Source organism: Spongorhabdus nitratireducens, from assembly GCA_947387575.1.
In the GTDB taxonomy this organism is placed as follows: Bacteria; Pseudomonadota; Gammaproteobacteria; order Pseudomonadales; family Endozoicomonadaceae; genus CANDOC01.
In genome coordinates this window covers 1-57,178 of record CANDOC010000008.1, presented here as the reverse complement: position 1 = coordinate 57,178, position 57,178 = coordinate 1, and the positions used below count along the sequence as shown (strand labels likewise).

The following is a 57,178-nucleotide window of genomic DNA, read 5'->3' as shown; positions in this document are numbered from 1 at the left end:
CACTAGCTCACTTCCCGAATTTCATCCCTGTTGAAGAGTAAATCAAGCTCGCTTCCCCGGGTGAATAGCCGTTCAGATGAACGGTTTAGTAAATCCACAATCACAGGAACACCGGTAATATCGAGATGATACCGAATAACATTTCCCAGCAGATTGTGCCCCGTGACAATACCTGAGGCAGGTATCAGATCTTTGCCACCGTAGTCACGGCCACTCTCCCTGACGTAAATAGACTCTGGCCGGATGGCGAGCTGATGGGAAATATCCAGTCCAAGAACCTGCCGGGCCTGTTGCCGGTCAAGCAGGTTGTAGTTGCCAATAAATCCTGCGACAAAAGCACTGGCTGGCTCGGTATAAATCTCCTCAGCTGTTCCCGTCTGTACAATCTGGCCATCATTCATCAGCAGGATACGGTCGGATAGTGTCAGGGCTTCTTCCTGATCATGGGTCACAAAAATAGTTGTCAGTTTGAGTTCCTGCTGAATCCTGCGAATCTGGTCTCTGAGATTTTTTCTGATTCGGGCATCTAGTGCGGAGAGCGGTTCGTCCAGCAATAGAATTCGGGGCCGGACAACCAGAGAGCGAGCCAAAGCCACACGCTGGCACTGTCCACCGGAAAGCTGCTGGGGATAGCGATTGTGGTAGCTTTCCAGTTCAACCATTTCCAATATTTCTCTTACCCTTGGCTCTCGCTGGGCCTTGGGTATCTTCTGCATCTTCAGCCCAAAAGCCACGTTGTCATAAACGGACATATTGGGAAAAAGCGCATAACTCTGGAAAACCATGGCAATGCCGCGAAGACGGGCAATCTGGTTGGTAATATCTTCGCCGTTAACGGTCAGGGTTCCGTGATCGACAGTAGTAAGCCCCGCGATGCAGCGCAACAGTGTCGATTTGCCACAGCCGCTGGGACCAAGCAGGGTAATAAACTCGCCTTGTTTGATTTCACAACTGATGTTTTCGAAGACCGTATGAGTCGCAAAGCGCTTGCAAAAATCGCTAATGCAGACGAATGACATCGGTAAGCTCCGGTGTGTGAAAACGTGTGTGGAAAAGAGTACGGCTATTTATTTTCTTGAAAACTTCTTCCCTGAGTTTTCCTTGTTGCAGACTTTGCTCCAGTCCCTGACGAGCAAGGTCTGGAGCAAGCATAGACGGACTGTATTTAAACAGCTTGGAAATCTGAAGCTGAAATCAGATTCCAGAGAGAAAACTACAGCAGAGCGTCGAAAGGCTGAACCAGTACTTCATTGCCCGCTTCAACACTACCCTGTTCCTGCTCCAGCACAATGTAGCAGTTAGCCTGGCTCATGGAGCGAAGGATGCCGGAGCCCTGGCTTCCGGTGGTGACAACCTGAAGTTGACCCGCCTCATCTCTGCTGACAATACCGCGCTGGAACTCCATGCGTCCGGGACCTTTTTTCAGCGGGGTCTGGCAAATAGCGGGGTAGCGAACCGGTTTAACTTCTGTTTCACCTGCCAGCTGTTTCAGTGCAGGAACAACCAGCTGGTGCAAAGTAACGGTGGCGGACACCGGGTTACCAGGGAGGCCAAAGAACCAGCTGCTTTTCAGTCGGCCGAAGGCGAACGGTTTGCCGGGCTTGATCGCCAGCTTCCAGAAACCGATGGAACCTTCCTGCTCCAGAATATCCTTGGTGTAGTCCGCATCGCCGACAGAAACGCCGCCGGATGTGATCACGGCATCAGCCTGCTCATCTGCATCAAGGAAAGCCTTGCGCAGCAGTTCCGGATCATCGGCAATGCATCCCAGGTTCACGACTTCGATTCCCATTTGCTCCAGCATGGCCTGAACCAGGAAGCGGTTGCTGTCGTAGATTTCTCCGGCCTCAAGCTTTTGGCCTGGCAACTTCAGTTCGTCACCGGTAGAGAAGATGGCAACCTTTAACGGACGTTGCACGGTAACTTCAGCAATGCCAAGCGAAGCCAGCAGACCCAAATCCTGGGGGCGGAGGTTTCTACCGGCAGGCAACACCAGACTGTCCGGCATAATGTCTTCACCGGCTCGACGCACATTGGCACCTTCGCGAGGTTTTTTGCAGAAACGAATGCCGTCATCGGTTTTTTGGGTCTGTTCCTGCATGACTACAGTGTCCAGGTCGGCAGGTACCGGAGCACCGGTCATAATCCGCAGACAGTGCCCTTCCGGAACCGGTTGCAGAAACGGGTGACCAGCCAGACACTCACCGGCAATGGGCAGCGTATCATTATCCGCAAGATCTGCAGCACGCAGGGCATAACCATCCATTGCAGAGTTGTCATGCGGCGGAACAGCCATGGGAGAGATAATATCGTTGGCCAGCACTCTGCCGCAGGCAGAGGCTACAGGTACCTGCTCGGTAGTGAGCAGGGCGGGTGTTTCAGCGAGGGCATCCCGCATCTTTTTCTGGGCAGAGGAGAGAGGTTGCAGGCCGGGCTGGCTGCAGCAATCTGAAGAAGTATCCGTTGTCATTGGCTGTTCCATTTCTGGTGACCAGGGGAGCATAGAGCAGGCAGCTTAGTGAAGACGCTACTTTATCGTCAATATTCAATGTGGCTGATACACTGCGATACATCTGCTGATACAGAAATCGTGCCGGTTTTCCGGCCTGCTTTTTCTGCGCTCAAATGAGGACATAATGGATCTGACGTCGTGGTGGCGCCTGCTGCTGGGGGCAGGCTACTTCTGCATGATCATTGCGTTTGCACTGATGCTTATCATGAAGCGGCGCCCGGTGGGTTCAACACTGGCATGGCTGTTTCTGCTGTTTGCTGTACCTGTGGCAGGTATGGCTGCCTATCTGATTCTGGGAACCCGCAGGCTGGGAACCAAAAGACTGCACCGGGCTCATGCACTGGCTCCCACTTATGAAGAGTGGCAGCAACATATGCAGGAAGCGGTGTGCGGGTTGAACTCATGTCCATCACGTCGACATAACCGGATTTATAATCTGGCTGAGCGTTCAATGAGTATACCGGCGTTGCCCGGAAACCAGCTGCATTTATTTCAGGATTGCGACAGCATTATTGATGCACTGTTGAAGGACATTCAGCATGCGGAAAAATCGGTCTGTCTGGAGTTTTATATTCTGGAGCAGGGAGGCCGGATTGATGATGTCACTACCGCCTTGCATGCCGCAGCACTCCGCGGGATTCAGTGTCTGGTCTTACTGGATGGCGTAGGCAGCCGGGCATTTCTTAACAGTGACTATGCCAAAAATTTGCGTCAGGCCGGCGTACAAATTGAAGAATCCCTGCCAGTAGGTCCCCTGCGAATGCTGGTGGAAAGAATGGATTTGAGAAACCACCGCAAGATAGCTGTTATTGATGATGCTATTGCATGGACCGGCAGCTATAACCTGATTGATCCCAGACTGTTCAAACAGAACATTGGTGTTGGCAGCTGGATTGATGCCATGGTGCGGATAGAGGGGCCGTCAGCACACGTGCTGGGCAGTATCGTTATGTGGGACTGGGAAATGGAAACCGGTGCAGGCCTCAATGTATTCAAACAGGATTATCACTATCAGCCGGTAACAGAAGACGATAGTCATCTGGCGAGTATCCATGTTTTGCCGTCTGGTCCGGGAGTCGACAGGGAACTGCTGCATCAGGTGTTGGTGGCTGCAGCCTATGAGAGTCAGGATGAGCTGGTGATCTCCACACCCTATTTTGTGCCGGATGAAGCACTGATGTCGGCATTGCGTTCTGCAGCACTGAGAGGCGTCAAGGTTCAACTGATTGTTCCGGAAAAGAACGACTCAAGACTTGTACATTATGCCAGCCGCTCCTATTACGAAGATTTGCTGGAGGCCGGTGTTGAAATTATGCACTTCAGAGGTGGGCTTCTGCATACCAAGTGCGTATTGGTCGATCGGGAAACTGTGCTGTTTGGAACAGTAAACCTGGATATGCGCAGTGTCTGGCTGAACTTTGAAGTAACCCTAATTGTGTACGATGAGTCCTTTGGTCAACGTATGGCAACATTACTCGAGAGCTATCTGGAACAATCGGTAGCAGTTTGCCCGGAATCCTGGCCCAGTCGTCCTTTTATGAAAAAACTGGGGGAGAATACCGCGCAGCTACTGGCTCCTCTTTTGTAAACCATTGCGTAAAAAAAACGGGGCTTATTAGCCCCGTTTTTTTATCCCAGATTCATTTCGACATTTACCTGTCGATTGTCCGGTATTTCGGTGTATGACAGTACAGCCATTTCTGGTGAACATAGACGTGCAAATCGAGCCAGCAACGGACGAAGCTGAGGTGCAACCAGCAGGATGGCCTGCTTGCCACTGTTCAACATTTGCTGGGTAGCATCCGGCATACTGTGCTGAAGCTGCTGGGTGACATTCGGTTCGAGGGGTACGGCATCAGGTGCAAACTGGCCTGTCTGTTGAGCTTTTTCCCATGCCTGCAGCAATAGTTGCTCGAGGTTCTGGGACAGGGTAATCACCGGAATCTGGGTCATCATACCAACCAGATTATCGATAATGGTCCGTCGCAGTGCGACCCGAACATCCTGTGCCAGCAATACCGGGTTGGTATGACGGCTGGTGGCATCCATCAGGGTTCCGGCAATGGTGCGAACATCAGTCAGTGGCACACCATCAAGCAACAATTGCTGGAATACGCCTTGCAGTGCGGTAACAGATAGTTTTCCTGGTACCAGTTCATCAGCCATTTTGGGAGAGAGTCGGGCAAGCTGATCCACGATCTGTCGGGTTTCTTCATAGCCGATTAGCTCATGGGCATGCTCTTCCATGATCTTGCCAATATGAGTAGCAATAACGGTGGCCGGGTCAACAACGGTATAACCCAGGGCAACAGCATGATCACGTGTATCTTGAGTGATCCAGGTAGCAGGGAGCCCATAGGCGGGGTCAGTACCCTGTACACCTTCAAGTTTGCCAAACACCTGACCAGGATTAAGAGCCAGTAGTTTTTCGGGATAAATCTCGCCTTCACTGATGGCAATGCCCATCAGGTTCACCCGGTAGGCGACAGCATCCAGCTTCAGGTTATCCCGGACGTGTACGGTTGGTAACAGGAAGCCGAGACGGGTGGAAAGATTTTTCCGCACCCCTTTGATACGCTCCAGCAGATCACCACCCCGTTCCTGGTTAACGAGGCTAACCAGTCGATAACCGAGCTCCAGCCCGAGACTGTCCACAACCGGAATATCTTCCCAGCTGAGCTCTTTCTTTTTAAGTGCTGTTTGCTCTGCCTGACCTGCTTCCGAGGTTTTGTCTTTAGTGGTTTTGGTTTCAGGCTTTTGCTCACGCTTGGCAACAGTCCATGCAATGTACCCAACCAGAGAACCCAGGCTGAGGAATGCCAGATGAGGCATGCCGGGCACAAGGCCCATAACAATCAGAACCCCGGAAGTAACAGCCAGTGCCCGGGAGGACATCATCTGGTTGGCAACCTGCTCCCCCATGGCTTGGGAATCAGAAACCCGGGTTACCATGATGGCGGCAGTTGTAGAGAGCAGCAGTGACGGGATCTGGGCAACCAGACCATCACCAATCGTAAGCAGGGAGTAGGTTTCAAAAGCCTGACCAATGCTCAGACCATGCTGGGTAGCACCGATAATGGTGCCGCCGATCAGGTTGATCGCAAGGATCAACAGACCTGCTACGGCATCGCCTCGAACAAACTTACTGGCACCGTCCATCGCACCATAGAAGTCAGCTTCCTGTCGTACTTCTTCCCGGCGGGTGCGTGCCTGTTCCTGATCAATCAGTCCGGCATTCAGATCAGCGTCGATGGCCATCTGTTTACCTGGCATAGCATCCAGGGTAAAGCGGGCGGTAACCTCGGATATACGACCACCACCTTTGGTAATAACGACGAAGTTGATCAGTACCAGAATGGCGAAGACGACAATACCAACGACATAGTTGCCACCAATTACCACATTACCGAAAGCCTCAATAACCTTACCGGCTGCAGCTCCCCCTTCATGACCCTGCAGCAGAACAACTCGGGTCGAGGCAACATTCAGAGCCAGCCGGGTCAGGGTTGCGACCAGAAGAATGGTGGGGAAAACCCTGAACTCCAGTGGGCGCAAGGTATAAATCGCAACCAGCAACACGATCAGTGAAACTGCGATGTTAAACGTAAACAGGATATCCAGCAGCAGCGGTGGCAGCTGCAATACAATCATGCCGAGCAGTGCCAGCAACATTACCGGGGTGGCGGCGTTGGCACGGGTAGCGGGAAGTATCTGCTGTAACGAATTAGCCTTCATTCGTCTCCCCGGGAAACCTGGTCTGGGTCATAAGAAAATCGTTGTCTTTTATTGAGGCGGAATCGCTGAATGATGCAATTAGCCTGCCGGTTTAATATGGTGGGAGGGTACGTCGAATTCCGGTCTGGCCGGTTCTTCTTCTACCTTGCCCTGGTAATATGCTTCAAGCTGGTGGACATAGGCCAGTAGTTGGGCCACAGCCATATACAAGTCAGCCGGAATTTCCTGCTCAAGCCGGGTTGAGTGATAGATTGCCCGTGCCAGCACCGGTGCTTCCATGATCGTAACTTCATGAACCCGTGCGACTTCACGAATTTTGAGAGCAATGTCATCTACACCTTTAGCGACCACAAAAGGTGCTGAGGCACGACTTTCGTCGTATTTTACGGCAACGGAGTAGTGAGTCGGGTTGGTAATAACCACATCAGCCTGGGGTACCTCCTGCATCATGCGGCGATTCGCCATCTCATGCTGCAGCTGCCGGATTTTGCTCTTGACCTCAGGCTTGCCTTCCATGTTTTTGTGTTCTTCCTTGACCTCCTGCTTGGTCATCATCAGCTGCTTGCGGTGATCCCAGAACTGGAATGGAATATCTACAGCTGCAATCAGACCAAGAACGAGGCCATATGCCAGCAGGGCAACAGCCAATACTTCAACCCCCAAAAAGATAGAACTCGGCAGGGGAATACTGCCCAGTGAAAGCAGTCGTGGATAGTACAGGTACAGCAGTATCCCGAGGCAGCCCATAACCAGAGTGACTTTGAGTAACGACTTCAGCAGTTCTACCAACCCCCGGACGGAAAAAACCTTACTAAACCACTGGGTGGGACTCATTCGCTTTAGCTGGGGAGCCAGTGACTGGGCACTGAACAACCATCCTCCCGGTACCAACTGCGCGATAATGGCTGAAAGTGCCAGAATGGCCAGAATAGGAAGCAGCGTCTGTACCAGCTCAATGGCTGTTGCTGACAAATGGTTTAGCATCAGCTTTTGGTCAAATACCTGCTCACGGGTCAGCGAGAGATTAAAGCGGAGCATGGCAATACAGGCTTCTGCCAGTTTGCCTCCAAACAAAATGAACAATGCGCTGCTGGTTAGTAGCAGTACAGCACTGGCTGATTCCTTGGAGCGTGCGACCTGGCCCTTTTCCCGGCTTTTTTCAAGTTTTCGCTGGGTGGGCTCTTCGGTTTTTTCCTGACCGTCCGACTCTGCCATAAGCTCCGGTTACCCGTAACTCAAGTCCTGCATCATCAGCAGGGCATGGTCAGTAAAGTTGATAATAAGATCCGGCAGCGAACTGAACGTCAGCAGCAGGGTGATCATTCCGAACATCAGGGTCATGGGGAAGCCCAGAGCGATAATATTGAACTGGGGCGAGGCCCGGTTCATCACACCGAAGGCCAGGTTGACCAGCAACATGCTGATAACTACCGGCAGCGCCATAATCAGTCCGGCACTGAACAGCCAGGCTCCCTGCATGGCCATATCCTTGAGTTGAACATTGATCAGGGCACCCCCCTGAAGGGGAATGGTGCGAAAACTTTCGAGCAGGATGTCGACTGCGATCAGATGGCCGTTCAATGACAGAAATATCAGAATGGCAAAGGTCTGCAACCATTTACCCAGAATCGGGGTGCTGGCGCCACTTGAGGGGTCATTCATAACCGCCATGGCAAGACCCATCTGCATCGACATGAACTGTCCGGCAAAGGCAAACACCGCCAGCCACAGTTGCAGAATAAAGCCGAAAGCCAGACCAATCAGCGCCTGATTGAAACACACCAGTAACCCGGCAGCTGAGAACGGCTCAACAGCCGGACTTGTATCTACAATGTCGGTTGCCAGCCAGGCCAGCGAGACAGTCAATACCAGTCGTATATGTCGTGGCAGGCTGCCATTGCCAAACAGTGGCATCAGCCAGAGCGCAGCACCAATACGACAGGCGGGCCAGATCAGTTGTCCCACCCATGCCGTTATTTCAGCTGAAGTAAACATGAGAGTCAGGGATCAACCGATCAGTATCGGTATGCGGGTGAATATATCGGTGGTCAGATCCATCAGTTCCTGCAGAATCCAGTGTCCTGCAAAACTCATGGTCAGCAGGGTGGCTATCAGTCTGGGCAGGAAGCTGAGTGTCTGTTCGTTAATCTGGGTTGCAGCCTGAAAAATGGCAACGACCAGCCCGACAATGAGGCCGGGTCCAATAATGGCAACCACAATAACAACAATCAGGTATTGGGCTTGCCGAAACAGGTCAACAACAACTTCAGGAGACATGGCGCTGCCCTACTGGAATGTATTGAAACTGGCTGCCAGCGTGCCGATTGTCATACCCCAACCATCAACCAGCACAAACAACATCAGCTTGAAGGGCAATGATATGACCAAAGGCGACAGCATCATCATACCCATGGCCATCAGAATACTGGCAACTACAAGGTCTATGACCAGAAAGGGGATGAATATCATGAAGCCGATCTGAAATGCTGTTTTCAGCTCGCTGATTAAAAAGGCCGGTACCAATACGGCAAAAGGCGTGTCTTCAAGTTCAGCTGCAGGTGTCATTGATGCGGCGTCGTATAGCCTGACCAGATCCTGCTCCCGGGTTTGGCGCAGCATAAACGCCTTTACCGGTTTTGACGCGCGTTCTGCGGCTTCCTGAAACGTAATCTGTTCTTCTGCCCAGGGGGTTATGGCCTGATCATAAATAGTGGTCCAGACCGGAGACATTACATAGAAGGTCAGGAACAAAGCCAACCCGACCAGTACCGGATTGGGTGGTGTTTGCTGCAGACCCATAGCCTGCCGTAGCAAAGACAATACCACGATGATTCGGGCAAATCCGGTACAGGCTAGCAACAGAGCCGGTAAAAAGGAGAGGGCGGACAGCAGCAGAATAATCTGCAACGACGTGCTGTACTCCTGGGCTTCTCCTGCGTCAGCAACACTGAACAGCGGGATATCAACAGCCCAGGCAGCTACAGGCAGCAGCATCAGTATCAGGCTGATACCGGTTTTTTTTAGCAGTGACACAGTGCGCATGAATACTAACGGATACTTGTAGCAGGGCTATCCTGCAAATCAGAGGAAGCTGATACTTTTTTCTTGATAAGGCCTGAACTGCTGATCTGCTCCAGTATTTTTGAGAACGGAGCCTCGGTACTGCTATCCACAGGTTCCGGCAGCTTGTCGAGTTGTGCCAGCGGTGTAATTCTTCCTGCTGCAATACCTATCAACTGATAACTGTCTCCTACCTGAATAAGGCAGATACGTTCATTTCTGCCCAGCATCAGGGTGTCGATCACTTTCATCCGTCGGGTATTATTCATACCGGGAATGTTGGCTCTCCGGGATAACCAGGCCAGTACCAGGATCAGGGCAATAACAACGACCAGCATTCCGCCGGTTTTTAGAGCCAGGCTGGCAGCAGAAAAAGCAGGTTCCATATCAGGCCAGTTGCTGCAGGCGTTCCTGCTGGGTCACGACTTCTATCAGGCGAATGCCGTATTTGCCTTTGACTTCGACAACTTCAGCATGACCAACCAGCATTCCGTTAACCTTTACATCCAGCGGTTCTCCGGCCTGACGGTCGAGCTCTACAATGGCTCCGTCACCCATGGATAACAGCTGGTCAATGCTGATTTCAGCACTGCCTACTTCCAGCGACAAAGTGACGGGGATATCCATCACCATATCGATATCATTTTCCATAGCTTTGTCCTGGGCGTTATCCGGATTGGGGGTTTGGGTGTCCATAGTTCTAAATAAGTAATCGTTTTAAATAAGCAACAGTTTTAATTACAACAAATTGTCTGAATCGCTGAACGGGATTGAAGCAGGTTCTGAATGACTGCTTCAAGCAAAATTTATGCCGCTGGTTCTGGCGATGAAGCACTGTTTCCTGACATTACTCTTATCGCACGATTATCATCATGGTTGATAACCTGTGCCTGAAACAGGCTGCAGTCACGGGTGTGAACATCAGCAATATCCGGTCGGGAAAGAGGAAGCATGGTACCCGGAGTCAGGGTTAATACTTCACGAAGTGCTATCTGACGTCTGGTCAATGTTGCCCTGATAGGGATAGGAACACTCCTTAGCGCTCGCTTCAGGTGTTCTCTTGAAACCGGGTGATGCTGGCTGTTGTCCATGAGGTGCCAGCGTTCGAAAATAAAGTCAGCTGGCATGGCCACTGACATTAGGCCGTCAACATTACCGGTTGTGATTCTGATATCAATGGTTGCCCGTTCCTGGGTATCAGGCAGTTTGATGGTTGAACTCTGGCCACGCTCATGAAAATTCAACACCAGTGACGTACTGCTGTCATGAGTAGTGCGCTTCAGATTGCTGTCAAAGCTCTCCACACACCAGCGGGCGAGTCGAACAGCCATGGCATGTTCTGCAACGGTCAGCGGGCCACCATCCGGATACATTTCCCCTTCCCCGCCACAGGCAATATCCAGCAGACCCCGGGCCAGCGTGTTATCCAGAGAAATCGTGCCGAGTAGACGGCTGGTTCCGGAAATGGAAAATCCAAGCCGGGTGGTTTCATGCGGATCCAGTGCAGAAACAATCTCTCTTTCATTGATTTGGAGAGTATGTTCTGCAGAGACATCAGAACTCAGGTATTGACTTAACCGGTCTTCAACCAGAATGATACAGCTGGCTCCGAAAGCGTCCAGGGCAGGACCAATCCGGTATAACCGGTTGCTTGCAAGCAGGTTAAACGGTTTGACGTCGTCTTTGGCGTATTCGCTGGAGGTCGAAGACTCGGAGCTGGAGTCAGCGGAGCTTTGATATTCCGTTGCCATAGTGTATTACAGAACCCCAAAAATGCATCATCTGGTTTAAAAAGGATGGTTTCGACTGCAGGTGCCCTTTTCAGTGACCGGACAATGACCGGGTTTGCCATTCTCTTGATTGAGAATTCAGCACTTCTGCCAAGGGGTTAATACCATGAAAATGCAATCTTTACTGCGAGGAAGCAAGCAAGTTGCGTTCCTTTTTCATGGTGTTGTGTAAATGAAATCTGTTGATTGTAAAGGTTAACAGGTTATCATAATGCCTCCGTCGTCTAAAAGAATCTGTAACACTACCTACTTGCCGGCGGGGTCTGCTGTGGTTGTAATAGCTGGTCTTTTTCGTGGAAATTCTGCAGTTTTCCTGTGTTGAGATGAGCGCCATTCTCCGCTCATGGCTTTTGTCTCCGCTCATGGCTGTTTAAATAACTAAGAATATGGGTTGCTTCATGAGAGTAGCTGGTTTTTTTATGGCGCTAATGCTGCCAACAGTTGTTCTGGCGGGTATCGCCGAGCCCCAGCCGTGGCAAGTTGAAACTGGAACTTATCAATGCCAGCTAAAGCAGGATATGGGCGAAACCGAGAAGGTTGCTTTTGTTGCAACGGCAGGTAAGCCGCTGGAATTACATCTCAGTTCCCCGTGGCGTAATCGTATTCTGGATCAGGCACGGCTGTATCAAAAATCAGCACCCTGGAAGGCTGAAAACAAATTACTGCTGGAAACACTGACGACAAACGATGGTGTTGTCGAAGCCGTGTTTCATCGTGAAGCAGCAAGCCTTTTAGGGCATATGACCGCCGGTGGCTGGGGGTTGCTGCAACTGACTTTACAGGATGCTCCGGAGTGGGAGGTCAGCCTGTCATCTGTCGGTATGAGAGACCTGTTGTCTTCTTTCAATGATTGCCGTAATCGGCTGCCTACAGATACATTTGATAACAAAAGAAAGACCGTCGTTTACTTTGATTCAGGCACTACTCGCCTGAATGATGAAAGTATGGTTGTTTTAGATGATCTGGCTCGCTATTTGCTTAGCGATTCTACTGTAGTTTCGTTTCAGATCGATGGCCATACCGACCGTACAGGTAACTCGCTGGAAAATCTGGAACTGTCCCGCCAGCGAGCTGCAAGTGTTCGTGACTACCTACTGGGGCAGGGTGTCTCCAGGGAAATGCTGGCTGCCATGCGTCACCATGGCCTTCGATACCCGCTGACCAAAGGGCGTACTGTTGCAGAACGTCGCTTGAACAGGCGGGTTGAGATCGTGTTGAGCAAGAGTAAGAGCAGCTATGAATGAGTTGAACCTGGAGTCATGGGTTCATCCGGCGATTTTTTCCTCTGTGCCCGTTGGCCTGATTGTGCTGGATAATCACGGGGTGGTGACTGAAGCCAACCCTACTGCCAGAAGTATGTTTGATTCCTGCATTCTTGGGCAGAACTGGGAGCGTGCTGTTCGTTCGGTACTGCCTGCGGGTGCTCCCAGTGGTTCCGGTTCGATACTTCAGGCCGGCCATATGTTCAAGTTTGATGCCTGCCCGCTGCCTGATGGTTCGGGCAGTTTGCTTGTCATTGCAGAGCAGACTATCGGCAGTGCAAGGAAGCGGGAATCCGTTGATGAAATGGAAAACCGTAACTTCAGACAGATTGCATCCGGACTGGTACATGAACTGCGTACTCCGCTGACCACGGCAATGCTGCTGGCTGACCGGTTACAGGAATCTTCCGGAAGTCGTCAGGCGGCAACCCGGCTTGAAGGTCAGCTGTCGAGAATTGAAAGTAAGGTCAATGACCTGTTGCTTCTGGCCAGGGGCGGTCAGTTGCTGCATGACTTTACCGATGTCGGAGCGTTGCAGGAAACCTGCCAAAACGAAGTAAGACAAAACCGGGAATGGAAAGATATTTCATTTCTCTGGTCCTGCGAGCCAAGCGTGGCTGCGCTGAGTCTCAAGTGTAATCTGGTTTCGTTGCGCTCAGCAGTACACAACCTTATTGCTACAGCCTGTGAATCAGGTGCACGCAGAATTCTGATCGATTTTCATCACAAAGCGGGTAATCTGGTGATCTGTGTGATTGATGATGGTGCCGGCGTTGTACCGGTATCCGCGGGCACCGGAGTACAGGGACGGCAGACAGCAGAAACCCCGGGTCTGCCTCTGGTGGAAGCGGTAGCGCATTCGCACCTGGGGTATCTCGAACTATCTGCCCGACCGGAAGCCGGTGCACGTGCCTGTCTGGTGCTTCCTCTTGGTGGTGGGCGTCAATCTGATAACTCCCAAGAAGTGAGGTGTCATTGAGATGGCTGCCGCGGGACGGATACTGATTGTTGAGGATGACTTTGAGCTGGGGGACGCTCTGCGTGAAGCGCTGATCCGTGCGGGTTATAAAGCAATGCATGTGCCCAGTGCTGAAGATGCGCTGGTAAAGGCAGCCCAGAGTGGTTTTGATGCGGTTGTTGCCGATGTTAATTTGCCGGGAATGGATGGTGTAAGGCTGCTGGGGAGACTCAAGGCTGAACATCCACAGTTGCCGGTTCTGATTATGTCCGGCTATGCCGATGCGGAGCAGGCCGTTGATGTCATGAAGGCAGGGGCGATGGATTACATGTCCAAGCCTTTTGCGCCTCGTCATCTGCTGGAAAAACTCAGTGAAATCATGCCGCGCAGGCCGGATATGGAAGGCGGGATGATTGCGGAATCTCCTGCTATTCGTGAAGTGCTCAGAATTGGCCGGCGAGTGGCAAAGAGTGATATCACCGTCTTGCTGACCGGAGAAAGTGGTGTAGGAAAGGAAGTTGCTGCCCGCTATATTCATGCTGAGTCCAAGCGTCAGAAGGCGCCATTTGTCGCGGTGAACTGTGCAGCGATACCCGAAAGTATGCTGGAATCCATTCTCTTTGGTCATGAAAAGGGTGCTTTTACCGGCGCAACAACCCGCCATGCAGGTAAATTCGAGCAGGCTGACAGCGGTACCCTGTTTCTTGATGAAGTAGGAGAAATGCCACTGGAGCAGCAGGCCAAACTGTTACGTGTGCTGCAGGAGAATGAGGTTGACCGGCTTGGCAGTACACGGCCATTGACGGTTGATGTTCGCATTGTGGCGGCAACCAACCAGAACCTGGAATCACTGGTCCGCAAGGGTGCTTTCCGGGCAGACCTTTACTACCGCCTGAATGTGATCCCGCTGCACCTTCCACCACTGCGTGAGCGACGTGAAGACATTATGCCGCTGGCACGCTACTTGCTTGAGAAACATTCCTCCCGTAGTGGACGACACGGGCTTTATTTCAGTGATGAAACAGCATCCATGCTTGAGGCAGACCCATGGCGAGGCAATGTCCGTGAGCTGGAAAATGTGGTGCAGCGTGCCTGTGTGCTGTGTACCGGCACTGAAATCAGCCCTGAAGACTTGCTGCTGAAGCAAAGTGCTATTGAGCCCGAAGTATCAACTGAGACCACAGACACAGTTGAAAAACCGGCAGAAAAAGCCGCTGCGGCAGCCGATGCACCCCCGCTGCCGGACCTGGATGCGCTTCCGGGAGGCGAACGCCGCAAGGCAGAGTGGAGACTGGTGCTGGAAACCCTGAGGCAGTGTGGCGGCCATCGTGGCCGGGCAGCTCAGGTACTAGAAATTACGCCACGTATGCTGCGCTACAAACTGGCGCGGATGCGTGATTACGGTGTGGATACGGATAGTTTTCTGGAGGCGCTGGCAGCTCATAATGCTTGTCAGGCTGCATAAAGCTGTCCTGCACAGCTTTGAGCAAAACTTTCATCCTCCTCCCCGCGATGAAAGTTTTTTCATGATAGAGAAGTTGGGATTTTCTTGATGATTGATCAGTTCGGTTTGAATACGCAGATACTGTCTGGTAGTTCGCTGTCATCTGCCATGCCGAAAATTGCCGGGCGTGAAGATGAGCTTCAGGCTCAGGGTGGTCAGTCAACATCCTTTGGTGATGTGTTGCGCAGTGCTGTCGAAAAAGTAAATGAGTTGCAGCAGGATGCCACTACCAAACAAACAGCCTACGAAACAGGTGAGTCCATCGACCTGATTGAAACCATGGTTTCAGGACAAAAAGCCAGTATCGCTTTCCAGGGACTGGTGCAGGTACGAAACCGGGTGGTTTCTGCCTATGAAACTGTTTACAACATGCCGGTTTGATAGTTCATGTCTTCGTCAGCAGTACCTGCCGGAGAGGCTCCCGGAAACTCTGGGGTGGGTAAACCCTTGTCCCTGCTTTCAAAAACCCGGGAAAGTCTGGAAAAAAGTTCATTTGGCTCTTTTGTAGCAGCCAGAAATATTCCATGGTCCGTCGTTTATACCGTCCTTGCCGGACTGGTCTTCACTGCCGTTGTTGTTACCTGGCTCTGGCGTGATCAGGGGGCATGGCAGGCCCTTTATGGCAGGCAGGAGCTGTATAATACGGCGGCTGTGATAGAAGTGCTGGAAGGAAACCAGATTGCTTACCGGATTCATCCCGAGAGCGGTCAGGTGATGGTACCTTCAGAGCGTCTGAGTGCTGCCCGGATGCAGCTGGCGGTTGCCGGTCAGGTTCCGGAACAGCCACCGGGTATGGATATACTCGAAACCGAAGGCAGCTTCGGTCGCAGTCAGTTTGTTGAACGAGCCCGTTACTTACAAGGGCTTGAAGGTGAACTGAGCCGTACTATCATCAGCCTGCGTCCGGTGCGTAACGCACGGGTCCATCTTGCCATTCCCGAGCGCACAGCCTTCCTGCGTGAACGCCAGTCCCCTTCTGCTTCCGTTTATATCGATCTTTACCCGGGTACTCGGCTGGATGCTCGACAGGTCCGGGCAATAGCCCGACTGATTGCAGGCAGTGTGCCGGGCCTGAAAGAAGAAGATATTTCGGTGCTGGACCAGAGCGGCAACCTGCTGAGTTCCGGTCTCAGTGACACCATGGATATGACCCAGTGGCAGACAACTTATGTCAAGCAGCTGGAAACCCGTTATATCAACAACATTAACAGCCTGCTGGAAGCGATTGTCGGCAGTGAGAACCTGAGGGTGCAGGTGAATGTTGATGTTGATTTCAGTGTGTCCGAAAGCACCGCTGAAGGTTATAACCCCGGCACTACTGTTATTCGCAGTGAGAGTGTGTCGTCTGATTCAAGTTCCAGTGAGCCGGCTCAGGGTGTTCCCGGTGTTGAAAGCAATCGTCGTGCAACGGCTTCACAGGGTAAAGGCAGCGAGCAGAATAGCAGCAGTACTGTCAGAAATTATGAGGTAGGACGGACTGTCAGTCGTATTCAGCAGCGGGGGCCTCAAATCAAGCAGGTTTCTGTAGCGGTTGTGCTAAACAGTCTGGCAGCAACAGATCCGCTGCAGGGCTGGGATGAGAATGTCCGCAATGAGATGAGCCGTCTCATCGGCAGTGCCGTGGGGCTTAAGCAGGATCGTGGTGATCAGGTCAATATTGGCAGTCTGCCATTTGTGGTCAGACAAACAGCAGATTCTGCCGAAGAAACAATCGCTGATGTGGTCGCAGCTGAGGTAGCACCTGAAGGTAGTATGATGGCCAAGGTTCTGGCTCTGCCAACGCCTTATCTTGCTGCTGCAGCAGGGGTGCCGGTACTGCTGTTGATTGCCATAATCTGGATGCTTTCCCGTCGTCGCAAGAAACGCAATATGCCCGACCCGGTTGCTATTCCGGGCGAGGATCCATTTGCCAAGGAAGATCAGTTGCAGGAGCCTAACCTGACCGATCGTGTGCTGGATGACGTACGTCGTCTGGCCAGAGAAAATCCGGATCAGGTTGCTCATATCCTGCAGCAGTGGATTGAGGGTGATAACCGATGAGTATGCCCCAGAAAGAAGCTGGAAATAGTGCCGGGTCTGCAGAAAATAATGCTTCCTACGGTACCGGTCTGGAGCAGGCCGCAGCGGTTCTGATCGCGCTGGGTGAAGATGCTGCTTCAAGAGTGATCAGTCATCTGCCGACCGGCAAGATTGTTCCGCTGACCAACAACATGAATACCAGCAAAACCGTGAATCGCGGTATGTTGCGTCATGTCCTGAAACGCCTGATGACCAGCCTTGAAGAGTCTCCGGTGTTGATGCCGGACAGTTTTGTTGCTGATATTCTGCATCAGGCGCTGGGTGACGAACGTGCCCGTGGAGTGCTTTCCGGACGTTCATCTCCGGTACAGGAACGCCTGATGTGGCTTGAGCCCGAGTCTGTTGCCAGTATGATCCGGGATGAAAATCCTCAGCTACAAGCTGTGGTGCTGGCATCCATGGAACCTGAGTTCAGTGCCATTGTGATCAAAATGCTGGCACCTTCCCGTCAGAAAGAAGTGGCACTGAAATTGTCCCAGTTAAAGGAAATCCCTGCTGCATCACTGGACACCATCAGCGAGTTGCTTGACCGGCATGATATGGGTGTTGCCGGTGGTCAGAGCGTTAACGGCATTGGTCGTATGGCTGAAATGCTCAACTATCTGGATGCTGAAGTCAGCAGCAGTCTGTTGCAGCGTATTGAAGAGTTTGACTCTGATCTGGCTGAGAGCATCGTGTCTCAGCGTCTGAATATTGACCATCTGTTGCAGCTTAACCCTCAACATCTGCGGGTTATTATCGAAAGCATGGAAACCGATGTTCTGGCTATGGCACTCAAGGGTCTGCCGACTATGCGTCTAGAGGCTGTATTCGAATGTATGAGTCGTCGTGCTGCCAGTTTCCTGCGTGATGAAATGCAGTCGCTGGGTACCGTTCGTATCAGTCAGGTACGCAAGGCCAGAGATGAAATGATTGCTGTTGCCCGTAACCTGGAAGAAGAAGAGCTGATTGAGCTGTCTCTGGGTAATGAAGCGACAGTGAGCTGATATCTGTATGTCAAAGCCAAAAGCCGCCTTGTTATCCCGGCAGTCATCCAAATCGTTACTCGAGACAGATGCAAGGCCTTTTGCTTTTCCGAGTGTGCCACGGGACAAAACAGGTCAGGGTCAGGCCTGGTGGCGCCCGTCCCAAGAGCGTCTTCCGGTAAAGTCTCTCTCTGAACCTGTTGCTGATAGAAGTTTGCTGGAAAATGATGCAGACGCAGACTTCAATGAGGCAGATTTATTCGCCGGTGAGACTAATCAGGTAGCTCTGGATGAGCAGGATAGCCTGGGGCTGGATGATCTGGATCTGGGCGATCTGGATGGCCTGGATGATATGGCCGGGCTTGATGCTGTGTTATCGGGTGATGGCCTTTCGAATGAAGAGCAGGCTCCTGAGGTTATACAGCAGCAAGCGTACGATAGTGGCTATCAGGCTGGCTTGCAGGCAGCGCAGCAGCAGATACAGCAGGAAGCTGTAGAGCAGGGATTGCAGCAGGGACATCAGGAAGGTCTGGATGCGGGTCGCAAAGAAGGTTATGAAACAGGGTTTCAGGAAGGTGTAAAGCAGCTGCAGGGGCAGCAGCAAATTCTGGAGTCTGTACTGGAGCATGCCGAACCGTGGGCCTCCGCACTGCTTCCATCCCAGATGGAATCCATGGTTCAGCTGATCGAGAGTATTGTGCGTCAGGTGGTGCTGGTTGAGCGTGTACAGGCCCGAGGTGCTATCAGCCGTGCAGTACTGGCAGGTCTGGAGCAGATGGTCGATACCGCCGGCAAGATCCGGATTGAATTGAATCCCGGTGACCATGCTGAAGTTAAAAGCCTGGAGCAGAAAGAACAGGCAAACTGGGAGTTGGTTCCTGATCCATCCATTACCAAAGGCGGGTGCCGTATTTACTCTGACGATGTCATTGTTGACTCTACTCAGGAGCGCCGTCTGGAAAGTGCGCTTGCTGCAGTAAGGGCCAGTTTTATGGCTGAAAATGATGAGCAGCAGGAAGACCCGGTGGATAACTTCCTGGCTGATTACCCGTCAGACTTTGAACCTCCTGCTCTGCCAGAACCTGAACAAAAAGCTGAGCCTGAACAAAAAGTCGAGCCTGCACAGAATCCTGATCATTCCTCTTTGCCTGAAAAACAGGGAAATCAAATTCCGGAAAGTAATGGAGTGTCGCCTGCTTCCGGTAATCAGCAGACGGCAACGCCAGCAGAAACCAACAGCTCTGACCAGAGTGCTGATGCTTCACCGGATGAGACAAAATCTTCCGGTGCTTCGGCAAGTCTCGGTGCCTGGGGTTCGCTGGGGCAATAGCCTGCAAAGATTATTAAATGTGGAAATAGCAAATACGTCGATAACTTTTGTTTCTCCATAACACTTGTTTCTGCATAGCTCTAGTTTCCGCATAAAAAGTATTGTTCAAGGAGTATTGAATGGCCACGCTGGTCGTAATTGATGAGGGCTCTGCCCAGTCCAAGGCAACGTTCAAGTCGGCTGAAGGCAATATAGTGACCAGAGTGGTTCCTTCCCGAATCGCTGAGCAGGCCAAGGTCGACATTAACGGTTATGCCGAGTCTGCCTACTTCACCGAAGAGGGTGGTGAATATACGGTCAATGGTGACTTCGATGACATCATTCGCACCAATATCCCCTCCTACCAAATTTCTGAAGCAAATCGGGCGCTGGTTCATGAGACACTGAGACAGAGTGGTTTTGGTGGCCATTCTGTGCGGGTCGCTGTCACTCTGCCGATGAGTCAGTTCTTTTCCCGGGTTAAAGGCTCTCCGATTAACCAGAAACTGATTTCCAGTAAAAAGCGCAATGTTCTGGGTGGCATCAAATCTGCCGCGGGTCACTCTCTGGCAGAGATCATCGATTGCAAGGTTTACCCGGAAGGTATTCCGGCACTGTTCGATACCATCCGTGATGATTCCGGTGAGCTGAAGCCGGGATTTGAAGATGCCATGAAGATTCTGGTGGTTGATATCGGTGGTACGACAACCGACGTATCAGTCGTGACTCCGAACGGTACTATCGAATCCTACGACAGTTTCCAGACTGGCGTACTGATGGTGGCTGAACGCTTCTCAGAGCTGGCTGCTCCGGAGTTTGGACTGAAGCGTATTCCTCGGGCGATGGCGGAAGAAGCGCTGAAAACCGGCAAACTGAAAAATATTGAAGTCAAAAACCTGATCGAAAAGGCTACCCGCAATGTCATGCAGACCATTCTGCGTGAACTGGAAGCCATGGTTTCTACCCCGACCCTGCTTGATCGGGTACTGATTGTTGGTGGCGGTGCGGCATTGATGGGACAGGATCTGGCAGAAGCCATGGGTGTTGAAGCGCTGATTCCGGAACAGCCTGATATGGCCATTTCCCGTGGCATCTACAAGCTCGAAACGATCAAGAGCAATATGTAATGAAACCGCAGGGCAGTGTTTTTACTGCAGGGATGCAGCATGCCCTGCAAACCATCAGGCGCCAGCCCAAAGCTTTTGCCAGTGGTCGCTTGCAGCGAGTGGTTGGTCTCAAGCTGGAAGCAACCGGTTGTAAGTTGCAAACAGGTCAGCGTTGTTTGATTGAAACCCGGGGCAGGCAACAGCTGGAAGCAGAGGTTGTCGGCTTCGACCGTGGCAAGGTTTTTCTGATGCCGCTGGAGCGGGCTACAGGATTGGCTCCTGGTGACCGGGTTATTCCGCTGGCGGAAGACTGCCTGATTTCTGTCGGTGACGGCCTGCTGGGACGGGTTATTGACGGTGCTGGCAAACCCCTTGATGGCAAGGGTGTATTAAATTGCAGTGAACGTATTTCCCTCCATGGCGAAACGATCAACCCCATGAACCGGCAGCCGGTTGTAGAGTCTCTGGATACCGGTATTCGGGCCATCAATTCATTGTTGAGTGTGGGTAAAGGACAGCGATTGGGGCTGTTTGCCGGTAGTGGTGTGGGTAAGAGTGTCTTGCTTGGAATGATGACTCGTTACACCAGTGCAACAGTTGTAGTTGTAGGGTTGGTTGGTGAGCGTGGTCGAGAAGTCCGGGAATTTATTGATCACTCTCTGGGTGAAGAAGGTATGCAGCGTTCAGTTGTCATTGCTGCCCCGGCTGATGAATCTCCTGTTATGCGACTGCGTGCATCCATGCTGTGTCACCGTATTGCCGAATACTTTCGTGACCGGGGTGAAAATGTCCTGTTATTGATGGATTCCCTGACTCGCTATGCCCAGGCTCAGCGGGAAATTGCTCTTTCTGTCGGTGAGCCTCCTGCCACCAAAGGGTATCCACCCTCTGTCTTTAGTTTGATTCCTCAGTTGGTAGAGCGTGCTGGTAATGGCAGCTCAGGCTCCGGGTCGATAACCGCTTTCTATACAGTATTGTCTGAAGGTGATGATCAGCAGGATCCGATAGCAGACGCTTCACGTGCGATTCTTGATGGTCACTTTGTTTTGAATCGTTCTCTGGCTGAATCCGGTCATTATCCTGCGATTGATATTGAAGCTTCCATCAGCCGGGTTATGCCTCAGGTGGTGGACTCCAATCATTTGTCGATGGCGCAGCGGTTCCGACGTAGTTGGGCGCTATACCAGAGCAATCGCGATCTGCTGGCACTGGGAGCTTACCGCAAGGGTAGTGACCCGACACTTGATGAAGCCATACGAATGAAACCAGCAATGGAACAGTTGTTGCAACAGGGCATGCATGAACGCTCGGAGTGGCAGCAAAGTTATGATCAGTTGAGAGCAATCTGGTCATAACCTGTTCTGGATCATAATGGTGTAGTAACTGGCTGCCTAAACTCCGCGGAGCAATGGATGTTTGGCTCTATCAATAGAGCTTTAGGAGTACCGCATGAGCAGGCAGCTTGCAGCACTGAGACTATGGCAGAAAACCCGTCAGGATCGATTCGATGATGCCCGTGTAGAAGAAGGGCAGGCTGCCCGGCAACTTACCGAAGAGCAGCAGCGAATGGAGCAACTGCAGCAGTTTCGCGCGAGTTGTACGCCGAGAACCGGCACTCTGGTTAATGGCTTGTCCCTGCAAACAGCTAACATGTTTGCCAGTCAGATGGATCAGGTAATCCACTGGCAGCAGCAGCAAGTTCAGCATCATGAGCATAATCATCAGGCCAAGCAGCAACAGATGATTCGCTGTCAGCGTGAGGCCAAACAGTCAGATGGGCTGGTAGAAAAAAGACTTCATTTACTACAGGTCGCTGCCCTCAGAAGAGAGCAGCGACAGGGTGATGAGATGGCTCAGCTAATGTTTCAGGCGCGGGCCAGAGACAGCGAAGAATTATCTGACATGTCGTGACCGTCAGCAGTATATCCGGCAGACATTTGGGTCTGCCCGCCATTCAGTATCTTGTTAATGGTTTGCTGTTGCAGTGACAACAGTCGACCATTACGTTCATTAATTGCCCGGCACTGTTCATGTATCAGTGTCAGTTCATCCCAGCATTGCAGCACTTTATGTTGTAGCTGCGGACGTGCCTTGGAAAACAGTTGGCTGATGCCTTCCCTGCTGAGTGGCATGTGATGTTTTTTTAGCAGGACACTACGGCGATAAGCGCTGGCAGCAAGATCTGAAGCCAGGGTTTCAATACGGGGATTGAGTTGATCCATTGCCTTTGTGTCCCGGTCAAGGATAGCTCTTTGCTGGGCTTCGAGGTGCTGGGTCAGAGTACGAAACTGCCTGATGTCCTGATCAAGTGATTCAATGAACAGTCTCATGATTGTGTTTCCTGAAGTTATTTCCCGAACAGGGATTCCTCCAGATCAAGCATTTTCTGTGCCAGCCGTTCGGCGTTGATTTGCAGCTCTCCGCGGGCAATAGCACTGCGAATCTCGGCTACTTTAGCCTCGTCTATTTCCGGTGCATTGTGAGCCGCAGCAGAAGCCTGTTGCAGTGACTGCATGTCCTCGCTCAGGTTGACAGCATCACCTTCCACACCTGTCTTGGAGTGCTGCTTTCGGGTTGTTTTCTTGCCAGTGCTGAAAATGCCCGGTTGCGGAGAACCTGAAATTCGACTGCTGTCCATATTCTTTTACCGTGCTGCACTCTTAACGGGGATGATGATCAAAACTCTTCTGTCTCTGCAGAAGTCGACATTTGAAACACAGGATTAAACCGTAGTCAGCATCATAATGGTATACGTGACTTGGTTGAACGATTAGGGATTGCACTGGTCTATATTGGTTCTGAAATCAGCTGATATCGAGTGATGTAGTGAAAACAGCCAGTAGGGTCAGTAGAGCCGATTTCAGCACCAGATTATTATCTCGTGCAAGTAAGCTTGCCTGTACGCTACTTGCTCTCTTACCTCTGTGGGTATTTGGTGCTGACTGGAGAGAATCGGGTAGCCGTGACTCAGCGCTGGAGGTGTATGTCAATCAGGGTGCGCGATCTGAAGATGCCAGAGAAATCAACAATAACAAGGCCGAAGAGGCCCGAAACCATCGGAAGAACCTGCCCAATCGCACTGGATCTGGTGTTAGAGGTGTAGGCTTCAAATGGGATGTAGATAAAGAGTCACAAGTTCCAGTGACTTATCCCAATAATGGCTATTCCCCACATTCGTTTGACGGGTGGGGTCTTGATCTGGAGCCGACCCCTGAATGACTTGTAGTCAGCTACCCGTGACTACAGTTGCTGCATCCTGAACCCGTCCATGAACAACTTTTCCGCTGGAAATATTTTTTACCCGAATTTGCTTTCCTGCTGCGCCATCCTCCAACGCGACCCCGGTCATTTGTACAATAATACCTGTTGTCCCCGATGAGATAGTTATTCTGTCGCCACGTTTGATCAGTATCGCATCACGTAACAATCCCGGTGTGAGCAGGGTGTTCGGGCGAACAGTTCGGCGAACGGTCTTGTTTTGCAGTTGCTCTGGACGAGTAAGATAGCCTCGCTTCAGTTTGGTTACATCCATTTCCTGATAGCTGATCTGGTCTGCATCTACCCTGCTACCACTTGGTAGTGTCGTATTACTGAACAGCACCTGAGCCATAACTTCTATTCTTGCCTGAGTGTGAATTTTCCACCGCTTCGGACTGTCACAACTGACTTTTAGTTTCTGCACACCCTTTGACTGGCTTGATAGCAATTCTACGCTCAGGGGAGCATTGCATGCAGTCAGGTTGAGCCGGCTTCCCAGAGGCTTGGGTATCACCTGGAAACGGCTGGCATTTACTTGTTTTGCTTGTAGTGATGCCAGTGGTTCTACTGCAGCTATCACTGCATGTCTAATCTGGGTTGCAAAATCAGCAGCTCTGTCAGGCGCTGTTTCAGCAAAAACCGGAAATGCTGCAGGAGCCAGCAGTGTCCAAATCAGGGCCACTACAAAAAGGGCATGCTTTTTCATGGAGATATACGTTTTATCTCTTTATACAGATTTCGTCGTATTCTACGGTTAATTGCTCACTATCTGTATGTCTGTATATATGTGCCGCTAACTGTTCCGGAAAAAAGTGACAAGAATCTGAAAAAATCAGGGAAAAATTGTTCCTCCCGAGTTTCCGGTTAAGCCTGAGAAGTGAATAAATATGAGAGTGAGGGGGCTGTACTTGAAACTCTGAATGTCTGTTTCCGCTGTACCAACAGTAGTCGACTCAAAGTCTTGGTATTTAAGATAAATATTCTTTCCTTTTTGTTGTGTTTCTATCCTGTGTGCAATTTTTTTGGCATACCGTTTGCTTTTTGTCGTACTGATCGTGTTTTTGCAAAGTTTACAACGCCGCTCGAATGACTGCTCGCTGTGACTTTTAGCTGTAACTACTCAAGGTGCTGTAATGGCCATCAGTTTTGATAAGGCTTTGGGCATTCACCCTCAGGCTCTTGAAATGAGAAGCCAGCGGGCTGAAGTGCTTGCCAGTAATATCGCCAATGTTGATACCCCGGGGTTCAAGGCCAAGGATGTTGATTTCAGTCAGATGCTGAAACAACAGAAGCAGGGGCTTCAGCTAACCCGGACTAACGAGAAGCATATGTCTTTAGGTGGCGGAGCATCTGCTTCCGGTCTCGTTGAAGACGAAGCACTGCAACCTTCTGCTGATGGCAACACAGTTGATATCGGTCAGCAGCAAGCCAAGTGGGCCCGCAACCGCATGAGTTATGACACCAGCTTTACCTTTCTGAACAAGAAATTCAAAGGGCTGGCCCGGGCTATCAATGGTGAATAAACCATTGTTTAGGGGAAAGTAAAGGAATAAGTAGAAGGATTACGGTATGTCGCTGGGAACTATCTTCGATATTGCAGGTTCTGCCATGAGTGCTCAGAGCCTGCGCCTGAACACTGTAGCCAGTAACCTGGCCAACGCTGAGTCTACGGGTGAAGCAGAGGGTGATACCTATCGTGCTAAAAAGCCGATATTTGCTGCCGTACTGGAAGATGCCAAAAAAGGCTTCGGAAAGAGCCAGGGTGAAGGCGTATACAGTGTAAAACTGGTGGATATTGTTGATAGCGAAGCCCCCCTGGAAGTGCGCAACATGCCGGGTCACCCACTGGCCAATGAAAGTGGCGAAGTTTACTACCCCAACGTCAATGTCGTTGAGGAAATGGCTGACATGATGTCTGCATCCAGCAGTTTCCAGACCAGCATTGAGGTTATGAACGGAGCTCGCAAAATGCAGGAACGCCTGCTGACACTGGGAAGCTGAGACGATGGACGTTAGCAGCGTTAATGGCTCATCAAATAATGCAGCATCTGGCAGCAGTAGCAACCCCCTCGATTCAGATGCTTTCATGCAACTGCTACTGACCCAGATGAAACATCAGGATCCGACCGAGCCTATGAGCAGCTCGGAGATTGTAACTCAACTGTCCAATCTGAGTATGGTCGCCAGCGCATCCGAGACCCAGGCTTCAGTCGAAGCACTGCGCAAGCAAATGTATTCATCCCAGTCTCTCTATGCCCACAGTCTTGTTGGCCAGCAGGTCGTAGTGGTAGCTAATACCTTCAATGTTGATGAAGGTGATCCTCCGGTCGATGGGCAGGTCATGATGCCCGGTGCTGCTGATGATGTAACGCTGAAAATCTATGACGAGAATGACAAGCTGGTTACCTCTCTGGAACTGGGGGCCCAGACCAAAGGGGGACCGGTTGACTTTAACCTGGATAAGCTGAAAGAACCCCTCAAACCAGGCAAATATCGCTTTGAAGCAATGATGGAAAGCGGTGGCCAGAAAACAGAAGTGGCCGTGGCTCAGCGCTCTGTTGTCAACAGTGTGGTTATTCCTGGCAATGGCAAGGAAATCCTGGTGGATGTTGATGATATTGGTCTTGTTCCTCTGTCGCTGTTACTTGAAGTCGAGGGTAAGCCTGCCAATAGCCCGGCTCCTGCAGGAGTGCAAAATATGGCAGCACCGGTAGGAGCCAACCCTTTCTTTGTACCACCGGAGCATTTATCTGCTCTTCAGAAAGCTGCATTTGGCTCTGACCAGAGCGCCCGGGCCTTGCCACCGGGGCCTGCAGCTTTGGCACTGTCCGGAAATGGATAGTGGCCCAGCCTGTTGTCATGTTTCACATTGAGTATTCCGGAGAAGAGTAAATGCCAAGCCTTTATACAGCGATTAGCGGTCTGAACAGTGCTTCCCGAAGCATGGACTACATCAGCAACAATATTGCCAACACCAGCACTACGGGCTACAAGGCAATGTCTGCTCAGTTTGCTGATCTATATACTTCTGGTGGTTCCGGTGGTGGTGTTTATGTTGCCGATGTCTCCCAGAATATGAGCCAGGGGAATATAAACTACACATCCAGTAAAACCGACATGGCTATCAAGGGCGATGGCTTTTTTGTTCTTGAGGATGCGAGTGGTCAGCTGGTCTACAGTCGTGCCGGCCATTTTGAAATGGATAAGGATAACTATCTGGTTAACAACCAGGGATTGCGGGTTCAAGGCTATCCAGCCGATGCGAATGGCAATCTGGTTACTGGTGCACCACAGGATCTGAAAGTCAGCAATAGTGATATGCCTGCCAAACCAACCTCATCCATTGAGCTGGGCATTAACCTGGATTCTCGTCAGGACAAACCAAAAGTTGATACGTTTGATTCCTCTAATCCGGCCTCTTATAACAGCACCAGCTCAACCCAGGTATATGACAGTCAGGGTAATTCCCATACGGTTACCGCTTATTATGTAAAAAAGGGCGATAACAGCTGGGATGTTCACTATATGGTCGGCAAAGATGAAATCGGCACTGCTGACCTCAAGTTCAATGAAAATGGCAGCCTGGCCAGCATTGATGGTGATACCAGTAAGAAAACTGTTGACCTGACAGGTTCTCTGCCGGGTGGTGCAGCTCCACTGAAGGTGGCCATGGATGTGTCTTCCTTCACTCAATTCGGGTCAGACTTTTCTGTGAACACCAACAAGCAGAATGGTAACCCTTCTGGTAGTTATCAGGGCATTGAAATCAGTAAGGAAGGGAAAATATATGCCCAATACAGTAACGGCGAACGTCGAATGATGGGCGCTGTTGTTCTGGCAGATTTCGCCAACCCCAATGGTCTGGAACAGAACGGTGACACTACCTGGGTCGCATCCCGGGATTCCGGTGCAGCACTCTATGGCTTACCAAATACAGCAGGTTTGGGCAGTACTATTGCCGGTGCTGTTGAACAGTCCAATGTGGATCAGGCTAAAGAACTGGTCAATATGGTTGTAGTGCAGAGTGCCTATCAGGCCAATGCCAAGATGATCACAACCAGTAATAGTCTTACCCAAACACTGTTGCAGAGTGTTTAACCGGAACGGAAGCTGAAACATGGATAGACTCGTCTATACCGCTATGAGTGGTGCAAGTCGAACGTTGCTGATGCAGCGTCAGCACACCTCAAACCTGGCCAACATGAATACCCTGGGTTATCGCGCTGACTTTGCGACAGCTGTTGCTAAACAGGTAGAGGGCGACGGCTGGCAGTCCAGGGTAATGGCCGGTGTAGGTGAGTCTTTTGTCGATACCCGTACCGGTACGCTCGAGTTTACCGGCGGTGAACTGGATGTGGCACTGAATACTGATGGCTGGTTTGCTGTTGAAGATGCCAATGGGCAGGAAGCATATACCCGGGCAGGCAGTTTCCATGTTGATGCTGATGGTCGTCTGGTGAACAGACATGGGTTGCAAGTGATGGGTGCTGATGGCCCGATTGATATTCCTGAATATGACAAGTTGGTGATTGGTGAGAACGGCATGATCAGTATTGTTGGTCAGGGAGATGAGGCTACCAACCTGGTCGAACTGGCACAGCTCAAACTGGTCAATCCACCCGATCTGATGGTTAAAGGGCCTGACAGTTTGTTTCGACCCCGAGACCCTGAAGCCGGTATTCCTGATCAGGACGAAAATGTTCAGGTTGCTTCCGGCTACCTTGAGTCCAGTAACGTCCAGCCCATGATGGAAATGTCGTCGTATATGTCGCTGACTCGCCAGTTTGAACTGCAACTAAAAGTTATGCGGGCGGCAGATGATATTGCTCAGGCCGGCGATGCATTGCTACGTGACTAGGCTACGTGATTGATAACGTACCAGGCCAGCGTCGATAAAACACAGGACGTGCAGCAGAGTGAACTGCTGATAACACGAACAAGATCAATTGTAATACCGGACAGAAGACAGTTGTCCGGGTGGAGTGAACCCCGATGAATCCTGCTCTGTGGGTAAGTCAGACCGGACTGACAGCTCAGGACCGCCAGCTCAATACCATTGCCAATAACCTGGCCAATGTGAACACCGTCGGCTTCAAGAAAGACCGGGTGGTATTTGAAGACCTGTTCTATCAGGTTCAGCGTCAGCCGGGTAGCAGCAATGGTGAGAACAGTGATTTACCTGCGGGTATGCAGCTGGGTAGCGGGGTTCGGGTAGTAGGTACCCAGAAGGTATTTACTACCGGAGCGATTGAAACCACCACTAATCCTATGGATGTCGCTATTACCGGGCATGGTTTCTTTAAACTGACTATGCCGGACGGTACATCAGCTTTTACCCGCAACGGCCAGTTCCATGTTAATGCCGACGGTTCTCTGGTTTCTGCCGGTGGTTTCTTGCTGGATCCGGAAATTACCATTCCAAATAATGCTACCACGGTAACGATTGGTAATGATGGAACCGTCAGTGTGTCTATTCAGGGACAAACCCAACCGGAAGAAGTGGGCCAGATTACGGTTACCAATTTTGTAAACCCGGCCGGTCTTACGGCTTCCGGTATGAATTTATATCGTGAGTCCCCTGCCAGTGGTGAAGCCGTTGATACGATTCCAGGAGAAGATGGCACCGGTACCCTGAAGCAATTTGCGCAGGAAAAATCCAACGTCAATATGGTGGAAGAGATGGTCGCCATGATCACGGCTCAGCGTGGTTATGAGATGAACTCCAAAGTGATTTCCGCCACTGACGAAATGATGCAGTACGTCAATCAAACGCTTTAAACAGCAGTAACCTTTTGCCGGGGTGAACTGTTTCTGGAAAGCTTGAGGGAATAATAATGCGGTTTGGTGACGGGATACTTGTTATTGCTCTGGCCTGCATACTGGCTGGCTGCAGTTCTATGGATAAGACGCCAAAGCCCGGAGATGAAGCCTGGCAACCTCCACAGCTACCGGCGGCGAAAGAGACTCCAGTTGTACATGGCAGTTTGTTCCAGCAGGGCCGGACTGCAAGCCTGTTTGAAGACCGCATGGCTTACCGGGTCGGTGATATTCTTACGATCAAACTGGAAGAACGCACCAGCTCCAGCAAAAGTGCGGGTACCGACTTTAACAAAAATAACGACCTGGACCTGAGTGATATGACAATCTTCGGGCGTACCATGGCCAGTGTTTTTGGAAGTGGTTACTCGTTGGCTCAGAAAGGTACTGGCAAGCGCTCCTTCGAGGGAAGCTCTTCCAGTCGTCAGGGTAATCAGCTATCAGGCTCGATTACTGTAACTGTGATGGAAGTCATGCCCAATGGCACCCTGCAGGTTGCTGGTGAGAAATGGATCAAGCTGAACCAGGGAGATGAATATATTCGGATTGCCGGGATGCTGCGACCGGAAGATATTACTCCTGATAACGTCGTATCCTCTCAGCGTATGGCCAATTCCCGCATCGCCTACTCCGGCACCGGAACACTGGCGAATGCCAGCGAGGCAGGTTGGTTAACCAAATTCTTCAACAGCCCGTGGTTCCCGATGTAATGAAAAGTTTGGGTAACATGATGCCACTTAAAAAGATCAGGGCATTTGGAACATTTTTAAGCATCGTTCTGATTGTCTTGTCATCAACCGTATCGGTTGCAGCAGATCGCACCCGGAAATTACTGGATCTGGTTGATATTCAGGGGGTTCGCTCCAACCAGCTGATTGGTTACGGTCTGGTTGTCGGTCTGGATGGCAGTGGTGATAAAACACGTCAGACACAGTTTACCTCCCAGTCGCTGAAAAACATGTTGCGGCAGTTGGGTGTTCAACTACCGTCCAATGTAGATCCAAAATTAAAGAACGTAGCAGCCGTTTCAGTCACAGCCACGCTCCCGCCCTTTACTCGTCCAGGTCAGTCAATAGACGTTACCGTGTCGTCTATTGGGGATGCGGTAAGCCTGAAAGGAGGCGTGTTGCTGCAGACCCAGTTAAAGGGTGCTGATGGGAATGTTTATGCACTTGCCCAGGGAAGCTTGCTGGTTTCGGGTTACAGTGTGGATGGCAAGACAGGCAGTAGTGTCACGTCCAATGTCCCGACTGTTGGCCGGATTCCTGATGGTGGCATCGTGGAGCGCAGTGTGCCGGGTTCGTTTCAGTACGGTCAGAATATTGTGCTGAGCCTGAAAAGTCCGAACTTTACCACGGCCCGCAATATTGTTGAGTCGGTGAATAATATCTATGGAGCTAAAACTGCATGGGCATTAGATGGTGCTGTTGTGGAAATTTCGGCACCGGCAGACCCCAGTCAGCGGGTAGTCTGGATGGCCGCGCTGGAAAATCTTGATGTTAATATCGGGCGCACTCCTGCCCGGGTGATTATAAACAGCCGCTCCGGGACTGTTGTCATGAATGAGCATGTTCGGGTGAAGCCTGCTGCAGTCAGTCATGGCAATCTGGTTGTGACTATCAGGGAGAGTTTGACGGCGTCTCAGCCCGGGTCAAATTATGGGGATGGTGCACAGGCGGGTAAAACTGTTGTGCTGCCTCAAACCAATATCCAGGTCGATGAACAGCAACAACGCATTGTCATGATGCCGGGTAGCAGCTCACTTCAGGATGTGATTAATGCTGTTAACAGTGTAGGTGCAACGCCTACTGATTTAATGGCCGTATTGCAGGCACTGAAACGTGCCGGAGCACTGGAAGCTGAACTGGTGGTGATCTGATGAACAGTCTCGACTTACAACTGGGCATGCCGGCCCTAACGACTGGAATATCTCGCAAACCCACTAATGTTGCCGGGCAACCCAACACTTCCGAGCAGGATAAGTTGAGAGAAGTTGCGGAAGACTTTGAAGCATTGTTTTTGCAGCAGATGATGAAAAGTATGCGTGCAGCCAGTGATGCTATTGCTGATGAAGACAGCCCCTTCAACAGTCGTCAGGAACGATTCTATCGAGACTGGTTTGACGGTTTACTGGCCAAGGATCTCTCCAGTAAACAGGGGCTGGGGCTGGCAGATATGCTGGTGAGCAAACTGTCAGATAAGGTCTAGACCTCATTCGGCAAGGCCTCTGCTCTTTCTTTGAGTGATGCCCTGACTGGTTGCAGGCTTTGTTGTCGAAAATCGACGATCAGCAAAGCCAGCACAATAGCACTGAGGAGAATATTGGAGATCGGTACGGCTATCCATATACCGGTCACACCAAACCAGACTGGTAGTAGCAATACCAGCGGTATCTGTACCAGCATGTTGCCAATGGTAATGGTGGTCGCCAGTGATGACCTGGCAAGTGCCTGAAAATAAGCGGCGCTGACAAAGATAAAACCATCCAGAAAAATTGCAGCCAGATGCAGTCTCAGCCCAAGCACTGTATGTGATGCCAGTTCATCGTCCGAGTTATTGAATATCGCGGTAATCTGTTCCGGATAAAGATTAACCAATAGGATTGTGAGCAGGCCGGTAACCACTACCACCTGCATGGCCATGGCAAACACTTTGCGCACATTGTTATAGTTTCCTGCACCTTTATTAAAGCTCAATAATGGCTGCATTCCCGTCGAAATACCCTCTGCAATCATGTAGTAGATAGCTTGGATATACCCGACAATGGCATAGGCGCCGACGGCAACCATACCGCTGTATTCCATAAAAACCAGATTATGTACTGCCATAATGAAGCCAAAGTACATAAACATGAAAAAACCGGAAGCTCCGGTAGAGAGTGTTTTAATCGAAAGCCGGTATTGCAGTTTCAAACTGGATAAATCCAGTCGCATATTGGCGGAACGGCTGAAGAAATAACCCAGCCCCCAAAGCATTACAGTGCTTTCGGCAATGATTGTTGCTATCGCCGCTCCGGCAACCTGCATATCCAATACCATGATAAAGAGGTAGTCGAAGATAATATTTATAACAGCACCGGTAATCATGATGATTGTCGCCAGCCGTGGGTTCTGATCATTTCGTACCAATAGTGGTACTGCTGCGCCGAAGAGACCTGCAGGAGCAGCAATACTAATGTAAAGCAGGTAGTCATCTGCCATGCTCAAAACATTACCACTGGCTCCCAGCAAGCTCATCAGAGGTGCTCTGAATGTGAATAGAAGGATCCCACTGATAAGGCTCAACAGCATTAGCAAGGGCACAGTGTTACCGAGGATTTTCCGGGCCAGCTCAGGTTTTGATTCACCCCGGGCAATAGAGCTCAGTGTTCCGGCCCCCAGACCGCACATCAGCCCAAGGCCAATAAACAGACTGAAAACTGGCCATACCATATTGATAGCTGCCAGCCCTTCGGCGCCTACTGCCTGGCCAAGAAATATACCGTCGGCAGTTGAATAAATACTGCTGACCAGCATCCCCAGAATGGCAGGCAAGGTATAACGCCAGAATGTCTGTTTGAGGCGATCAGGGTCGGCCAGATTTTCAGAGGTCATACCGGATGTTTTCCGTTTCCGGATTTTCATTTTTACCTTCCCGGGAAAATACTTGATTCCCTTTTTATGGATTTTTTATTCAGATCACAGAGATCTGATAATGAAAGTCAGCGGGTTGGTAGAAGAGTGTCAGCCGGACAGTGATAAAACTCTGAAAGCAGGAGTATTGTCTGAATGTTTGAGAATTTGCTGTGAAGGGATGGTCAGAAACTGGGAGTATTTAGCTTTCATCCTGAAAATAAAAATCAAGGCACATAACCAGAACCTATCGTATTGTCTGAGGCCTGTCACGCAGGGTTTGTATGGAACAATTCCTGCATATTTTTCCATCAGACGCCTTGAATGCTGCGATGGATGTTAATACTTTGCCGGTTTGGTCGACTACTGTTGCAGCGTTTCGAATTTGATAGCAGGTATTCAGCCGCGCCTGTTTGAGCAGGATGAGACGGTCTGCTGCAGGGGAATTACCATGAGCATGATGTACAACGCCATGGCAGGATTGACTTCTGCCCAAACGGCTCTGGATATAACCAGTAAAAATATTGCCAACTCTTCAGTGCCTGGATATTCGCGCCAGCAGGTTGTGAACTCAACCTCCCCGACCGGGACTGTCTATGTCAGTGATGTGCAGCGAATCAGTGATAACTTTCTAACCTCTCAAGTGTGGGAGTCAGCCTCTGATTATGGCTATAGCCTCAGTTTCAGTTCACAGGCGACTTTGCTGGAAAAGACCATTACATCTGACAGCACCAGTCTTTCCCCGGCATTGAATGAATTCTTTGGTGCCCTGAATGATGCAGCAGCTGACCCTGCTGATATTCCTCATCGTCAGCAGGTTCTGGGCAATGCCGAGAGTCTGGCCAGCCGCTTCAATACTTTACAGTCACAATTGCAAAAACAGTACAAGCAGGTCAACGACCAGCTGGAGACTGTTACCAGTGAAGCCAACGGACTGTTGAAGCAACTGGCAGATGTCAATGAAGCTATTGCCAAAACATCAGTTGAAAGTGGTGGAGTGCCTAACAACCTTGTTGATACCCGGGATCAGTTGGTACAGCAGGTTTCTGAATTGATGGATGTTCGTGCTGAAATTACCGACACCGGCAGTGTTAATCTGTCACTATCCAATGGCGATATGCTGGTAATGGGTAATGAGGCCAATACGTTGGCGCTGGTACCTGGTAATTCCAATCCTGAAGCAAAGCAGCTGGTACTGAAAACCGGTACTGCAGAAAAACCGGTCAGTCAGGTTGGGGGCTCCATTCAGGGACTGCTGGAGTTTCGTGATAATGAGTTGGACACCGCAATGCGTGAGCTGGGGCGTTTGGCCCTGGTTACGGTCGATGCGATTAACTCCGAGCTGAAAGACGGCTATGACCTAAACGGTGACAAAGGCACGGCACTTTTTACTGATATCAATAATGTTGGTAACCGGGCCAAGGCTTTTGCTGATAATAAAGGTAACGCGGTTCTGGATGTCGAAATCTCAGATACTTCGAAGCTGACGGCCAGTGACTACCGGGTTGATTTTATTGAGAACACGGACACAGGAAAGATTGAATATCGTGTAACACGTGGCTCTGATGACGAGGTTGTAGCGACGGGTACAGATATGCCGATTGAGTTCGATGGTGTTTCGATTTCTGTGCCGCAGGGTAAAGCCCAGGCGGGAGATTCCTTTACTGTTGAGCCAACCCGCAATTTTGCTTCCAGCGTGAGTGTGTCTAACGATATTTCCCCGGAGAAACTGGCCTTTTCCTCAGAAAAGGGTGCTACCGGCAATAATGATGTGCTCAACAAGCTTATTGATCTCAAGGATAAAAAGCTGGTTGGAGGTGAGTACTCCATCAGTGAAGGCTGGAGTCAGATGTCAGCGGATGTGATTGGTACCTCTGCCTCTGCAAAATCGAAGCTGAATGCCGGGCAACAGCTCTATCAGCACGCCCAGAGCAAAGAGCTTAGTGTCAGCGGGGTGAATATGGATGAGGAGGCGATGAACATGATCCGCTATCAGCAAAGTTATCAGGCCAATGCCAGAGTTATAGCAGCTTCGCAAAAAATGCTGGACACCATTCTTGCACTCTGAGCAGTTCTGATTGAAAAGAATTGAAAGCTTTGTTGAGTTAAAAGGTTAAGACAGTATGCGTATCAGTACCCAGCAAATTCATAATTCAATGACTAATTCCATGCAGTCGGCCACTAATACAGTGAATAAAACACTGTTGCAGATGGGGTCTGGCAAGCGCATGGTTGATATGTCTGATGATCCAAGAGCTGCATCCCAGTTGATGGGAGTAAAAGACCAACTGGTCGAGTTGGAGCAGTATGCCGAGAATATCAAATCTGCCCGTAGTATGGCTGAGTTTGAAGAAACTCAGTTGTCAGATATGAATGATGTGCTGATGCGCACGCGGGAGCTGACTATTCAGGCTGGCAGTGATGCCCTGTCCCCTGAAGATAAAAAAGCTATTGCCAAAGAGTTGGATCAACTGACAGAACAGCTTGCATCGCTGACAAACACAAAATCCCAGTCCGGTGAATATATTTTCGCAGGAACCAAAGGCAATCAGCAGCCCATGGTCAAGAATGAAACTACGGGTGAGTGGGAATATCAGGGCAGCAATGATGTGCGTGAACTGGATGTCAGCAGCTCTCAAACAGTAGAGCTGGGCAATACTGCAGGAGAGATGAAGCTGGCGGATACGCTGAATAACCTGGGTAAACTCTCTGCAGGGCTCAAGGGGGATGGTGAGCTCGATACTGATCAGGCATTGAAGGATATTGATGCTGCTCTGGCGTCTGTTGGGCAGACGACGACTGAAGTTGGTACTCGAATCAATGCGCTTAACCGGGCTGAAGCGACTAACGGTGATATTAAAACGGTGACTGATGCTCAGAGAGGGCAACTGGAAGATCTCGATTATATTGAGGCTACAACACGATATACCCATGAAGTGACAGCGCTTCAGGCATCCCAGAAGAGCTATGCCATGGTCAGCCAGCTGTCTTTATTCAGTTATATTTAATTCCTTTCTCTTGTTTGCAGGAGCTTTTTTTAAGAAGCTCCTGTCATTTCACTGCATGTTTGTTCTCTGTAAGTATTTTTAATTTTCTATATTTCATTTCTGAACAGTTTTGTGATTTTTTCTGGAGTTTTTTATAAAACTAAAATAGATAAATCCTTTCTGTTAATTTTTATTTGAGTTTTTTAACTGGTGTAAAGGTTTGGAAGATTAAATTTATCTAGCAGATGACTAATTGACGTAAATATTGCTTCTGATCAATATACGCACAAGTACGAACAAAATAGAATAGCCGCGTGTTCAGGGCAAACGAGTCATCAGACACAAACTGCTGAAAATGCATTGTACTGAGAACAGATTGTACTGAGAAAAATTGTCTATCCGGTTTCTGACCGGACCCGATCAAACCACTGGCAGCAACTAAGTGGCAAGCCGATGTAACCGCAAAGGGGGGACCTGACGGTATTTCAGATCTTGATCTGGTGATATTTTCGGGGATGGTTATATTCGGAAATTAATAATGACGGTGTCCGGTCATTTTATTGATAAGGCCTGCTTTTTATAAAGCAGGCCTTTTTTTATTTAAAATTAAACCTTCTTTTTTATTCTGTCATTGTTTCAGTAATAACAAAAAGAAAAAAAACAAATAACGATAAAAAACTCTGCATTTTATTTTTTTAGTGTCAGTAATTTGTCAGCGTTTAATACTTATGCCGATAAAAATAAGGCCATGATTTAATAGCGCTCTCGCATTTTCCGGTATCAGGTGAATCGGCATGGATTCCGTTCAATCCAGTTCCCTTAATAAGGGAAGTATCAATCAGGTTTCATTATTAAAACGGTTAGAGCCGTTTATATGTCTGGCAATAATCGGTTCAATATTTGGTTATCTCGGTTCTGTAATGGGACTGACCAATATGATCAATACCATGATGAACACGGCACATCAGCTGTTGCTGAATACTGTCTTCTTTATCATGGGGATTACGGTAATGGCTGGAGCCCTGAGCCGGATTCTGATTGAGTATGGCGTGGTTAACATGCTGGAAAAAGTTCTCTATCCATTAATGCGACCACTGTTCAATCTGCCGGGCAAGGCTGCGCTGGCAGGACTGATGACATTCTTCTCGGACAACCCCGCTATTATCAGTCTGGCGCATGACAAACGTTTCAGCCGCAGTTTCAAACCGGTCGAACTGATCTCTCTGGCAAACTTTGGCACGGTATTCGGGATGGGTCTGATTGTTGTCACTTATATGGCAACCAAAGACTTTGGCACCGGAGGCAGTAACTTTGGCCCGGCCATGGTGGGTGTAATGGGGGCTGTGGGTGGCGGTATTATTTCTACCCGACTGATGCAGCTGCTGACCCGCGATATGCTGCCAGACAGCAACAGTGCTGAATTGGAAGGTGGAGCTGCGGAATCTGCCACAGAGCAAGCTGATGATGGCGCCAACGCCCGCTTCCTGAACGCAATTCTCGATGGAGGCAAATCAGGGGTAGAGCTGGGAATGGCGATTATTCCCGGGGTACTGATCATCAGCACATTTGTCATGATGCTGACCTTCGGGCCTGGTGAATCCGGTTATACCGGCGGAGCTTTTGAGGGCGTCAAATTACTGCCGGCATTGGCAGAGCATATCTCCGGACTGTTCTATGTACTGTTCGGCTTTGAGCATGGGGAACTGATTGCATTTCCGATGACATCGCTGGGTGCTGTGGGTGCGGCACTGTCAATGATGCCGGTATTCGCTGAACAGGGTTTTATCACCGGTAGTGAGATTGCAGTGCTGACTGCCATGGGCATGTGCTGGAGTGGTTTCCTGAGCACTCATACCGCAATGCTTGATACGCTCGGACAGCGTCGTTTGATCTCCAAGGCCATTCTTGCTCACACGGTGGCAGGTATCTGTGCCGGTGTGATTGCCCGTTATTTGTATCTGTTGATTTATTGACAGGTCATTGTGGTGAATGGTGAATGCCATTCACCCGTTTCTACGCCGGGCAAAGATAATAATATTTCCAGCCACTACCAGTACAAAACCGGCGACAGCCATCATCGTCCACTGATACCCTTCAAAAAACGTCGAAACCGTCAGGGCAACAGCAGGAAACATGACTGTGCTGTAGGCTGCCCTATCTGCTCCAATCCGTCCAACCAGCAACAGGTATGTTGTAAAGGCTACAACCGAACCGGGAATGGCCAGATAAAAGAGACTGCCCAGATATTGCGGGTGCATATCGATCGTGAAGGGTACGCCCTGTAAAAGCGCGATAAGCGTCAGAATAATAACGCCGTAAAGCATTCCCCAGGCATTAGTTGTTGGAGGCGTCAGCCCGTTGCGTTGATGATGGATAGAAATCATATTGGCCAGAGAAAAGAACGTCGTTCCCATTGTGGCCAGAAGAATGCCGGTGACTGTTTCGTCCGGATCCGCTGCCATGCTGATTTCGGGCCAGAACATGGTGCAGATTCCAGCCATTCCCAGTAGAGAGCCGGTTAAAACCCTGACAGAGGGGCGTTGATGGAAAAACAGCCAGAGATTAATGCTGTTAAAAACCGGAGAAACAGACATGACGACTGCACTCAAGCCACTGACAATATGCTCGGTTGCACTGTAAAAGAAATAAAAGTTGAGGCTGAATAAACACGCGCCCTGTAACACACAGAAAAAGTGGTCCGTAGTGAAAGTGATTGCAGCTTGCGACTGAACAACAGAATGGCAAACAGGACAGTAGCGGCAATAGTAAAACGATAAACAATTGATGCTTCTACAGCGACGCCGTTCAGTTGTAGCTTGATTGCAAACCAGGTTGTACCCCAGATCAATACCGTCAGAATATACAACGCTGCGTTCTGCATACTGCCTCATCGTAATGGAATTGTTTTTAAGTACTTTGCCGTGTGAATAGCAGGGACATATTTGAGTTATTTTTTGAAATTTCAGCAGGATCCGACCCTATGGCAAAGATTAAGTAATGAGCCAGATCCTATTGAGAAGTGAGGCTATGTTACTCGGAGTATGTTTAGCAACTCTTTATATTATGTCTAGGGGCTGGTCACATGTTTAATTGTCAACAGCCCCTAGTTTGAGTCTAGTGGGTTTCTTCGACGGTATCTGCAGGTTTGTTTTCTACCGGATTCCCTGCAGGTTGCTGGGGGCGAAGCGTCTCCACAGCAAGCTGACGGTAATAGGTTATTTCACTGCCTTTCGCCAGATAGAAGCGCCCTCTAACAGCGTTACTGAGATAGTCCAGTGCAATCATACGGCTCAGGATACGTAGTTGTTCTCTGGATAAAACCAGACCGCAGCTTCTGAAGCCGGAGTCGTGTAAATGTTCGGTAGCTTCTGCATGTTCATTAACCCAGCCTACCACGCTTTTATCGGTACTATTTTCATTCTTAAACCCGATATTTTTCCACAGGTGGTGTCTGGGGAAGTCGTTTGTATAAACATCAGGCTGAAAGTTAATCAGAACCTGTGCAGATTGTGGTGATTCATATCCGGGGCGACGCAGACAGTAAGGCAGAACTTCGTCATAAAGGAAGGCTTTGCTGCTTTCAGGTGTGCCATAGACCTTTAACAAGAATTGCTCCAGCTGGGCGGTTGTCAGAACATCATGAGTAATTTGCTGCAAAACTGAATCATCATTTTCCAGGAATATGACCTGAAAGCCGCTATCTGCCATATCCTGGAGCTGTTTTTTCAAAACAGGGGATAAGGTATTACCGTAGATCTGAATGCCGTCAGGATATTCATGGCGTATATCTGCCGGTGACAAGTCATCCAGAAAGGTGGCTGAAACCAAAGGTACGGTTACCGCCTCTGCTGCAATGGTTAATGCTGATAACACAACTGCTGTGATAAGAAGAAATGCTGAATATCCAAGCCTTACAGCATGCACCATGACTTCGAAACCCTTGTCAGAAAATAATATGAAGCATTAGGCATCTTCGACACTAGGGTCGCACAGGTGTTCCCTCTTGCTGCAATATAGATGAGATGGCAATAAAAAACGGGCTGCAAAAGCAGCCCGTTTTTTATGAGTCATGAAAGACTTACTTGGCAGGAATTGCAGCCAGAGTGCCTTTCACCAGATCCCAGAAGCGGGACACACTTTCAATGTGAACCTGCTCGCTTGGAGAGTGCGGGAACTGGATAGTCGGGCCACAGGAGATCATATCCCACTGCGGGTATTTGCTGCCCAGCAGACCGCATTCCAGACCGGCGTGGATAACCTTGATATCAGCTTCCTTACCGAACAGTTCCTTGTGAACGCCCTGCATCACATCACGGATCGGGGATTCAACAGAAGGCTTCCAGCCCGGGTAACCGTCACGCTCACTGACTTCAGCACCCGCCAGATTCAGCAGACCATGTACGGTACGACGGACATCTTCACAGGCGCTGTCGATCAGGCTGCGAGGGGTTGTTTCAATTGTCACGGACTTGTCCATGATTTTGGCAACACCCAGATTGACGGAGGTCTCAACCACGCCCTCAACACTGTCACTCATACGCAGCACGCCATTCGGGAAAGCATGCAGCGTATCCAGCCAACGGCGCTGTTCTGCCATTGCCATAACTTCGGCAGTTTCACCTTCCAGCAGTTCCAGCTTCAGGCCTTCGTCAGCAACGCTGTACTCATTGCTCAGTACAGTGAAGTACTGGTCGATGTGTGCTTCAACGGCTTCCAGCTGTGCTTCCGGGAAAGCAACAACAGCGGTAGCCAGACGCGGAATAGCGTTGGCAACGCTGCCACCACGCAGGCTGGCTACGCGCAGGTTGAAGCCTTCCAGAGATTTCAGGGTACGGGTCAGCAGGCGAATAGCATTACCGCGATACAGGTGGATATCGCAACCGGAGTGACCGCCTTTCAGGCCGCTCAGCTTGACGGTGCGGGTGATGTAACCGGCAGGAACCGCTTCAGTTTCGAAGGAGGCTTCACCGCGGATAAAGATACCGCCGGCACAACCGACATACAGCTCGCCTTCAGCTTCGGTATCCAGGTTCATCAGGATATCGCCTTTGAGCCAACCGCCCTGCAGACCCTGGGCGCCGACCATACCGGCTTCTTCGTTAACGGTCAGCAGTACTTCAACAGGTCCGTGAACCAGGTCGTCTGCTTCCAGCACGGCCAGGCCTGCAGCCATGCCGATACCGTTGTCAGCACCCAGCGTGGTGCCGGTTGCGGTCAGCCATTCACCCTTGATCTGCGGGCGAATAGGATCCTTCAGGAAATCGTGTTCAACGTTTTCATCAGCCTGAGGCACCATATCCAGGTGTCCCTGCAGGACGACGCCCGGACGGTCTTCCATACCCGGAGTTGCCGGCTTGCGCACAACAATATTACCGGTTTCATCAATCTCGTATTCGAGTCCACGCTGCTCGGCAAAATCGACAACATATTGACGAATGGCTTCTTCGTGACGGGACGGATGAGGAATTTCGCAGATTGCTGCAAAGTGTTTCCACAGCAGACTTGGGGACAGTTGCTCTAAGGCGCTCATTCTGAAATGCCTGTTCTGTAATAAATGGACTTGATTAATCGGGGCAGAGTTTAATCCGGGTTTCTACCTCTGTTCCCTGTTAGAAGTCAAAAAATTGCGCTAAATCACTGGCTTTGGGCGTTTGATACGTAAAAAAGCTATGTCTGTGCCTTGTTCATGTAAACAAAAACACTGGTAAAAGGTCTTGGGTATCTGTTTGATAATTCACAATGCCGGCATTGCCTGATCTGAATTATAGGGCTGACGCTGGCTTTATTCTTTTTCAGTACTGCTGAAGAGGTGTCAATGAACGACAAGCATCAGGCCAGCCATATGCTGGATGTTCGCAACTGCCCATGTCCTCGCCCGCTGATCAAGACACGCAAGCTGTGGGAAACGCTGGAGCCCGGTGAACAGATCAGGATCCTGCTGAATAATGAAACAGCACTGACCTACGTAATTGCCTTTTTAAACAGTGAAAATGCCGAGCCGGTCACGCTACAGGACAATGATGATTGGATTGTCACGGCCGTAAGGGAAAAACCGGCAGTACAGAAGGCATCGAAATGTGCCACTTGTGCTGAGAACGATAATTACGTTGTGGTACTGAAAAGCAATGTGATGGGACAGGGAGATAATGAGCTGGGTCAGATGCTGGTCAATGCCTATATCAATGCTTTGCGTGATCTCGACAAAAAACCGGCAGCAGTGGTGCTTTATAACACAGCGGTTTTGCTGGCGACTAAGGGCTCCGGGGCTGACAAGGTACTGAGCCAGCTGGCTGATCAGGGGGTTGATATAATTCTAAGTGGCACTTGTGTGGAACATCTGCAGATCCGGGATCTGCTCCACACAGGGCGCTTATCCAATATGTATGAGATTGCGGGTCGCATGGCAGCAGCAGGCCGTCTTATTTACCCCTGATAGAACCTGCCGATAATACCTGACAGGAAAAAGTAAACACGGACGATCCATGTCGGAAAAAACCGGAAACAACCTTTCAGCCAGCGCTACCAGCTTTTGGCAAAAGGCTGGTGACCGGCTGAAATCGGCATACGAAGCAGTTGAAGGCGCTTTCAGTCGCTGGAAAGTCAAACTGCTTCACGCTGACAAGCCCGCTTCCCCCCATATTCCTCCAAAGAGTACAGCGGTTCCGGGCGATCGCACTTTACCCCAGAGTACCAGAATTACCGAGCGTCAGGCCTCTACAGAACCAGACAGATTTGCAACCAGATTTGATGGCCTGGGAGGACATGCTGAAAACTTTATCGAGCTGGTGGGTCACAACATGCTGGTCAAGCGAACCTCCGTTGCTGAGAGCAGGGTTTATCGGGACTGTAAGCAGTTGGGTCTTGAGCATGTTATTCCGACAGCAAAAGGGCGGGCCTCGAAATTAATGTCTGATGAAGTCAAAAAGACGCTTGTGGACATGCAAAAAAACACCACCAAAGGGCAGGCTATCGTCTCGATGGTTAAGATGGGGGCTGATATTGATCCCCGTTATAAACGCGAGTTTGATATCAAAATCGGCCACTCGACTGCATCCAAGGCACAGTTAAAGCGTACAGGCCATAAATCACCTGTCCGAAAAAAAGCCCGTATGAAGATGTTTGATGCGATTACAGGATCCCTTGACCGGGGATTTAGATTGGTGGGAGGCAAGGTTAACAATAAAAGAATACCTGGTGGCAGAGCCCTGCTAGGTATGCAGACCCGAATGCTGCTCAAGAAAGCTCTGGTGTTACCCCAACCGGCTGCCCGTCAGAATCTGGAAAAAATTGCTGCAGACCTGCACCAGATAAGAGACGCAATGCAACAGGCACCGGTCACATTTATTGATAGCAGCGTGCTGGTAGTTATCGATGAAAAAAAACCCGCTAATACTCAGGTCAAAATGATTGATTTTGGTAATCCGGTCTATCGTGATGGCCCGCTTGATTTCGGTAAGGCGAAGCAAAACTATTTGTCCGGTCTTGATCAACTGATTGCTGACGTCGAGAAAATGCTGCACTGACAGCTCTGGGGAGCATAAAAAAGCCCCTGACGGTTATATCCGTCAGGGGCTTTTTAACAGCTTGCTGTTTTACTGTTTTATGACTGTTATGAAGCAACAAACAGAATGGCTACAGAAGCGATCAGGGTGAATACGATAAACGGCATTACCCACTTAACAAAACGCTCGTAAGGAATCTTGGAGAGCGCCAGACCGGCAACCAGGTGACCGGCAGTCGGAGCAAACATGTTGATCCAGCCGGAAGCAGACTGGTAAGCAGTAATAATCAGTTCACGACCGACACCGGCAAAGTCAGCCAGCGGTCCCATCAGCGGCATGGATACAGTAGCCAGACCGGAAGTAGACGGGATAAAGAAGGACAGAATGATGTGAACGAAGTAGGTCACGGTCACAAATACACCGCTGGACTCTACACCGGATACCATGCCTTCAGCCCAGAACAGGATGCTGTCGATGATCATGCCGTCGTTCATGACAACGTAGATACCACGGGCAACTGCAACGACGATGGCAACGCCGATCAGATCCTTGGCACCTTCCAGGAAGTTCTTGATGAACTCGCCTTCCGGCATGCGGTTAATCAGGGCAACAATGATTGCAGCAGTCAGGAACAGGGTAGACAGTTCATCGAACCACCACCACAGAGTTGGTACTGCAGTGATACCCAGATCTTCCAGCGGCATAACACTGTAGATCATAAAGGCGAAGGCACCGAAGAATACGGCCATGGTCAGCTTCTTGCGACCGTCGAATTCTTCAATGGTGACTTCGCGACTGAATTCGTCGTTGAATTCCAGATCAGCCAGTACTGACTGGGATTTGTCAGCTTTGACCTTGGCGGCATAGCGCATGACGTAAGCAATGGCAGCGGCTTCCAAGATCACAAACATGATCACGCGCAGTACGATACCGTCACCAATCTGAATACCAGCAAAGCCGGAAGCAATACCAGTCGCAAACGGGTTTACAGTAGAAGACAGTACACCAACACCGGAGCCGAGCAGAATAATACCGGCGGTTACCATGCGGTCATAACCGGCGGCAGATATTACCGGCAGAATCAGTGCCCAGAAAGCTACCGTTTCTTCTGCCATACCATAGGAAGAACCGCCCAGACCAAACAGGATCATCAGGATCGGGATCATTACCTGTTCCCGGCCCTTAAAGCGTTTGACGACGGATGCTACACCCGCATCCAGAGCGCCGGTCTTCATGATAACGCCCAGGAAACCACCGATCACCAGTACGAACAGGGCGATATCAGCAGCGTTGTGGAAGCCCTTGATCGGGGCCAGCAGAATATCCCAGGCACCCTGTGGATTACCTTCCAGCTCAGTAAAGGAGCCCGGAACAGGAAGCAGCTTCTCGCCACCGCTGTAATCGGCAACTTCAGCAGCAGTAACCAGCTGGTTCGAATCAGCGGTGGTGTAATCGTAGCGGCCGGTAGGCAGGATGTGAGTCAGAACTGCGATGATCGCGATAATTGCAAACAGTATGGTGTATACCGTTGGCATCTGGAACGCCTTTTTCTTTGGCGCATGTTCAATTGCGGCGGTGTCCACAACAATCCCCTTTTATCTGTGCACCTGATCACTGTTTCCGGTGCACTGATTACACAACTGTTTGCACAGCGATGTGAGGTGCTGGAAACTGCAGGCGTATGGTCGTTTGAATGTTGTATGTAAAGATGATGTAAAGAAATCCTACTCACTCTGGCGGGAGCAGAATGTGCTGTAGATCAAGGGAATTTTGCTTCTGCGGTATGTGCGGATCTTGCCTTCGGGTAATGCTTATTTTTATGGCGTGATATATCCCGATGTTATCTTGATATTAAAATGCACTTTATATGAGTAATTATATTTTTCAAGGCCTGTGTACCGGAAACCCTGTCAGGTATTTCAATAAAAGCATTTCAATACCCGCAAGGTTTCCTGTAATCAGTTAGCGTCAGCCGGACATTAATCCCAGTTCAGGATAACCTTGCCGGATTTGCCGCTGGCCATGATTTCAAAGCCCTCTTCAAACTCATCCACATGGAACTGGTGAGTGATGATCGGGTCAATGTTCAGGCCGGACTGCAGCATGCTGGACATCTTGTACCAGGTTTCAAACATTTCACGACCATAGATGCCTTTCAGGTGCAGCATCTTGAAGATCACCTGGTTCCAGTCAATGCGTGTGTCCTGAGCTGGAATACCCAGAATGGATACCTTGCCACCGTTGTCCATGTTTTCCAGCATCTGATTGAAAGCAATGCCGTTGCCGGACATTTCCAGACCGACATCAAAGCCTTCCTTCATGTTCAGCTCTTTCATGACTTCCGGCAGGGACTGTTCAGTTACGTTGACTGCACGGGTCACAGCACCCAGCTCACAAGCCAGCATCAGGCGGTATTCGTTAACGTCAGTGATAACAACATGACGGGCACCGGCATGACGTGCAACAGAGGCAGCCATGATACCGATCGGGCCGGCACCGGTGATCAGTACATCTTCACCCACCATATCGAAAGACAGGGCCGTGTGAACCGCATTGCCAAACGGATCGAAGATGGACGCCATTTCGTCGCTGATATCGTCCGGTACCGGATAAACGTTGGCAGCAGGAATGCTCAGGTATTCCGCAAAGGCACCCTGACGGTTTACGCCGACACCAACAGTATTGCGGCACAGGTGACGACGACCGGCACGGCAGTTACGGCAATGGCCGCAAACCAGGTGGCCTTCACCGGAAACACGCTGACCAATGTCCAGACCTTTAACGCCTTCGCCCATTTCCACGATTTCACCGACGAATTCGTGGCCGACAGTCATGCCCTGGGGAATGGTCTTCTGGGACCATTCATCCCAGTTATAGATATGGATGTCGGTACCGCAGATAGCAGTTTTGCGGATTTTAATCAGGACATCGTTATAGCCGTATTCAGGAACCGGCTTTTCATCCATCCAGATGCCTTTTTCGGCATGCAGCTTGGCAAGCGTTTTCATCAGTGCGAGCGAACCTTAAAAATGAAAATAAGAAGGCAATTTGCTTGTTTGCGTTTGAACAGCGCCCGATTCCACGCGGAGTCGAGGTTTTTTGTTTATGCCTGTTTTGTTGGCGCAGACTAATGCCAAAACAAACATGCGGCATTGTCTTGCATCAAATTGCGCTTCAGGTAAGGCTTTTTTTGTTTGAAAAACCGTTCTTGCCTGTTTTTCGCTGGGTATATCATCGAAGGTGCTTGTTTATACATGATTATTCGGGCATAAGCAGTTTTTTCTCCGTCAGGGAAACTGTGAGTTGATTGACGGGTCGAACAGATATAAACAGACAGACGAAGTACGGCAGTGGATAAAACAGACAGAATTCTCTACTCGACTCCCATGGCGATCACAATGGGAGATGCAGCCGGTATCGGTCCGGAAATCGTTGTCAAAACATTTGCTGATCCGGAATTTACAGTATTGGAAACCCCGGCTGTTGTGATCGGGGATATCGGGCAGCTCGAGCGGGCTAACCGTTTGCTTCAGGCTGGCTTGAGCTTTAATCGGATTGAATCTCCGGATGAAGCTGTATGGGAACGGAATGTAGTCAATGTGATCATGCCATCAGATCTGCTGCCAGCGGACCTGCCTTATGGTGAGATTGATGCCCGTGCCGGCAAGGCCGCTTATGACTTCATCTGCACCGGTATTGATCTGGCGATGAAAGGTAAGGTCAAAGCGCTGGTAACCGCTCCGATTCACAAGGAATCCCTGTCTCGTGCGGGAGTTAAATATCCTGGCCATACGGAAATTCTGGCAGACCGCTCTGGTACCCGTGACTATGCCATGATGCTGTTTAATGATGAGTTGCGGGTCATTCTGGTCACAATCCATCAGTCACTGCGAAATATGCTGGACTCCCTGACGGTTGAAAAAGAGCTGAAAACGATTCGACTGGCTCATACCGCTGCTCGCCAACTGGGTATCGAGAAACCTCGTGTGGCTGTGGCCGGGGTCAATCCACATGCCGGTGAAGGTGGTCTGTTTGGTGATGAAGATGACCAGGTCGTAAAACCTGCAATTGCTGCAGCGCAGCAAGAAGGCATCGATGCTTCCGGGCCATGGCCCGGCGATACTGTTTTTATGCAGGCCCGTAACGGAGACTTTGATATTGTCGTGGCACAGTATCATGATCAGGGCCTGATTCCGGTGAAATATCTCGGAGTGGATGGCGGTGTTAACGTTACCGTAGGTCTGCCTTTCATTCGTACCAGCGTGGATCATGGAACAGCTTTTCCCGTAGCAGGTACAGGCAAGGCTGATCACTCCAGTTTGTTGTATGCGATCAGGCAGGCGCGAGTTTTGCAGCTGGCAGAGTAAGTTAGAATGGAAGGATTATGAGAAACAGGTGAGCGAGATTGCCTGATTTTCATTCGCGACATTAATTGATGGCAGCTGTCGTTATTCTGGCTGGTCAGCGGCTGGTCAATAAAGTGCACACGAATATCAGGTGATCCTAAATCTTTTCGCTCCTGACTTTTTGAATTCTGAAATCTGTCCTACCCTGTACTATGCCCTGCCAGACTGTTAAATCATCCGGCAGGGTCATCCTGACAAGTGGCCTGCCCGGCCACTTTATATCCGACAATCTTGTTTTCAGCATACTGTTGTGTCTGCAGCAGCGGTGTCGTTCGGCTGACTGACAGCAACACTTGCTATCTGTTTATGCCCGGAGGTTTCAGCCATGTCCTGTGGTGGTAATAAGCCCTTGGAAAGCAAAGCTTCTCTGAAAAACAAACTGATGTTGTCCTGTGCAGTTGCGGCCGCACTGGGAATGGCCGCTACAGTAGAAATGGTGCAGGCGGCGGACATGGAAAAATGCTACGGCGTTGCCAAAGCAGGTAAAAACCAGTGTAAGGCAGGGGAGGGAACAACCTGTGAAGGTACGTCTACAATAGACGGCCAGAAAAATGCCTGGCTTCTGGTGCCCAAGGGAACCTGTGAAAAACTTGTTGGAGGCAGTCTGAAAGAAGGCGATGCACCTGATAAGAAATAACAGAGTTTAATCTGTGGCTCATGAAATGATCGGGCTGGGGTTAAGGCCGGCATACTATGATGATGTGCTGGCTTCAACTCCACCGGTCAGCTGCTTTGAAATTCATCCGGAAAACTATTACAGCGCCGGGGGGACACACTTCTGGTTGGAAAAAATAAGGAGTGATTATCCACTGTTATTGCATTCAGTCAGCCTTTCCCCCGGTTCGGCGGAATGTGTGCCAGCGGAAGATATTGCCCGTTTGAAAGCGCTTGCTGATCGCTATCAGTCATATCATATCTCTGAGCATCTGGCCTGGAGCCGCCTTGGTCAGACATATTTTCATGATCTGCTGCCACTGCCTTATACCCCGGAATCACTGGAAACTGTCTGTCGTAATATTCAGCAGATTCAGGAAGGTGTGGGGGTTCAAATTCTGCTGGAAAATCCGACGGTTTATATCCGGTTTCAGGAGTCGATGCCCGAAACTGAGTTTCTGACTGAAATATGCCGTCGTACCGGCTGTGGCCTGCTGCTTGATATCAATAATATCTATATCAACTCGATCAATCATGGCCTTGATGCGGATGCTTACATCAAGGCATTGCCTGCGGAATGTGTCGGGGAAATTCATCTGGCAGGACATCAGCGTCAGGATGGTGAAATGCTGGAAGGCAGTGACCGGCGGCTGCTTATTGATAGCCATGACGCTGCAGTGGCCAGTGATGTCTGGTCTCTGTACAGCCGCCATATTCAGTGCTTTCCGGAGTGCCCGGTCATCATTGAAAGAGACAGTAATTTTCCTCCACTTGATGAGTTACTGGCTGAGGCTGAGATAGCACGAACAATCAGAGCCAGGGCTGGTTATGTGGATAACCCGGAAACGGATAAAAGCAGGTCTTGTGCATGACTAAAAATCATGGAGCTCATTCGAACCTGCTTAAGTACCAACAATCAATGGCTGACTATCTTCTGTATAAAGCTGACTCAGCCGACAAACATAATATCCTGTTAGATGTTTCCAGACCTCAGTTGGGTATCTATCGAAATAATGTCCGGGCTGTCTGTTACGAAACACTGGCTGATAATTTTGAAACTGTTTGTCGTGTAGTCGGTGAAGACTGTTTTACCGGAATGGTGGTCAGGTTTATTGCTGAACGCCCTCCTGATTTGCAACAACTGTCACTCTATGGCAAATATTTTCCGACTTTTATTGATAACTTGCCCGAACTGCAGCATTTACCCTGGCTGGCCGATGTTGCAAGGCTGGAGTGGCAGATGGTGGAAAGTTTTAATGCACCTTCAGCAGTTTCGTTGACAGCAAGTCAGGTGGCTGCAGGGATAGAGGCCGGCCTTGATCATCTTGCCCTGCATCCTTCCTGTCGGCTGATGTCTTCACCATGGCCTGTAGTATCGGTTTGGCAGCAGCACTGGCACCACCGGGAAGATGATAGTCAGGTGCAACTCAGGCTTGATACCGGGGCGGAGTATGCCTTGATTTTCTGTTATCAACAGGCCGCCAGAATTCGTGCGTTATCCAGTGATGTTTACAGTGTCTTGCAGGCTATCAACAGGGCTGCTGATGTTGATTCAGCTGAAGCGCCGGATTTGACTCGGCCTGATGTTATTCAGGTGCTGGCAGAACTTATCGCACATGGCCTGTTTATCAGACCGTTGGAATAACCCCGCTAAAATCCTTCCACCCACTCTGAAGAGACCGTTATAAGAGATCATTATCATGAAAACGCTGCTGAGTCTGATCAATGGAATTTGCCGTCTTGTGCCGGACTGGTTGATTGCACTGATCGCCAGGATTGCGATCTTTCGTGTGTTCTGGGTTTCCGGCCAGAACAAGCTGGTGGGGTGGGAAATAAGCAGTAGCACAGTGGCATTATTTGAGTATGAGTATGCCCTGCCGGTCATCTCCCCGGTTGTTGCTGCCTGGCTGGGAGCCTACAGTGAAGTCATTTTCTCCGGGCTGATCCTGATTGGACTGGCAACGCAGCTGAGTGCCCTGGCCTTGTTGGGAATGACACTGGTAATTCAGCTGCTGGTATATCCGGATGCCTGGCCAACCCATATCATGTGGGCGGTCGCCCTGCTTTATTTAATCAGGCATGGCGGTGGACTGCTGGCAGTAGATCATATTATTTGCCGCTCTTCATCCTGTCAGCGGGATAAGACCTGAGGCTCAGCAGTCGGTTTAGATTCCAGCACAGCCTGCTCCTCACACTCAGCTTCTTCTGCCAGTACTCCCATTTGCGTACATTCAGATGATAACGGGTTGAGAGTGCAGGGGAGCGGCGCTTCCTGATTTCTGGCTGTCGTTTCCTCCTGATGCTGCTCCATCTTGTTAACCAGCCTTGATGCCAGGGCCATACTTACCAGCGCAAAAATAACGCCGCCGATGGCCTGACCTGTCAGAACGCCATAAGCACCACCATAATGAGCACCAAGCCAGACAAAAGGAATAGTTCCCAGCGTTGCCTTTCCCCAGTTTAATAATGTGGAGAAGCCCGGTTTTCCGAGATTGTTAAACGACGCATTTGAAACAAATAGCCAGCCGTTAAAAATAAAGCTGACAGCATAAAAGGTGCAGAAGAAGCGAATCATGCTTGCAGCATTTCCCTGGGCGTTAAACATACCCACCAGAGCATCCTGCAGCAGAAATAAAACGACTGAAACAGCCAGCACATAAACAGCAGTGAAGAGGTAGGCATCTTTCAGGCTTTGACGCACACGCCCGATCAGCTTCGCGCCATAATTTTGACCGACAATTGGCCCTATAGCGCCGGAAAGCGCAAAAATAATACCGAAGGCAACAGGAATAATGCGCCCGACAACCGCATACCCGGCCACATAACCGTCACCATACTGTGCCATGATACGGGTAATAAAACTGTTACTGACCGGCATGGCCAGATTTGTAGCGATTGCAGGTAATGCAATTTTCAAAATCGTACCCAGATCAGCATAAAAATGGGTCGTACTGAAGCGACCAAATAGCCGGTGTCTGGCAATGATTCCCCAGGCTGATACGCCAAGAATAGTGAAACGAGCGAGTACTGAAGCCAGTGCTGCCCCCTCAATGCCCATATCCAGTCCGAAAATAAAGATCGGATCAAATACTGCATTCACAGCGCCGCCAGCCAGTGTCGACAGCATGGAAAGTCGGGCATCACCAACAGATCGCAGGCCAGCACCAAAATTCATGGATAATGCCAGCACCGGAACCGAAGGCACCAGAATACGCAGGTAATCCATTGCCAGTGCATGTACTTCGCCGCGGGCACCAATCATCTCAAGCAGTGACGGCATACAGAACCAGAAGGCAACAGCGCAGACTGTTGCAACCAGTAGCGACAATACCGAGATATTGACCATATAGCGCCCGGCCAGAGCATTATTGCGCTGCCCGACAGCCCGTGAAACCAGAGCTGCAGACGCTATCGACAGGCCAATTCCGAGAGAGGTTGTTATGAACAGAATGGTTCCGGCATAACCTACGGCTGCTGCCAGATGCTTTTCCCCAAGCAGGCTGAGGAAGAACATATCCAGCATATCCACCACAAACAGCGCGGTAATGCCAACCGCACCGCTCAGGCTCATCAGCAGAATATGGCGCATTGTCGAGCCCTGGGTGAATCGTGCCTGTGGCATGGCTACTCCGGAAATTATCGGGATTTGTTGTTATGGAAGCGAGAAAGAATCAACGACAGTTTTTCAGTCGATAGTAGCGGCAGGCACAAGAGCAAAAAATAAGGGCTTTCTTGGGTAACAGGCAGTAATTACCGGATCGGCAAAGTTGTTGAAGGAAAAGAAACTCAGGCACCTTCAGTATGCAGGCTGCTACGCTTGGTGATGATTATCGTTTTGTGTCGTTGTTTCTTTTTTATCAAATATCGGGTGGCATCCCTGTGATTAAACAGCAAATGTCCAGGTGCTTGTTTGTCTGTTTTCTGATTTACCTGCTATTACCCGTTTCAGCACATGCAGGAAAAACGTCGTTTTTTTCTTATGTGACCAGCATGTACCGGACAGTGGGCCTAAGAACTGCTGCCTCGCACGTTAAGCACAGAGTCCCGTATCCCGGTCAGCTTGAGCGTCGAGTTTTACTGCCTCAGATGGTTCATCTACAAAGTGTGAATGCCAGAAAGCAGACTTTTAGAAACCTGCACACATTTCCGGCCATGCTCATGTCCATAGAATTACCAAAAGCCAGCCTTAATCCACCCGACATAACAACATCCGAGAGGGGTGGTGAGGTAGACAGCCCGAAACCAATCAGTCTTGATGATGTATTCAGGGGCGGTCCGCCTGAAGCCGATATCAATTTCGTTCGCAGGGGGAAGACTGGAGCAGAGCGCTACTGGCGATCGTCAGGCGTATCTGCAGCAAAGCTGGCTGCTTTTAACAATGCAGTGGACAGCCTGCTGAACCCTGAGCAGGAGGTCGATAGCCGCAGTGCAGATTTTATTGCTGCCAGTTTTCCCTATCTGTGCATACCTGATGTTTATGGAGGTATTGGGCTGCCTCCATCCTGTTTTCCTTATGCCGCAGAAATGACAGCCAAAGTGAAAACTTCAGAAGTCGTTTATCCTGCAGCATCATGGACTGCAGCAACATTGATTTCACTGTGCAGGCAAGCGAAGTTGAAAGACAGCATTCTTCCTATGCTTGCCAGAAACGAGGTGATCGCAACCCTTTGTCTGCAAGATGCTGATAGCAGTATGAGCCCCGGAGGAAAGCATACCCGGGCAATGCCGTCACCTGATGATGGAATTTATTATCTGGAAGGAGCAAAGATCGTTCGAACACTCTGCAGTCCGGATCAGGTCGGTACTGGTGTTGCTCCTTATTTCATCCATGTGGTTGAAGCGGAAATAGAAGGGAATCCAACAGAAGATAATCCGAACCGAAATGGTTTATTTCTGGTCTGTGAAACCAGTCAGCCTTGTTTGGATTCCGATGAAATATATCCGGAAGGAAATAAAGTCCTTTGGCAGCCAGTGAATAAGGCGACAAAAAAAATGAAGTTTGATCAGCATGTGATCAGTTTCAATTTTTCTGTTGGTTATCTTCTCGAGGAAGCTGTTCCTTCCTCTTTTCCTCTGGTCTGCCGGTTGGGGGCCGCTACTCAGGCCCTGTGTGATGTCTCCAGTATGATGAGGTATTACCGGCGCATGCTACACACGAGGCTTTATTCCGGCGGTTTCTTCAGTCATACCGTTATGCCCTGGAGTACGCCCGGCTTTTTTCTGGTACCTCACATTGCTGCCAATATGCTGGGTCTGCTGGAAGCTGAGGTCATGATCCAGAGAGACAGGATCTACCAGGCCTTTAAATACCTGGATAAGGCGGTTAAAACCGGAGAGATGAGCGCATGGGCTGATCTGGCAATGATTGCTCCATTACTGAGAACAGGCGATGGCAATACCTGTATCGAGTACATTGCTCCCGATAATTTTCGTGCGGAAGGCTCAGGTATCGTCAATGTTCCCAATTACTGTCGAACATCAGGGGATGTTTTTGAGGGCAGCGTAGCTGTGTCATCGGTATATCTCAGTATGATCCCCCGGATGGGTATGGCTCTGGCTTGCTACGACCATCAGGCGCTTCAGATTATGAAGAGCCTGATGATGACACAGGCCCCATCGGTATTTGAAGCTGTTGCAACGCCATTGATATCAATCATGGCCGCTAAGGACCTGGATCCCGAACGATCCTCCGAGCTGTTCAGTCTTATTGATGGCGGTGCGGTTTCCAGATATTTGTCTCAGGTGGCGACAAGCCTGGATGCATCAGGTAAAGAGCAGCAGGAAGCTGTCAGGCAGTGTCTTGATACTCTGGATCGTATTGATGCTTTGTATCGTATTCATCAATTAACGATGCGGGCACAGAAAAAAATAGGCAAAGATGAAAACGCGACATATCACCGGCGTATTGAAAGTAATATGGATGCTATGACGGAACAGCTGGGTTTATATAAATAAAAAGGCTGAGCTCAGCCTTAATTTGCAGAGCTCAGTACCCTTTACTCAAGCCGTGTTGAAATTAATCCGCAGGATTCAGTTTGTCTTCAGTGTGATTCTCAAAATCACTGGCATCATGGCGTTCATGCAACTGCTTTTCGGGGTTGCCCCAGGTGCGGTTTACCATCATGCCACGCTGTACAGCCTCTCTTTTTTCTATCTCCTGTGCCCAGCGCACAACATGCTTGTAGCCATCAACCTGCAGGAACTCAGCGGCATCATAAATCCGGCCCAGTGCGAGTACGCCATACCATGGCCAGATTGCCATATCGGCAATGGTGTATTCGTCGCCGCACATATACTTGTTATCTGCCAGATGCTGGTCCAGTACATCCAGCTGGCGTTTCACTTCCATTGCGTAGCGGTCAATCGGGTATTTAAACTTTTCCGGCGCATAGGCGTAGAAGTGTCCGAAACCACCGCCCAGTATTGGAGCGCTGCCCATCTGCCAGAACAGCCAGTTGAGGCATTCGGTTCGGGCTGATGCATCTGTTGGAATAAAGGCCTGAAACTTCTCCGCCAGATAAAGAAGGATGGAACCGGATTCAAAAACCCGCACCGGCTTGTCACCGCTATGGTCGACCATTGCAGGGATTTTGGAATTCGGGTTAGCTGCCACAAAACCACTGCCAAACTGATCACTTTCCATAATCCGGATCAGGTGAGCATCATACTCTGCGCCGGTTAGCCCTTTGGCCAGCAGCTCTTCCAGCATTACCGTGACTTTTACGCCGTTTGGAGTGGCTAGTGAATAAAGCTGTAATGGATGTTTACCAACAGGTAAACCTTTCTCAAAGCGAGCGCCAGCTGTTGGTCGATTGATACTGGCAAACTGGCCACCGTTTTCTTCATCCTGAGTCCAGACAGCAGGGGGAGTGTAGTTTGTTGTCATATGTTTTCCCGAAGCCCTGAAAGCATGACGAATGATATTACCCGGCAGGGCTGTCAGGGCAATAAAGCGGGAATGCCTGTGCTCGGTTCTTCAGGCATATCTGTCCACACAATACTATCTACGGTTACTCTCTTGTCTTTTCAAGGGGGAAAGCCATGTTTGCAGTAGATTAAAGGCTGGTCTGATTATTGCTATCCAGTATGGCAATAGTTTATTAGTCCAGAGTGTAGTCATGACTGCGACACAACCATCTGTTCTCTATCCCAAATTTTACCGTGACTTCTCATGTATCGGCCCTGAATGTGAGCATGACTGCTGTCAGAACTGGCGGATTACTATCGATCGCAAAACCTACAAGGCTTACAAAAAAAGCAAGGATCCAGTGCTGAAAGAGATCACTGAAAAGCAGATGGGTCGCCCTCGAAACCAAACAGATAATGATTATCGTCGTATTGTCCTGAAAGAAGACGGCAGTTGCCCTTTGCAGAATCAGGATGGCACCTGTTATATCCACTGTAATCATGGGCCAAAAATGCTGTCCCGTACCTGCCAGACCTATCCTCGCAGTATTACCCGGCTGGTGGACCGAATGGAGCCAAGCCTGACCCTGTCCTGCCCGGAAGCGGCCCGAAAGATTCTGCTTGATCCCTCTGCCATGATGTTTGATACCGGAGATGCCCTGCCGGCAAATCTTCCTTTCACGGCAGTAGGTGCTGTGCCCAAACAGTTCGATATAATCCGTCAAACGGCATTCCAGTCGGTTCTGGGAGAGAAGGACAGTCTGGATGAGCGGTTGTTTAATCTGGGCGTGTTCTTCAACCTGATTGCCAGCCGGCAGCAAAATGACCAAGACCTGTCTCTGGTCTGTCAGGAGTTCAGCAAGATGCAGCAAAGTGGTCAGCTTCGGCAGGTCTGGCAGCAGCTGACGCCGGGTGTTAAAGGGCAGGCCTGGGTGCTGAAAAAACTGGTTACGGAAAACAGCTTTTATCGTACCAACAAAGTTATGAGGGAGTATCACAAGTCCTTTGTTGAAAAGCTGAAGCAGGATTTTGGTACTGATACCGAGATCGATATTCCTGCCCTGCTGACTGAGCGGCAACCACATTTGCAATCACTGATTGATGATTGTGGTCACGGACTGGTAAACCTGATGCTGCACTGGCTATACAGCAGTGATATCTGTCGTCGTACTAGTGATGACCTGTTACACGGTTATGCCGAATTCGTGCTGAAATATATGATCATCCGCTTCTATCTGCTGATGCTCGCAGATACTGACGACCACAAGGCATTACTGATCGGTGTCATACACTCTATCGCACGAAGTGCCGACCACAACAACACCTACCTGAAAAGCCTGCGAGAAAAAGTCGCTGATATGGGATGGGGAAGTCACAGTCAAATCATGAGCCTCCTGAAGCCAGTAAATGCTGGGTAAAGCGTAGATGGTAATTAAACGTCCGGTGATTGGCGTTCTTAACCATTCACCGGATGTTTAATTTTTCACTACAAAAGTCGACTCCTCTAGCGAAAGCAAATAAGGAGTAGTCACCATGCTATCCATTAACACCAACACCTCTGCTCTGATGGCTCAGAATAATCTGAACCAGACCCAGAACAGCCTGTCTGCCAGCATGGAGCGTCTCTCCACTGGCCTGCGTATCAACTCAGCTTCTGACGATGCTGCCGGTCTGCAGATCTCCAACCGGATGAAGACCCAGACCAATGGTATGGACGTGGCAATGCGTAATGCCAACGATGCCATCTCCATGGCCCA

55 protein-coding genes are annotated in these 57,178 nt (G+C 50.1%); 33 read left to right on the top strand and 22 right to left on the bottom strand.

Going from position 1 to position 57,178, the window contains the following annotated elements:
- Positions 1-2: 2 nt before the first annotated feature.
- Positions 3-1,019: an ABC transporter ATP-binding protein gene (locus tag ACYZZ0_RS15100; protein ID WP_461537474.1), complete on the bottom strand. Its 1,017-nt coding sequence runs from the start codon at positions 1,017-1,019 to the stop codon at positions 3-5.
- Between the two features lie 194 nt (positions 1,020-1,213).
- Positions 1,214-2,470 (bottom strand): molybdopterin molybdotransferase MoeA, encoded by a 1,257-nt coding sequence (gene moeA / locus ACYZZ0_RS15095; RefSeq protein WP_461537473.1) that lies wholly within the window; start codon positions 2,468-2,470, stop codon positions 1,214-1,216.
- 166 nt (positions 2,471-2,636) lie between these two features.
- On the opposite strand from moeA, the gene cls reads away from it, so the two are divergent.
- A complete protein-coding gene (gene cls, locus ACYZZ0_RS15090; protein ID WP_461537472.1) occupies positions 2,637-4,100 on the top strand; it encodes a cardiolipin synthase in 1,464 nt (487 codons plus the stop codon).
- Positions 4,101-4,141: 41 nt separating this feature from the next.
- Here the strand turns inward: cls and flhA are convergent, their stop codons facing one another.
- The 8 genes from flhA to ACYZZ0_RS15050 all read right to left on the bottom strand — a co-directional run bounded on the left by flhA (position 4,142) and on the right by ACYZZ0_RS15050 (position 11,058).
- Entirely contained in the window at positions 4,142-6,247 is a 2,106-nt protein-coding gene (flhA, locus tag ACYZZ0_RS15085; protein ID WP_461537471.1) for a flagellar biosynthesis protein FlhA, read from the bottom strand.
- A 78-nt stretch (positions 6,248-6,325) separates the two neighbouring features.
- Entirely contained in the window at positions 6,326-7,462 is a 1,137-nt protein-coding gene (flhB, locus tag ACYZZ0_RS15080; RefSeq protein WP_461537470.1) for a flagellar biosynthesis protein FlhB, read from the bottom strand.
- Positions 7,463-7,471: 9 nt separating this feature from the next.
- On the bottom strand, positions 7,472-8,242 hold the full coding sequence (gene fliR, locus ACYZZ0_RS15075) for a flagellar biosynthetic protein FliR (RefSeq protein ID WP_461537469.1): 771 nt from the start codon (positions 8,240-8,242) through the stop codon (positions 7,472-7,474).
- A gap of 12 nt (positions 8,243-8,254) precedes the next feature.
- Positions 8,255-8,524 (bottom strand): flagellar biosynthesis protein FliQ, encoded by a 270-nt coding sequence (gene fliQ, locus ACYZZ0_RS15070; RefSeq protein WP_461537468.1) that lies wholly within the window; start codon positions 8,522-8,524, stop codon positions 8,255-8,257.
- A gap of 9 nt (positions 8,525-8,533) precedes the next feature.
- Positions 8,534-9,289: a flagellar type III secretion system pore protein FliP gene (gene fliP, locus ACYZZ0_RS15065; RefSeq protein ID WP_461537467.1), complete on the bottom strand. Its 756-nt coding sequence runs from the start codon at positions 9,287-9,289 to the stop codon at positions 8,534-8,536.
- 5 nt (positions 9,290-9,294) lie between these two features.
- Positions 9,295-9,693: a flagellar biosynthetic protein FliO gene (gene fliO / locus ACYZZ0_RS15060; RefSeq protein WP_461537466.1), complete on the bottom strand. Its 399-nt coding sequence runs from the start codon at positions 9,691-9,693 to the stop codon at positions 9,295-9,297.
- Between the two features lies 1 nt (position 9,694).
- Positions 9,695-10,003, bottom strand: coding sequence for a flagellar motor switch protein FliN (fliN, locus tag ACYZZ0_RS15055; protein WP_461537465.1), 309 nt, complete (start codon positions 10,001-10,003; stop codon positions 9,695-9,697).
- Positions 10,004-10,113: 110 nt separating this feature from the next.
- Complete coding sequence (locus tag ACYZZ0_RS15050; protein WP_461537464.1) at positions 10,114-11,058, bottom strand: FliM/FliN family flagellar motor switch protein; 945 nt, start codon at positions 11,056-11,058, stop codon at positions 10,114-10,116.
- 437 nt (positions 11,059-11,495) lie between these two features.
- On the opposite strand from ACYZZ0_RS15050, the gene ACYZZ0_RS15045 reads away from it, so the two are divergent.
- The 10 genes from ACYZZ0_RS15045 to ACYZZ0_RS15000 all read left to right on the top strand — a co-directional run bounded on the left by ACYZZ0_RS15045 (position 11,496) and on the right by ACYZZ0_RS15000 (position 22,191).
- Positions 11,496-12,341 (top strand): MotY family protein, encoded by an 846-nt coding sequence (locus ACYZZ0_RS15045; RefSeq protein WP_461537463.1) that lies wholly within the window; start codon positions 11,496-11,498, stop codon positions 12,339-12,341.
- Positions 12,334-13,338 (top strand): histidine kinase dimerization/phospho-acceptor domain-containing protein, encoded by a 1,005-nt coding sequence (locus ACYZZ0_RS15040; protein ID WP_461537462.1) that lies wholly within the window; start codon positions 12,334-12,336, stop codon positions 13,336-13,338. Before ACYZZ0_RS15045 ends, ACYZZ0_RS15040 begins: the two co-directional genes overlap by 8 nt.
- 1 nt (position 13,339) lies before the next feature.
- Entirely contained in the window at positions 13,340-14,782 is a 1,443-nt protein-coding gene (locus ACYZZ0_RS15035; protein ID WP_461537461.1) for a sigma-54-dependent transcriptional regulator, read from the top strand.
- Positions 14,783-14,869: 87 nt separating this feature from the next.
- The gene (fliE, locus tag ACYZZ0_RS15030; protein WP_461537460.1) at positions 14,870-15,202 is read left to right on the top strand and encodes a flagellar hook-basal body complex protein FliE; all 333 of its coding nucleotides are present in this window, start codon (positions 14,870-14,872) and stop codon (positions 15,200-15,202) included.
- A 6-nt stretch (positions 15,203-15,208) separates the two neighbouring features.
- Positions 15,209-16,861 carry a flagellar basal-body MS-ring/collar protein FliF gene (fliF, locus tag ACYZZ0_RS15025; protein ID WP_461537459.1) on the top strand — a complete coding sequence of 551 codons (1,653 nt, stop codon included), beginning with the start codon at positions 15,209-15,211 and terminating at the stop codon, positions 16,859-16,861.
- Entirely contained in the window at positions 16,858-17,886 is a 1,029-nt protein-coding gene (locus ACYZZ0_RS15020; RefSeq protein ID WP_461537458.1) for a flagellar motor switch protein FliG, read from the top strand. Before fliF ends, ACYZZ0_RS15020 begins: the two co-directional genes overlap by 4 nt.
- Before the next feature lie 7 nt (positions 17,887-17,893).
- Entirely contained in the window at positions 17,894-19,195 is a 1,302-nt protein-coding gene (locus ACYZZ0_RS15015; RefSeq protein WP_461537457.1) for a FliH/SctL family protein, read from the top strand.
- A gap of 119 nt (positions 19,196-19,314) precedes the next feature.
- Entirely contained in the window at positions 19,315-20,301 is a 987-nt protein-coding gene (gene parM, locus ACYZZ0_RS15010) for a plasmid segregation protein ParM domain-containing protein (protein WP_461537456.1), read from the top strand.
- Between the two features lie 32 nt (positions 20,302-20,333).
- Positions 20,334-21,635 (top strand): flagellar protein export ATPase FliI, encoded by a 1,302-nt coding sequence (gene fliI / locus ACYZZ0_RS15005; protein ID WP_461537674.1) that lies wholly within the window; start codon positions 20,334-20,336, stop codon positions 21,633-21,635.
- A gap of 94 nt (positions 21,636-21,729) precedes the next feature.
- Positions 21,730-22,191, top strand: a complete 462-nt coding sequence (locus ACYZZ0_RS15000) for a flagellar FliJ family protein (protein ID WP_461537455.1) — start codon at positions 21,730-21,732, stop codon at positions 22,189-22,191.
- Here ACYZZ0_RS15000 and ACYZZ0_RS14995 read toward each other — a convergent pair.
- The 3 genes from ACYZZ0_RS14995 to flgA form a co-directional block, all read right to left on the bottom strand.
- Positions 22,146-22,610, bottom strand: a complete 465-nt coding sequence (locus tag ACYZZ0_RS14995; protein WP_461537454.1) for a flagellar protein FlgN — start codon at positions 22,608-22,610, stop codon at positions 22,146-22,148. The two genes, ACYZZ0_RS15000 and ACYZZ0_RS14995, sit on opposite strands and share 46 nt — an antisense overlap.
- A 17-nt stretch (positions 22,611-22,627) precedes the next feature.
- Positions 22,628-22,918: a flagellar biosynthesis anti-sigma factor FlgM gene (gene flgM, locus ACYZZ0_RS14990; protein WP_461537453.1), complete on the bottom strand. Its 291-nt coding sequence runs from the start codon at positions 22,916-22,918 to the stop codon at positions 22,628-22,630.
- A gap of 588 nt (positions 22,919-23,506) precedes the next feature.
- Positions 23,507-24,244, bottom strand: a complete 738-nt coding sequence (gene flgA / locus ACYZZ0_RS14985) for a flagellar basal body P-ring formation chaperone FlgA (RefSeq protein WP_461537452.1) — start codon at positions 24,242-24,244, stop codon at positions 23,507-23,509.
- A gap of 427 nt (positions 24,245-24,671) precedes the next feature.
- Between flgA and flgB the strand changes: the two genes are divergently transcribed.
- The 9 genes from flgB to ACYZZ0_RS14940 all read left to right on the top strand — a co-directional run bounded on the left by flgB (position 24,672) and on the right by ACYZZ0_RS14940 (position 31,563).
- Entirely contained in the window at positions 24,672-25,061 is a 390-nt protein-coding gene (gene flgB / locus ACYZZ0_RS14980) for a flagellar basal body rod protein FlgB (protein WP_461537451.1), read from the top strand.
- Between the two features lie 46 nt (positions 25,062-25,107).
- Positions 25,108-25,539, top strand: coding sequence for a flagellar basal body rod protein FlgC (flgC, locus tag ACYZZ0_RS14975; protein ID WP_461537450.1), 432 nt, complete (start codon positions 25,108-25,110; stop codon positions 25,537-25,539).
- A gap of 4 nt (positions 25,540-25,543) precedes the next feature.
- Positions 25,544-26,380: a flagellar hook assembly protein FlgD gene (locus ACYZZ0_RS14970; RefSeq protein ID WP_461537449.1), complete on the top strand. Its 837-nt coding sequence runs from the start codon at positions 25,544-25,546 to the stop codon at positions 26,378-26,380.
- Between the two features lie 50 nt (positions 26,381-26,430).
- The gene (gene flgE, locus ACYZZ0_RS14965; RefSeq protein WP_461537448.1) at positions 26,431-27,636 is read left to right on the top strand and encodes a flagellar hook protein FlgE; all 1,206 of its coding nucleotides are present in this window, start codon (positions 26,431-26,433) and stop codon (positions 27,634-27,636) included.
- A gap of 19 nt (positions 27,637-27,655) precedes the next feature.
- Positions 27,656-28,396, top strand: a complete 741-nt coding sequence (locus ACYZZ0_RS14960; protein ID WP_461537447.1) for a flagellar basal body rod protein FlgF — start codon at positions 27,656-27,658, stop codon at positions 28,394-28,396.
- Between the two features lie 134 nt (positions 28,397-28,530).
- Positions 28,531-29,316, top strand: coding sequence for a flagellar basal-body rod protein FlgG (gene flgG / locus ACYZZ0_RS14955; protein ID WP_461537446.1), 786 nt, complete (start codon positions 28,531-28,533; stop codon positions 29,314-29,316).
- 56 nt (positions 29,317-29,372) lie between these two features.
- A complete protein-coding gene (flgH, locus tag ACYZZ0_RS14950; RefSeq protein WP_461537445.1) occupies positions 29,373-30,065 on the top strand; it encodes a flagellar basal body L-ring protein FlgH in 693 nt (230 codons plus the stop codon).
- Between the two features lie 17 nt (positions 30,066-30,082).
- Positions 30,083-31,234 (top strand): flagellar basal body P-ring protein FlgI, encoded by a 1,152-nt coding sequence (locus tag ACYZZ0_RS14945; protein ID WP_461537444.1) that lies wholly within the window; start codon positions 30,083-30,085, stop codon positions 31,232-31,234.
- Positions 31,234-31,563: a rod-binding protein gene (locus tag ACYZZ0_RS14940; RefSeq protein ID WP_461537443.1), complete on the top strand. Its 330-nt coding sequence runs from the start codon at positions 31,234-31,236 to the stop codon at positions 31,561-31,563. The genes ACYZZ0_RS14945 and ACYZZ0_RS14940 overlap by 1 nt, the downstream gene beginning before the upstream one ends.
- Here ACYZZ0_RS14940 and ACYZZ0_RS14935 read toward each other — a convergent pair.
- Positions 31,560-32,978, bottom strand: coding sequence for an MATE family efflux transporter (locus ACYZZ0_RS14935; protein WP_461537442.1), 1,419 nt, complete (start codon positions 32,976-32,978; stop codon positions 31,560-31,562). The genes ACYZZ0_RS14940 and ACYZZ0_RS14935 overlap by 4 nt on opposite strands.
- A 439-nt stretch (positions 32,979-33,417) precedes the next feature.
- On the opposite strand from ACYZZ0_RS14935, the gene flgK reads away from it, so the two are divergent.
- The 3 genes from flgK to ACYZZ0_RS14920 all read left to right on the top strand — a co-directional run bounded on the left by flgK (position 33,418) and on the right by ACYZZ0_RS14920 (position 37,926).
- Positions 33,418-35,034: a flagellar hook-associated protein FlgK gene (gene flgK / locus ACYZZ0_RS14930; protein ID WP_461537441.1), complete on the top strand. Its 1,617-nt coding sequence runs from the start codon at positions 33,418-33,420 to the stop codon at positions 35,032-35,034.
- 55 nt (positions 35,035-35,089) lie between these two features.
- Positions 35,090-35,974 (top strand): flagellar hook-associated protein FlgL, encoded by an 885-nt coding sequence (flgL, locus tag ACYZZ0_RS14925; protein ID WP_461537440.1) that lies wholly within the window; start codon positions 35,090-35,092, stop codon positions 35,972-35,974.
- 773 nt (positions 35,975-36,747) lie between these two features.
- The gene (locus tag ACYZZ0_RS14920) at positions 36,748-37,926 is read left to right on the top strand and encodes a CD0519/CD1768 family membrane protein (RefSeq protein ID WP_461537439.1); all 1,179 of its coding nucleotides are present in this window, start codon (positions 36,748-36,750) and stop codon (positions 37,924-37,926) included.
- A 30-nt stretch (positions 37,927-37,956) separates the two neighbouring features.
- On the opposite strand, the gene ACYZZ0_RS14915 is transcribed toward ACYZZ0_RS14920, so the two are convergent.
- The 4 genes from ACYZZ0_RS14915 to ACYZZ0_RS14900 form a co-directional block, all read right to left on the bottom strand.
- Positions 37,957-38,637, bottom strand: coding sequence for a DMT family transporter (locus ACYZZ0_RS14915; RefSeq protein WP_461537438.1), 681 nt, complete (start codon positions 38,635-38,637; stop codon positions 37,957-37,959).
- Positions 38,559-38,834: an EamA family transporter gene (locus tag ACYZZ0_RS14910; RefSeq protein ID WP_461537437.1), complete on the bottom strand. Its 276-nt coding sequence runs from the start codon at positions 38,832-38,834 to the stop codon at positions 38,559-38,561. Before ACYZZ0_RS14910 ends, ACYZZ0_RS14915 begins: the two co-directional genes overlap by 79 nt.
- 233 nt (positions 38,835-39,067) lie before the next feature.
- Positions 39,068-39,826, bottom strand: coding sequence for a hypothetical protein (locus ACYZZ0_RS14905; protein WP_461537436.1), 759 nt, complete (start codon positions 39,824-39,826; stop codon positions 39,068-39,070).
- A 205-nt stretch (positions 39,827-40,031) separates the two neighbouring features.
- Positions 40,032-41,483, bottom strand: a complete 1,452-nt coding sequence (locus tag ACYZZ0_RS14900) for an aminoacyl-histidine dipeptidase (protein ID WP_461537435.1) — start codon at positions 41,481-41,483, stop codon at positions 40,032-40,034.
- 285 nt (positions 41,484-41,768) lie between these two features.
- On the opposite strand from ACYZZ0_RS14900, the gene yedF reads away from it, so the two are divergent.
- Entirely contained in the window at positions 41,769-42,386 is a 618-nt protein-coding gene (gene yedF / locus ACYZZ0_RS14895; protein ID WP_461537434.1) for a sulfurtransferase-like selenium metabolism protein YedF, read from the top strand.
- Between the two features lie 49 nt (positions 42,387-42,435).
- The gene (locus ACYZZ0_RS14890; RefSeq protein ID WP_461537433.1) at positions 42,436-43,476 is read left to right on the top strand and encodes an inositol polyphosphate kinase family protein; all 1,041 of its coding nucleotides are present in this window, start codon (positions 42,436-42,438) and stop codon (positions 43,474-43,476) included.
- An 86-nt stretch (positions 43,477-43,562) separates the two neighbouring features.
- Here ACYZZ0_RS14890 and ACYZZ0_RS14885 read toward each other — a convergent pair whose 3' ends face one another.
- Entirely contained in the window at positions 43,563-45,038 is a 1,476-nt protein-coding gene (locus ACYZZ0_RS14885) for a YfcC family protein (RefSeq protein ID WP_461537432.1), read from the bottom strand.
- Between the two features lie 396 nt (positions 45,039-45,434).
- A complete protein-coding gene (gene tdh, locus ACYZZ0_RS14880) occupies positions 45,435-46,463 on the bottom strand; it encodes an L-threonine 3-dehydrogenase (protein WP_461537431.1) in 1,029 nt (342 codons plus the stop codon).
- 342 nt (positions 46,464-46,805) lie between these two features.
- Between tdh and pdxA the strand changes: the two genes are divergently transcribed.
- The 5 genes from pdxA (at position 46,806) to ACYZZ0_RS14855 (ending at position 50,665) form a co-directional block, all read left to right on the top strand.
- Positions 46,806-47,822, top strand: coding sequence for a 4-hydroxythreonine-4-phosphate dehydrogenase PdxA (pdxA, locus tag ACYZZ0_RS14875; RefSeq protein WP_461537430.1), 1,017 nt, complete (start codon positions 46,806-46,808; stop codon positions 47,820-47,822).
- Between the two features lie 364 nt (positions 47,823-48,186).
- A complete protein-coding gene (locus ACYZZ0_RS14870) occupies positions 48,187-48,498 on the top strand; it encodes a BufA1 family periplasmic bufferin-type metallophore (protein ID WP_461537429.1) in 312 nt (103 codons plus the stop codon).
- 13 nt (positions 48,499-48,511) lie between these two features.
- Positions 48,512-49,387: an MNIO family bufferin maturase gene (gene bufB, locus ACYZZ0_RS14865; protein WP_461537428.1), complete on the top strand. Its 876-nt coding sequence runs from the start codon at positions 48,512-48,514 to the stop codon at positions 49,385-49,387.
- Positions 49,384-50,160 carry an HvfC/BufC family peptide modification chaperone gene (locus ACYZZ0_RS14860; RefSeq protein ID WP_461537427.1) on the top strand — a complete coding sequence of 259 codons (777 nt, stop codon included), beginning with the start codon at positions 49,384-49,386 and terminating at the stop codon, positions 50,158-50,160. The genes bufB and ACYZZ0_RS14860 overlap by 4 nt, the downstream gene beginning before the upstream one ends.
- Before the next feature lie 55 nt (positions 50,161-50,215).
- Complete coding sequence (locus ACYZZ0_RS14855) at positions 50,216-50,665, top strand: DoxX family protein (protein WP_461537426.1); 450 nt, start codon at positions 50,216-50,218, stop codon at positions 50,663-50,665.
- Here the strand turns inward: ACYZZ0_RS14855 and ACYZZ0_RS14850 are convergent.
- A complete protein-coding gene (locus ACYZZ0_RS14850; protein ID WP_461537425.1) occupies positions 50,647-52,137 on the bottom strand; it encodes an MATE family efflux transporter in 1,491 nt (496 codons plus the stop codon). The two genes, ACYZZ0_RS14855 and ACYZZ0_RS14850, sit on opposite strands and share 19 nt — an antisense overlap.
- Before the next feature lie 536 nt (positions 52,138-52,673).
- Here ACYZZ0_RS14850 and ACYZZ0_RS14845 point away from each other — a divergent pair.
- Positions 52,674-54,470: a hypothetical protein gene (locus tag ACYZZ0_RS14845; protein ID WP_461537424.1), complete on the top strand. Its 1,797-nt coding sequence runs from the start codon at positions 52,674-52,676 to the stop codon at positions 54,468-54,470.
- Positions 54,471-54,531: 61 nt separating this feature from the next.
- Here the strand turns inward: ACYZZ0_RS14845 and yghU are convergent, their stop codons facing one another.
- Positions 54,532-55,401: a glutathione-dependent disulfide-bond oxidoreductase gene (gene yghU, locus ACYZZ0_RS14840; RefSeq protein WP_461537423.1), complete on the bottom strand. Its 870-nt coding sequence runs from the start codon at positions 55,399-55,401 to the stop codon at positions 54,532-54,534.
- 232 nt (positions 55,402-55,633) lie between these two features.
- On the opposite strand from yghU, the gene fliB reads away from it, so the two are divergent.
- Both fliB and ACYZZ0_RS14830 read left to right on the top strand, forming a co-directional pair.
- Positions 55,634-56,839, top strand: a complete 1,206-nt coding sequence (gene fliB / locus ACYZZ0_RS14835) for a flagellin lysine-N-methylase (protein WP_461537422.1) — start codon at positions 55,634-55,636, stop codon at positions 56,837-56,839.
- Between the two features lie 115 nt (positions 56,840-56,954).
- Positions 56,955-57,178 (top strand): flagellin N-terminal helical domain-containing protein (locus ACYZZ0_RS14830; protein ID WP_461537421.1); only part of this gene is annotated, 224 nt, incomplete at its 3' end.

Excerpts from the sequence above, each read along its gene's own strand:
- ACYZZ0_RS15100 (WP_461537474.1), bottom strand. The coding sequence starts at position 1,019 with ATGTCATTCGTCTGCATTAGCGATTTTTGCAAGCGCTTTGCGACTCAT.
- moeA (WP_461537473.1), bottom strand. The coding sequence starts at position 2,470 with ATGACAACGGATACTTCTTCAGATTGCTGCAGCCAGCCCGGCCTGCAA.
- cls (WP_461537472.1), top strand. The coding sequence starts at position 2,637 with ATGGATCTGACGTCGTGGTGGCGCCTGCTGCTGGGGGCAGGCTACTTC.
- flhA (WP_461537471.1), bottom strand. The coding sequence starts at position 6,247 with ATGAAGGCTAATTCGTTACAGCAGATACTTCCCGCTACCCGTGCCAAC.
- flhB (WP_461537470.1), bottom strand. The coding sequence starts at position 7,462 with ATGGCAGAGTCGGACGGTCAGGAAAAAACCGAAGAGCCCACCCAGCGA.
- fliR (WP_461537469.1), bottom strand. The coding sequence starts at position 8,242 with ATGTTTACTTCAGCTGAAATAACGGCATGGGTGGGACAACTGATCTGG.
- fliQ (WP_461537468.1), bottom strand. The coding sequence starts at position 8,524 with ATGTCTCCTGAAGTTGTTGTTGACCTGTTTCGGCAAGCCCAATACCTG.
- fliP (WP_461537467.1), bottom strand. The coding sequence starts at position 9,289 with ATGCGCACTGTGTCACTGCTAAAAAAAACCGGTATCAGCCTGATACTG.
- fliO (WP_461537466.1), bottom strand. The coding sequence starts at position 9,693 with ATGGAACCTGCTTTTTCTGCTGCCAGCCTGGCTCTAAAAACCGGCGGA.
- fliN (WP_461537465.1), bottom strand. The coding sequence starts at position 10,003 with ATGGACACCCAAACCCCCAATCCGGATAACGCCCAGGACAAAGCTATG.
- ACYZZ0_RS15050 (WP_461537464.1), bottom strand. The coding sequence starts at position 11,058 with ATGGCAACGGAATATCAAAGCTCCGCTGACTCCAGCTCCGAGTCTTCG.
- ACYZZ0_RS15045 (WP_461537463.1), top strand. The coding sequence starts at position 11,496 with ATGAGAGTAGCTGGTTTTTTTATGGCGCTAATGCTGCCAACAGTTGTT.
- ACYZZ0_RS15040 (WP_461537462.1), top strand. The coding sequence starts at position 12,334 with ATGAATGAGTTGAACCTGGAGTCATGGGTTCATCCGGCGATTTTTTCC.
- ACYZZ0_RS15035 (WP_461537461.1), top strand. The coding sequence starts at position 13,340 with ATGGCTGCCGCGGGACGGATACTGATTGTTGAGGATGACTTTGAGCTG.
- fliE (WP_461537460.1), top strand. The coding sequence starts at position 14,870 with ATGATTGATCAGTTCGGTTTGAATACGCAGATACTGTCTGGTAGTTCG.
- fliF (WP_461537459.1), top strand. The coding sequence starts at position 15,209 with ATGTCTTCGTCAGCAGTACCTGCCGGAGAGGCTCCCGGAAACTCTGGG.
- ACYZZ0_RS15020 (WP_461537458.1), top strand. The coding sequence starts at position 16,858 with ATGAGTATGCCCCAGAAAGAAGCTGGAAATAGTGCCGGGTCTGCAGAA.
- ACYZZ0_RS15015 (WP_461537457.1), top strand. The coding sequence starts at position 17,894 with ATGTCAAAGCCAAAAGCCGCCTTGTTATCCCGGCAGTCATCCAAATCG.
- parM (WP_461537456.1), top strand. The coding sequence starts at position 19,315 with ATGGCCACGCTGGTCGTAATTGATGAGGGCTCTGCCCAGTCCAAGGCA.
- fliI (WP_461537674.1), top strand. The coding sequence starts at position 20,334 with ATGCAGCATGCCCTGCAAACCATCAGGCGCCAGCCCAAAGCTTTTGCC.
- ACYZZ0_RS15000 (WP_461537455.1), top strand. The coding sequence starts at position 21,730 with ATGAGCAGGCAGCTTGCAGCACTGAGACTATGGCAGAAAACCCGTCAG.
- ACYZZ0_RS14995 (WP_461537454.1), bottom strand. The coding sequence starts at position 22,610 with ATGAGACTGTTCATTGAATCACTTGATCAGGACATCAGGCAGTTTCGT.
- flgM (WP_461537453.1), bottom strand. The coding sequence starts at position 22,918 with ATGGACAGCAGTCGAATTTCAGGTTCTCCGCAACCGGGCATTTTCAGC.
- flgA (WP_461537452.1), bottom strand. The coding sequence starts at position 24,244 with ATGAAAAAGCATGCCCTTTTTGTAGTGGCCCTGATTTGGACACTGCTG.
- flgB (WP_461537451.1), top strand. The coding sequence starts at position 24,672 with ATGGCCATCAGTTTTGATAAGGCTTTGGGCATTCACCCTCAGGCTCTT.
- flgC (WP_461537450.1), top strand. The coding sequence starts at position 25,108 with ATGTCGCTGGGAACTATCTTCGATATTGCAGGTTCTGCCATGAGTGCT.
- ACYZZ0_RS14970 (WP_461537449.1), top strand. The coding sequence starts at position 25,544 with ATGGACGTTAGCAGCGTTAATGGCTCATCAAATAATGCAGCATCTGGC.
- flgE (WP_461537448.1), top strand. The coding sequence starts at position 26,431 with ATGCCAAGCCTTTATACAGCGATTAGCGGTCTGAACAGTGCTTCCCGA.
- ACYZZ0_RS14960 (WP_461537447.1), top strand. The coding sequence starts at position 27,656 with ATGGATAGACTCGTCTATACCGCTATGAGTGGTGCAAGTCGAACGTTG.
- flgG (WP_461537446.1), top strand. The coding sequence starts at position 28,531 with ATGAATCCTGCTCTGTGGGTAAGTCAGACCGGACTGACAGCTCAGGAC.
- flgH (WP_461537445.1), top strand. The coding sequence starts at position 29,373 with ATGCGGTTTGGTGACGGGATACTTGTTATTGCTCTGGCCTGCATACTG.
- ACYZZ0_RS14945 (WP_461537444.1), top strand. The coding sequence starts at position 30,083 with ATGATGCCACTTAAAAAGATCAGGGCATTTGGAACATTTTTAAGCATC.
- ACYZZ0_RS14940 (WP_461537443.1), top strand. The coding sequence starts at position 31,234 with ATGAACAGTCTCGACTTACAACTGGGCATGCCGGCCCTAACGACTGGA.
- ACYZZ0_RS14935 (WP_461537442.1), bottom strand. The coding sequence starts at position 32,978 with ATGAAAATCCGGAAACGGAAAACATCCGGTATGACCTCTGAAAATCTG.
- flgK (WP_461537441.1), top strand. The coding sequence starts at position 33,418 with ATGAGCATGATGTACAACGCCATGGCAGGATTGACTTCTGCCCAAACG.
- flgL (WP_461537440.1), top strand. The coding sequence starts at position 35,090 with ATGCGTATCAGTACCCAGCAAATTCATAATTCAATGACTAATTCCATG.
- ACYZZ0_RS14920 (WP_461537439.1), top strand. The coding sequence starts at position 36,748 with ATGGATTCCGTTCAATCCAGTTCCCTTAATAAGGGAAGTATCAATCAG.
- ACYZZ0_RS14910 (WP_461537437.1), bottom strand. The coding sequence starts at position 38,834 with ATGCAGAACGCAGCGTTGTATATTCTGACGGTATTGATCTGGGGTACA.
- ACYZZ0_RS14900 (WP_461537435.1), bottom strand. The coding sequence starts at position 41,483 with ATGAGCGCCTTAGAGCAACTGTCCCCAAGTCTGCTGTGGAAACACTTT.
- yedF (WP_461537434.1), top strand. The coding sequence starts at position 41,769 with ATGAACGACAAGCATCAGGCCAGCCATATGCTGGATGTTCGCAACTGC.
- ACYZZ0_RS14890 (WP_461537433.1), top strand. The coding sequence starts at position 42,436 with ATGTCGGAAAAAACCGGAAACAACCTTTCAGCCAGCGCTACCAGCTTT.
- tdh (WP_461537431.1), bottom strand. The coding sequence starts at position 46,463 with ATGAAAACGCTTGCCAAGCTGCATGCCGAAAAAGGCATCTGGATGGAT.
- ACYZZ0_RS14870 (WP_461537429.1), top strand. The coding sequence starts at position 48,187 with ATGTCCTGTGGTGGTAATAAGCCCTTGGAAAGCAAAGCTTCTCTGAAA.
- ACYZZ0_RS14860 (WP_461537427.1), top strand. The coding sequence starts at position 49,384 with ATGACTAAAAATCATGGAGCTCATTCGAACCTGCTTAAGTACCAACAA.
- ACYZZ0_RS14855 (WP_461537426.1), top strand. The coding sequence starts at position 50,216 with ATGAAAACGCTGCTGAGTCTGATCAATGGAATTTGCCGTCTTGTGCCG.
- ACYZZ0_RS14850 (WP_461537425.1), bottom strand. The coding sequence starts at position 52,137 with ATGCCACAGGCACGATTCACCCAGGGCTCGACAATGCGCCATATTCTG.
- ACYZZ0_RS14845 (WP_461537424.1), top strand. The coding sequence starts at position 52,674 with ATGTCCATAGAATTACCAAAAGCCAGCCTTAATCCACCCGACATAACA.
- yghU (WP_461537423.1), bottom strand. The coding sequence starts at position 55,401 with ATGACAACAAACTACACTCCCCCTGCTGTCTGGACTCAGGATGAAGAA.
- fliB (WP_461537422.1), top strand. The coding sequence starts at position 55,634 with ATGACTGCGACACAACCATCTGTTCTCTATCCCAAATTTTACCGTGAC.